A 57,671-nucleotide genomic window follows, 5' to 3' on the forward strand; every position below is an offset into this window, starting at 1 on the left:
AGCATTCAGTCCTTACCAACACAAACAAGTGCGTATCATTGAATTTCCACTGACTATGGGAAGTTTTGCTCAATCTTTTGCCAATACTATTCCATTCTCTGAAACCATCGGTTTCGTTGCCAATGTGGATGAAACCGATGAAAATGCAGTCGATTATCCGTTTTCTGTAACGGCACATGAGGTTGCTCATCAATGGTGGGCACATCAGGTAATCGGAGCCAATGTTCAAGGAGCAACAATGCTTTCAGAAAGTTTGTCTGAATACAGCTCGTTGAAAGTATTGGAAAATGAATACGGAAAAGGTCAAATGCAACGTTTCCTAAAAGACGCTTTAGATGGATATTTAAGTGGACGTTCAAGAGAGGATAAAAAAGAAAAACCATTAATGTATAACGAAAACCAACAGTATATCCACTACAACAAAGGATCCTTAGTGTTTTATACTTTGAGTGATTATTTAGGCGATACGGTGCTAAATGGTGTATTGAAAGAATATGTCAAAAAAGTAGCTTTTCAAGAAGCTCCTTATACCATCTCAGCTGAACTGGTACAAGAAATAAAACGCGCAACACCAGATTCTCTTCAATATATGGTTAAGGATATGTTTGAAACGATCACACTCTATGACAATTACGTAGAGCAAGTCGAAACAAAAGCATTGGCTGACGGAAAATATGAGGTGAAACTAAAAGCTTATGTTAGTAAATATAGAGCAGGTGATACAGGAGCGAGACAGTATGCGGATCAAGGAGAACAACCACTGCTATTTACAGCTGATAAAGATGTAAAAATAGAGTCACTTCCTTTAGCAGATTATGTTGAGGTGGGCGTTTTTGCCAAAACAAAAGAGGCTAAAGCCAAAGAAAAAGTGTTGTACTTACAAAAAGTAAAGATTACTGATATTGAGAATGAGTTTACGATCATTGTAGATGAAAAACCAACAGAAGTTGGGATTGATCCTTACTATAAATTGATCGATACCCGCTCCTATGACAATAGAAAAAACATTTAGCTAAAGGATTCTTTTTTTGTTTTAGCTTGAGTTTTAAAAAAGCGAGTAAAAAAAAATAAAAAACGAGGCTGTCATAAAGCTTAAAAAAATAAAACCCCGTCTAGTTTTAGACGGGGTTTTTGTATGATATACGCTGAACCCTGCACAACTTGAGCGTTGTATACTTTTTACTCTTGCTTTTGTACATCCGCTAAAGCAGTCATATTTAGTTTTTAACTTTTTTCTAGTGGTTATCGTACTATTGCGACTAGGGTACCTGCGTTGTGCATCCATACTGAGTCTATTAAAAAATGGGGTTTTAATGGACTCACTATGGACACACTATGGACTCAGTATGGACTCAGTATGTCTCGTCCTACTATAACTGTACATGTTTTTGCTGAAGTCTTGTTTAGGGAGTATAATAGAAAAGCCTCTGGATGTGTATTTAGATTCTGTTGCTTGTAATCCTGTTTTTGATGGAGGGCTGAAGACTAGAAATTGACGCATAAAAAAAAGGAAAGCAATATTGCTTTCCTTTTTTTATGCGTCTCAGAAATAAGATTATCCTCTTCTTTCTTTGATTTTTGCTTTTTTACCAGTAAGTTCTCTGAAGTAGAAAATACGAGCTCTACGAACTTTACCTCTTTGATTTAATTCAATTTTTTCTAAAGCAGGCATGTTGATTGGGAAGATACGCTCTACACCAACGTTACCAGACATTTTACGGATAGTAAAAGTCTCAGTAGCACCTGTACCTCTTCTTTGAATAACTACTCCTTTAAAGAACTGTGTTCTTTTTTTGTCACCCTCTTTAATTTCGTAGTACACTGTGATAGTGTCTCCAGCTTTAAATGCTGGGAAGTCTTTTTTTGCAACTAATTCGTCTTGAACGAATTTCATTAAATCTGCCATTTCTGAAAAAAATAATTAATTAATTTAAACCAACATACACGGACCTCGCCAGAGGTTAGTTTAAAGCGAGTGCAAATATATGAAAAACCAATAAAATAATCCTAATTTCTCGGCTAAATAATTGGAATATAGGATTTGCTTATGGTTAATAATGGTGTTCTAGGCCTAAAATCATTCCTTCTTTCAGTGTATGATAAGCTGATAAAAAGGATGAAAATAAAATAAGCAGTCTTTGTTTGACAGCTATGCATCTTTTTTTCTTGAGTTCACTTGGAGTATAGCCATGTTGTTTTTTAAAGACCGTACTAAAGTGATTTTGAGACTTATACCCTAATACTTCTGCTATTTCCGTAACTGATAGCTCTGTCTGTGTGAGTAGTTGCTTTGCTTTGTTCATTTTTAATTGAGTAATATAACCGAAAACGGTCGTGCCATACATGATTTTGAACTGTGTTTTGAGCTTAAACTCATTCGAACCAATATGTTGGGCAATATCTTTGAGTGAAAAGGTATGATCTAGTTTTTGGGTGATGAAATTTTCGGCTAGTTTTATCTTGGCTTGGTCTCGTGCAGAAATCGTAGTACCTATTATTTCTTGCTTGAAAGACTGTTCGAGCTGTAAGAATAAAAGCTCTTCTATTTTATTCTGCAAATATACACTTCGCAAACTTCCTTTTCTTTCACAGCTGACAATAATCTGAATAATGTCCAGCATCTCTGGTCGTATATTTTGACTTTGTTCGAGTAAGCTCGTTAAGATATCATAAGTATTCAAAGGCGGAAAAGTATAGTGTATTTTCATCTGTTCCAATAAGCATGTGTACGTATCCAAAGGAATGAATATAGATACATAACGAACCGGTTTCTTTGTTGCAGGCAATTTGAATTTTCTTACACCCTTTGGTAATTTACGTACAAGTTGATGGTTAAATTCAAAAGTATCGTCTAAAATGAAAAGCTGTTGTACACCTTCTCGATTTGTTTCAAATTCAATATCAAGAGCTTTCTTGGTACTAATAAGATAAGAATGAATGCAAAACGCTCCGACTATTGAACAACTGTTCAGAATCCGACCATACACATCGTCCTGAAATAACCAGGTCTGTTCTTTCGTTTCTGTTTGGAGTGGTTCAGTGTTGAACCATTCTTGATCTGCTAATTTAAAGTTGGTGTTTTTGATTGTTGTAGTTAGGCGCATAGCAATGAAATTTTACTTTTATTTAGACAAAGTAAAAATAATACTTTTTTTGAATATGTTTATCCTTTTGTGAAAGGTAAGTAGAGAGTCAAGCGCTTTACTTTTGCATCATATTTATTAATCAAGATGTTCCTGTTATGTTAGACTTCTTCGATTAACAAAGAACAGTTTAACCTAGTATTAAAATAAAATGAAAACAAAGATTACTTCTTTTACTTTCTTACTTCTCTTTTTTTTTGTAGGTCTTGCACAAGTCAATGCAGGTGATCGCATTTTATCTGGAGTAGTTAGGAATGAAAAAAAGGAACCCATCTCTTATGCAATTGTACAATTGAAAGAATTGAATAAACAAGTTTTAACGGATGAAGAGGGGAAGTTTCACTTTACTGCAATTGATTTTGGTCATTATAATTTGGGGATTAGTTCGATGGAGATAAAGAATAAAGAAGTTGCTATTGTTTACGAATCAAAGCATGATTATTTTGTTGTCACCGTTGAATCTTCTGAAGGAATTAATCTAAATGAAATGATTATACATGTTCAGAATGAAAAAAGACAATTAGAAACCAAAGGGTATGCCGTTAATGTAATTCAACCCGCAAATTTAGCTTTACAGTCGATACAATTGAATGAGCTATTAGATCGAACAGCAGGCGTTAAAATTAGACAAGATGGCGGACTAGGTTCTAAAGTGAACTACAATATTAATGGGTTGTCAGGACGTTCGATTCAGATTTTTATAGATGGAATTCCAGCACAGAATTATGGAAGCTCCTTTTCGTTAAATAGTATACCTCCTGCTTTGATTGAACGCATCGAGGTTTATAAAGGGGTTGTGCCAATTTATCTTTCTCAGGACGCATTAGGTGGAGCTATAAATGTTGTTTTAAAACAAAAAGTCAGAAATGCATGGAATGTCAGTGGGTCGTATGGATCTTTTAATACACACCAATATAACATGAATGGCAGTTTCCGTCAAGACAATGGATTTACAATTCACGCTAATGGTTTTATTAATTATAGTGATAATAATTATCGCGTTTACGGCAAACATGTTCGCTATATTGATGGAGATGGAAACGTTACCCTACCTAAAAATGGAGCTAAGCGTTTTCACGATCGATATCGATCACATGGAGCCAAGATTGACGTCGGATTTACAGAGGTTAATTGGGCAGATAAGTTTTTGTTCGGTGGTGTTATTTCTGGTTATGATAAAGATGTGCAACATGGTAGTACGATGGAAAAAGTGTATGGAGATCGATTCACCAAAAGAGATTCCTATATTTCGACACTAACGTATTCCAAAAAAGATGTGCTCTTACAAGGGATGGAAGTGAAATTAGACGCGTCGTATAGTGATTTAACAAGACAAGTTGTCGATACTGTTGGGAATATGTATGATTGGAGTGGAAAACCCATTCGTGATAGGGATGGTAATATTGTGAAATATAATACAGGAGCTGAAGTAGCTGCTCAAAAAACACTAGAGAAAAATAGAGATAAGTTAATCGCTTTACGAGCGAATCTAGCTTACGAGTTTACAATGAATAATACGCTCAGTGTTAATTATTTTTACAATACTTTTAAAAGAGAAATTCAGGATGAATTACAGCCTGTTTCTCTTCAAAAATTAGTGAATACTCGTGATTTACAGAAGGATATTATATCTTTTAGTTATGAGAATATAAGCTTTAATCAACGACTTCGAACGACGTTATTCTATAAAATGTATCATCAAAAAGCTACGTCAAATGAACCCTATCGAGATGATACAAAACCTTTACTAGGTGATTTGTATAAGGTCAATCGAATTTATAAAACTACTAAATTTAAGGGGTATGGCGGAAGTATGTCCTATCGTTTATTCGATCAGTTTTATGTATTAGGTTCGGCAGAAAAAGCTATCAGACTACCAGCAGAAACAGAATTGTTTGGTAGTAATGCTGATAATTTGTTGCCTTCCTTTGACTTAGATCCTGAGCAGAGTACCAATTTGAATATTGGGTTTAATTCTAGTGTTTTTCATTTTCAACAGCATGCACTTAGCTTAAATGCTACTTTCTTCTACAGAAAAGTAAAAGGAATGATTCGCGAAGCGCTCGATTCAAGAGGAATATACACACAGTACGAGAATTTAGATGATGTATTGAGTAAAGGTGTGGATTTAGAAGTTCATTATGCATATAAAGATCGCTTAGTCTTGGATATATCAGTCTCTAAGTTTGACGTTCTCTTTAATAAGAAATATAACAAAGAAGGAGCAATTTATAATTATTACAAAACCCAAATACGCAATGAGCCATCGTTTAAATACAATGCAAATTTGAGTTATACTTTTCATGATATTCTCGAAAAAAACGATAAAATAAGAGTTAACTACAATGTGTATTATGTGGAAAAATTTTTGCGTAACTGGTCCAATGTAGGCGGAACAAACTTAGATGAAATCCCTACTCAATCTCCCCATGATTTTGGCGTACTCTATCAATTTGCTAATAAGAAAATGAGTGCTAGCTTGGATGTAAAGAATCTATTCAATCAGCGTATCTACGACAATTTTGGTCTTCAAAAACCAGGACGTGCTCTATATGCAAAAGTAACATATTCAATCTTTTAATTTATAAATACACACAACATGAAAATTTCATTTCTTAAAACATCAGTTTTATTTGCTGGGTTAACTTTATGTGCTGTCGGATGTTCTTCCGATGATCAATCTACATCAAAACCTATAAAGCCTGGAGAAGGGGAAACAGAAACGCATTTCCAACTCGCATATGCTAGTGGGTCAGGTTCTCAATCGGCTACTTATTTGCAAGGTGTAACTAGTCTGTCGGAAGGAGAAGTAAGTTTTAAAAACGCTGGTTATCAAATGCCTTCGTCTAGAACTTCTCGAATTTTTGTTTCTGAAGATGGTAAATATGTCTATAATCTGAACTATACTGTTGGTGATTTACGCAAGTACGAACATCAAGGAGGACAAGTATATAAAGAACTAGGGAATATTGACTCTTCTCCAGTTATTGGTACCTCTAGAGGGAGATTTACAAAGATTAATGAAAAGTTAGGATCTATTCATCATGCAGAGGCAAAGGCTCAATACGCTAATGCTGACGGATCTGGTGACTATTTAGGTCATAAAATTACTGCGAGTATTGCGTTAATCGATTTGGAAAACTGGTCTTTTTTACCTGGATCTCAAAAGGAAATTGACGTTAAACTAGATGCTGAATTAGTCAAAAAAGGATATTTTATTAATCGAATTGATGCGCCAGTTTTAGTACAAGATAAATTGTATTATGGAACTAGAATTGCCTTGTTTGATGAAACAACAGGTAAAACAAAACCTGTAGATTTAACATTTACCTTGGTTGTGGATAAGAATAATCTATCAAATGCGAAAATTATTTCAACGAACCACGTGATAGGGTCTACAAACGGATATCGTACGCCAGCAGCATATGTTAATGAACGTCAAGAAGTGTTGCAAATGGTTAATGGCTCTGACAAAACATATATTGCTAGAATTGTACAAGGACAATATGACCACAGAACTGTTTTTGATCTAGGACAAGCTTTAGGTGGGAAAAAAGTATCTAGTAATGGATGGTTCTATGTAGGTAATGGAATTGGTTATGTTCCATATGAGAAAATGGACGAAGCTGAAATCGAAATGGGAGTAGATAAAGATGGAAAACCAACAACCACTCATGAATGGGGACTTGCGCGTGTTGATTTGAATAACAATACAGCAATAGATCTTGAGGTTCCTCAAAATCTATGGTTGACACAATATCAAACGGCAGCAGTACGTGACGGTAAATTTTACATTGCTCTAGCTCCTGTGTCAGGTCAAGGAAACATTTACATCTATACGATTTCTTCTACTTCACCAAAAGGAGAGAAGGGAGCCGTAATCACTTCGGGTGTTGATCAATACTATATAGGAGTGTATTAATTTTAGATTATTATTAAGCGAAAAAAGTCACATTAGTGCCTGGAAGGTCAGGCACTATGTGGCTTTTTTTATTTCTTCTAATAAATCAGGTCTTCTGTTTTTCGTGTGTTCATAAGCCATGTCTTCCCTCCATTTGTCGATGGCTGCAAAATTTCCACTCAATAACACATCGGGAACCTTCCAACCTTTGTACTCGGAGGGTCTAGTGTATATCGGTGGAGCGAGTAGATTGTCCTGAAAGCTATCAGTCAAAGCTGAGGTTTCGTCGTTAAGTACCCCTGGAATTAAGCGAATCAAGGCATCGCATAAAATTGCAGCACCCAATTCTCCTCCAGATAAGACGTAATCACCAATCGAAATTTCTTTGGTAATGAAGTGATCGCGAACACGTTGATCTACTCCTTTATAATGACCACATAAAATAATGATGTTCTTTAGTAGTGACATGGAGTTGGCCATGGTTTGATTTAACGTTTCTCCATCTGGCGACATATAAATGATCTCATCGTAGTCGCGTTCGGCTTTCAACGCGCTGATACAGCGATCGATCGGCTCGATACTCATCACCATACCTGCACCACCACCAAACTGATAATCATCTACGTTTTTGTGTTTATTCGTGCTATAGTCTCGTAAATTGTGAAAGTGTACCTCTACTAGCCCTTTGCTGATTGCTCGTTTTAATATTGAAGCTTGAAAAGGACTTTCGATTAACTCCGGAATAACGGAAATGATATCTATGCGCATCTTAATAAAATTTACACAAAGGTACAATCCAATTAAATACAATCCAACGCTAATATCTACCTTACTCAAAGATCCCTACAAAATACAAGTATAAAAAATGAGTTGAATTATTTATTTCTTGTACAAATTATGCCTGATAGGGGTGGGAACAAAGCAGAAGTTTTACCTTTGTACCTATGAGTTTATCTAAAGCAAATGTATGGTTCATGGCTGCAGTTACCGGGTTAATTGTCGCCAATTTATATTACTGTCAGCCCTTAATTCACTTAATTGCCGATGAGTTTAAGGTGTCAGAATCAGATGCGGGAACGCTGACCTACCTCACCCAAGCGGGCTATGCTATCGGAATGTTTTTGATGATTCCCTTAGGAGATATGTTGGAGCGAAAAAAACAAATCACCCTGACAACCCTTTGTGCGATTGTCGCTTTGGGACTAACGGCTAGCGTACAAAATTTCTTTTGGCTCCAGGTGATAAGCTTTGTCCTTGGAGCAACGTCTATTGTACCTCAATTGGTTCTACCTATGGCAGCGAGTTTGTCTTCTGACGAACAAAGGGGCAAGGTAATTGGCACGGTGGTCAGCGGATTGTTAATTGGTATCTTATTCTCTCGAACCTTAAGTGGTTTCGTTGGCGTGTGGCTAGGATGGCGTGGAATGTTCTGGATTGCTACGGCCATTTGTCTGCTTTTAGTTATCCTGATTCAATTTCGACTCCCTATTAATAAACCTACCTATGAAGGAAGCCTGTCTAGTTTATATGGTTCTCTTTTTAAACTGATAAAAGAACAACCCATCCTGCGCGAAGCTACGTGGATTACGAGTTTGGCCTTTGCACAGTTTGGAGCGTTTTGGACCACGATGGTCCTGCTGTTGCACAACCAACCTTTTGGTTATGACAGCGCATTGATCGGATCTTTTGGACTGATTGGTGCTTGTGGTGCCTTTGCTGCTCCCTTAGTCGGAAAAATTGGAGGAGCAGGTGGCGCTCAAAAACTAATTTTATATGGTATTGGCATGACATTTTTAAGTTTTGTCGTGTTTGCCCTGTCGGATACCTCTATTGTCGGAATTATTATTGGAATCATCCTCATCGATTTAGGATTACAAACGATCCACGTGTCCAATCAAACGCGAATCTATTCCCTATTGCCAGAAGCGCGTAATCGACTAAATACTGTCTATATGTCATTTAGTTTCCTCGGAACAGCATTTGGCTCGGCTTTTGGTTTATATTTGTGGAATTATTTTGGCTGGGTAGGCGTGTGTATAGGCGGCATGGTGTTAGCCTTTTTGTCATGGCTGATCTACTTAAAAGCCAAGCGAAATAAAAGTATTAAAAATTAATAACATAAGAAGAATGGAAAACGGTATTTACGCAAAATTTAATACGTCAAAAGGCGAAATTTTAGTTAAACTAACGGAAGATAAAACACCTGGTACAGTAGGTAACTTTGTTGCATTAGCGGAAGGGAAATTAGAAAATTCAGCACGTCCACAAGGAAAACCATATTATGATGGATTAAAATTTCACCGAGTTATTCCTGACTTTATGATTCAAGGAGGATGTCCTCAAGGTATTGGTTCAGGTGGGCCTGGGTATACGTTTGACGATGAGTTTGACGCAACTTTAAAACACGATGGTCCTGGTGTATTGTCTATGGCAAACGCAGGCCCTGGAACAAATGGTTCTCAGTTCTTTATTACTCACGTAGCAACTCCATGGTTAGATGGAAAACACACTGTTTTTGGTCATGTAGTTAGCGGACAAGATATTGTTGATGCAATCGGACAAGATGACGTAATCGAATCACTAGAAATCGTTCGCGTTGGTGAGGCAGCTCAACAGTGGAATGCTGTAGAGGCTTTCAGAGTATTTGAAGGAGCAAGAGAAAGAAGAATAGAAGAGCAGAAAAAAGCAGCGGAAGAAGCATTAGAAAAAGTAGCCGCTGGTTTTGAACGTACAGCAAGCGGATTGCGTTACCAAATGATCGTAAACGGATCAGGAGCTAAAGCAGAAAAAGGAAAAACAGTTGCCGTACACTATAAAGGTGCATTAGACAACGGAACAGAGTTTGACAACTCTTATAAACGCAAGAAACCAATCGAATTTCCATTGGGAATGGGACATGTAATCGAAGGATGGGACGAGGGAATCGCACTATTGAGAGTAGGTGATAAGGCTCGTTTCGTTATTCCATCCTATTTAGGTTATGGAGAAAGAGGAGCAGGAGGAGTTATTCCACCAAATGCAATCCTAGTTTTCGATGTTGAATTAATGGACGTAAAGTAATATACTATAGACTCCCAAACTTTAATCAGTTTGGGAGTTTTTTATCCTAGGTTAATTTAGTTATGAAAGAGAAAATCAATACCTGTTACGAAAAAATTAAGCCCTATGTTCACTTGACGCCTATTATGGAATCGGGACATATTGAAAACTTTTTGGGAAGTGATTTGTATTTTAAATGTGAAAACTTTCAGCGCGCAGGCGCATTTAAAATGAGAGGAGCGACCCATGCTATTCTCAATTTGTCTGCAGATCAAAAGGCGAAGGGAGTGGTTACGCATTCATCTGGAAATTTCGCTCAAGCTTTAGCCCTTGCAGCGCGTACCTTTGATGTGAAGTGTTATATTGTGATGCCTTTTAATGCACCCATAGTCAAAAAAGATGCTGTGTTAATGTACGGCGGTGAAATCGTCGAATGTGCCCCTACTATGGAATCCAGAGAACGCGTGTGTAACCAAGTGATTGATGAAACTGGAGCGACGTTTATTCACCCGTCCAATGAAATGGATGTCATCCTCGGTAGTAGCACCGCAACAAAAGAACTGCTAGAAGCAAAACCCGATTTAGATGCCCTGATCGTTCCCGTTGGAGGAGGGGGACTATTGGCAGGTACTATTTTAGCCGCCAAAGCCTTTGGTAAAGAGGGAATCGAAGTGTATGCAGGTGAACCTTATGAGGTAGACGATGCCTTTCGCTCCCTAGAAAGTGGAAAAATTGAATGCAACCTGTCTGTCGAAACTATCGCTGACGGTCTGCGTACGCAACTGGGTGATGTCAACTTTCCTATCATTCAAGAAGGAGTTAAAGCAATTATCCGCGTTCGAGAAAATGAAATAATCAGTGCCATGCGCCTAATTTGGCAACGGATGAAAATCATCGTCGAACCAAGTAGTGCCGTTGCACTTGCCGTCTTAATTAAAGAACGTCAATTGTTTGAAGGTAAAAAAGTTGGAATAATTTTATCTGGAGGTAATGTAGATCTGGATAATTTACCCTTTGAATAAATAACAAAAAGGTTTAGTTGCAAACTAAACCTTTTTTGTGATCAATTGAATAATTGATCGTATGTATCCCTATATTTTTTCTTTAGTCGCTGTTTGGTCTTTTTTACAGCTTCAATGGTAATACCTAAAATATTTGCTGTCTCTTGATTGGTTAAATTTAATTTTTGAAGCAATACAACGCGCAGATTTGAATCTGTTAATTCAGGGAACTGTTGCATTAAGTTTTCAAAATATTCCCGTTGTTCATTCTGAAATGTTTTCTTAAAGATTAACCAACTCTCATCCGTCATTAAATGGGAAGAAATGGTTTGTTCTAGTTTCATTCGCTCTGTCTGAGATTTTACACTAGTAGAGTCTTTTAGCTTATTTAACTCAATCTCTAAAATATTAATCTGCTTGGTCTTTTCTGCCAAATATTCTTTGTACGAATCTAAAGAGTGATTAGTGTCCTGCCATCTCTTTTCGGATTCTGCCATCTCCTGCTCAATTTTTAAGATGTTTGACTCATAAATAGAAGCTTGTTTGGATAACTGTGTGCGGTATACGCGATAGAGAAAAACTAAAATACAACCCAATGAGAAGGAAATAGATATAAATAACAAGCGTTGATAATTGATTTTCTCAAAGTGATAGCGCTGAGCTTCTAGTTGCAGATTAATCAATTCAATTTCAGCATCCCAGTTTATCTGATCAATTGCTTTTTGTCCTTCGGTTTCATTGATATATTCGTGTAGGGTAGTTAGGTTTCTTCGGTAGAGAAGCTCTCTTTTTTCATCTTTTTCGTAAATCGCGATTTCGAGTAAAAGATGCATGATTTGATATTCAAAGCCTTTGACATAGTTCAGACTTTGGGTGTAAGAAAAGGCCTCTAGCGCTGTTTTCTTTGCCATAGGGATATCGGATTTATCCCAATATACCTGTGCAAGGGAAAGCAAGGCAAACATGGTGTTCTTTTTGTCGTCTACCTTTTTGGAAATCGCAATGTCTTCTTCTAAGTAACTGATCGCTTTTTCCCAATTTTGCTTGTTGTTTTCAATTGTAGCTAGATCGCCGAGTACTTTGGCATAGCGCAAAAGATCTCCCTGACTTTCCGATATATTCTTTGCCTGAATCAAATAGGGATAGGCTAGTGCTTCTTGTTTGTCTTTAATTGCAAAATTGCCAATAGCATTGAGTAGACTTGTGTAATTGATATTGTCCTTAGTGGTTAGTTGAAGCGCTTTGGTCAAATAGGTAATTCCTTGTTTGGCTTTGCCTATGGTTCCGTAGAAATATCCAATTTTTCGGTAAATATCTGTAGCTTGAATGGTGATTTGTTCGGGATTATGATCTAAGGCAATAGTGACTTTACTGTAGTAATTTGCCGATTCAACATAGTAATTGTATGTATAGTAATAAAAGCCGATTTGTGTATAGGCCCAATGCGTTAAATTAGGAAAGTTTATGGTTTCTAATTGCTCTTCGACTTCTTTAAAAAGCAAAGTTGATTGCTCGTTAAATGCACCGAGTTCTTTGGATTTGATTTGTGCGCGTTTAATTTTTACAATCGTACTAAACATATTTTTATTCAAATCATACGCTTTGGTTGGCTTGGCTGCCACCACTTCTTCAAGTTTCACTAAATCGTCTATTTTGTTTAAATCAGCCAGTAATAGGTTAATTTGATTGGATGTATGCTCGGTTGAGGGAGTACAAGAAAATAGAAGCGATAACATAAAAAGATACAGTAGCTTTTTCATAAACAGCAATTATTGTTAAAAAATAAAATGTCCACCCCTTTGTCCACCACGATGTCCACCCCAAATATAGTGTCTTTTTTAACAAAATGTTTTACTTTGCTTAAGAATTTGTTTCAGGAAGCTTAAAATGAATGTTGAATTAAGGTTGAGAAACAAGGACAACGTTCTTGCTGTATTGTGAATGTTACAATCCCTAATCGCCCTGTTTACATGGAATAGTCCCAAATTTAGTACAGCATATCGCTCAGGTTCGCATTCCATTGGAGATACTAATGCGAAAAGAAAAGAGACGAATCGACTGAGCGTAGTGACTTCTAAGAAAAAAGGGGAGGAGATCTCTAAAAGTATAGAAGACCTAGAATAAAGGAAGGATGATCGCGCAGGAGGGGACGATATAGGTACAGAAATAGCCATATAAAAAGTGATAGCATTGTGTGTAAGCAATGCCAATATAAAATCAATTCTAAGACTAGAGTTCTAACCGAGTTCTTTGTTAATGCAGCTAGGCTTAATTAAGCCAAACTGCGCCAGAGGAGAATAGGTGAGATGCGTACAATAGTTTTATCAGTTTTGAATTGTATTCAGGCGATGACCTAACCTTGTCGCCTGATTTTGTAAGACAAGAGATGACGTTTAGTCTATGAATAAATTTTTTGTTTTAATTGTTTTGAACACTCATTGAAATTCTAACCTAATTTGATGAGTGAGTTTTTTGGGAAAGAAAAAGGTCAGCGATTGCTGACCTTTTTTTATTTTGATAAGTTTGGTTATGATTACGCTTTTTTGCGCGTATCTAATTCGCCAAAATACATTTCTTGGAAACTCTTTGTAACCCCGTGATCCACGCGTTTATGGAAGGTTCTAGGGTCAATTTCGCTTGGTTTTTCATATCCAACAGCGCTGATGAATTCACCTAAAGCTTTCATTGTGTTTTTGTGGAAGTTCGCCACGCGCATTCTCTTGTCTGTAACATCTAACGCTTTGTATAGCGTTTCGTCTTGAGTTGCAATACCTACTGGACAGTGACCACTATCACATTGTAAAGCTTGAATACAACCCAATGCAAACATCATTCCACGAGCACTGTAACATGCATCAGCACCTAATGCCATCGTTTTTGCAATATCGAATGCAGAGATAATTCTACCTGAAGCTAAAAGTCTAATTTTACCTCTTAACCCATTTTCGATTAATGTTTTGTTTGCGAATACTAAAGCATCGTTTAACGCCATACCCATATAGTCAATAAACTCTAATGGAGCAGCTCCTGTTCCTCCTTCAGCACCGTCAATAGTAATGAAGTCTGGAGTAATACCCGTTTGCTTCATTGCGTCCACAATAGCTAAAAATTCATCTTTGCGTCCAATACAGATTTTAAATCCAACTGGTTTTCCATTGGATAATTTTCTCATTCTAGCTAAGAATTGAACTAGCTCTACTGGATTTGAAAAAGCAGTATGTCCTGAGGGCGAGTGAACTGTTGTATGCGGTGTAATACTTCTAATTGCAGCAATTTCAACTGTATTTTTCTCAGCAGGTAGCAATCCTCCATGTCCTGGTTTTGCTCCTTGTGAAAGTTTTAACTCAATCATTTTTACCTCTGGGTAATTCGAACGTTCTTCAAACAATGCATCGCTGAAAAAACCTTTCTCATCGCGACAACCGAAGTATCCCGTACCAATTTGCCAAATTAAATCTCCTCCTGAACGGTGGTATTGACTTATTCCTCCTTCACCCGTGTTATGTGCAAATCCACCGATTTTAGCCCCTTCATTTAAAGCCGTAATCGCCTTTTTACTCAATGCACCATAACTCATTGCACTAATATTGTATATGCTCGCACTATAAGGTTGCTTACAGTCGTCGCCTCCAATCAATGTTCTGAAGTTCGAATCTGTTACGTGTTTTGGGTAAACAGAGTGGGCCGCCCATTCGTAGCCAATGCGATTTGCATCGTCTTGCATACCAAATGATACGGTTTGCTTCTCATTTTTTGCTCTTTGATAAACAATCGAACGCTCACGACGGTTAAAAGGTTTACCATCTAATTCCCCCTCCCAAAAATACTGACGCATCTCTGGACGAATGGATTCGAACATATATCTAAAACGCGCAAATAAAGGATAGTTTTTACGAATCGTATGTTTATTTTGGATTAAATCATAGATTGTCAAATATGTAAGAATTCCTGAGATTACGAGATTAACAATGCTAGCTGTTGATTGATAAAGAGCGAAAGTTGTAATAGAATACAATACGTATATCACAACTAATGCTATGGTCAATTGGCCAAATGTAAATCGATTAAAAAACTTTTTGTGAAACATAAATCTAAAATTTAGTGCAATCTTTTTGTTGTCTAGTTTGTAATGTTAATGGTTTAAAAATAGGGTGAATAGGTTGTAATTACTAGCTTTTTGCTTAGTGAAAAACAAAATGTAAAATCACTTCTATCGAAAGCAAAGGTAGTAAAGATTTTGAATTTAAAAGATTTTTATAATTATTATTTTGATAAGATTAAGCTATAAAAATGCTAATATGATAATTTTATCAAGATTGAGTGAATAATTTTTATGTAATTTTCTATACTGCTGTATAAAATGTAATCTTTGTTCTTTTTTATTACTATAAATGTGAATGGATGTGCAGTTTTATAGGTATAATTGAAATTTATATATACTGTGTTTACCACTGATGCGATAGGCTAGGAAACAAGCAAGTGCTGCATAGATAAGTATTTCACCACCAAATAATTCACCTGCCATACAGATACAAGCGAGTGGCGTTTTTGTAGCACCAGCAAAGACAGCGACAAAGCCCAAAGCAGCAAGAAACCCAATCGGCACTTGGAGGTAAATGCCTAAAAAGCTGCCTAAGGTCGCTCCAATAAAAAAGAGAGGCGTGACTTCACCTCCTTTGAAGCCTGTTCCTAAAGTCAGTGCAGTGAATAGAATTTTAAGTAAAAAAACCGAATAGGCTTGAGTATGTGCAAATGAATCAACTATTGTTTCAATGCCCAAACCTAAAAATCGAGGATCTCGAATCATCCAATATAACCCCAACAGTACGATCCCACCTATAAAGGGACGCAAAGGCGGATAGACTATTACTTTTGTTGTCCAGTGAGCAACAGCATCCGTTGCTTTGACAAATACGATAGCCGTAAACCCAAAGAGTAATCCCGCTAGGCATACTTTCAACAAGGTGAGGAGGTCGAAGTTAGGAAGTGCATCCACGGTATAAACAGTATGGCTAATGCCCCAACTAAGACAAACCCAATGCGATAGGAATGCGGTTGCAACTACAGGTAGTATATGCTTGTATTGTATGCGACCGACAACCATGAGCTCTAAGGCAAATAAAGCGCCAGCCAAAGGAGTGCCAAATACAGATGCAAAACCGCCTGAAATCCCCATAAGCAATAGCGCTTGTCGGTCAAAGGTCCCGAGTTTAAAAAGTCGCATAAATTGAGCTGCAATCGCACCTCCCATTTGAACAGCTGTACCCTCTCTACCAGCTGAACCTCCGAATAAATGCGTAATCCATGTACCCACAAGCACAAGGGGAGCTAGCTTTAAAGGAATGCTTTCTGCTGGATGATGGTATGCCTGAATGAGTAAGTTGTTTCCCTTATTGGCTGTGCCTCCCATATAGTGATATAAGACACCTACAAATAGACCGCCCAAAGGCAATCCCAAGAGCCATAGGGGATGTTCCATTCGCGTGGCAGTAACCCAATCGAGAATAAAGAGGAAAAGTGCTGAAGATGTGCCAACCAATCCACCGATAACCACACTCATAAATAACCAGAGAAACGGTTTACTCAGGTGGTGTAATAGAAAGTCTTTTGTTTTTTTAATTGTATGCATAACGATCTGGTATAGATAATAAAACTATAGTATACTAGACGTCATCAGCTACTTAGGCGGTTCAAGGCAGACATCATTGCCCTAGTGATCGTACAAAGGTAAAAAAAAAGTTCAACTCAAGGAGTTGAACTTTTTATTATTTTGTTATCGAGTAGATTAAATATCATCAAATTCTACATCTGTGAAATTATTCAATGAATCAGATTCTTCTTTTTGATATTCTTTTTTGAAATCTTTTTGGTGTCTTTCCGAAATTACTTCTTCTCCTTTGTGGTTCACTACATATTCAGTCATTTCATCTAAGATATCTTTAAATGCTGTGAAATCTTCTTTGTACAAGTAGATTTTGTGTTTTTTGAAGTGAAAAGATCCATCATCTTCTGTGAATTTTTTACTTTCAGTTACGGTTATGTAGTAATCATCTGCCTTAGTAGCTCTTACATCAAAGAAATAAGTTCTTCTACCCGCTCTCAGTACTTTTGAGAAAATCTCTTCTTTTTCTAACATTTCGTTATCTCTCATAATCCTTCTATCAATTAATTGATTTGTATATATAGCTTTCAAAAGTCTAAAAAAAATCCTAATAAACCAACTTTTTACACTATTTCTTTTTCTTTCAATTGTTTTTCATGTAACTCCGCATAATATCCTTCTTGATCGATTAATGTATCGTGTGTACCGGCCTGAATGATACGGCCTTGATCCAAGACAATAATCTGATCGGCGTTTTTAGCAGATGAAATTCGATGGGTCACAATCAGGGTCGTAATATGCTTGCTGTGTTGTTCTAAATGTTTGAGGATACGCTCTTCTGTTTCCGTGTCAACAGCAGATAATGCGTCGTCTAACAACAGAATTGGGGCGTCTTTTATCAAGGCTCTAGCAATGGAAACACGTTGTTTTTGCCCTCCTGAAAGTGTCAGCCCGCGTTCACCTAGTACAGTTTCGTATCCGTGCTCAAATTGCTCAATATTGTGATGTACCACCGCCTTTTTTGCCGCATCGACAATTTCTTCCATAGTCGCATCTTCTTTTCCGAAGCGAATATTATTGCTTATAGTGTCAGAAAACAAAAACGAATCCTGTGGAACAACTGCTACATTACGCCTTAGATCTCGCAGGTTGCAATCTTCTATCGGAGTTCCATCTAACAGAATCTGCCCCTGATCAATGTTGTACATGCGACTAATAAGCGAAAGTAACGTACTCTTTCCAGATCCCGTCTTTCCCAAAATAGCAAGTGTTTCTCCTTTTTTTAAGGAAAAGGAAACATCTTGTAAAGCGACAATTCCCGTGTCAGGGTAGGTAAACGACACTCGGTCGAAGACGATATTTCCCTTGATTTCCGTAGGGTTGGGATTGGTATTGTATATCTCTGGCTTCACGTTTAAAAATTCGTTGATTCGCTTTTGAGAAGCTTCCGCTTCCTGAATCATAGACGAAATCCATCCCAAAGAAGCAACAGGCCAAGTTAGCATGTTGATGTAGAGAATGAATTGAGCAATCACCCCAATATCGGGTAACTTACCATTGAAATACAGAATAGAACCAATGGTGATGACAATCAAATTACTCATCCCAATTAACAATATCATCAATGGACCAATTAAGGCCCCTGTTTTTGCAAGTTTTAGCGATTTCTCTTTGCTACTTTGTGTGAGTTCTTCAAATTCTTCCACTTTTTTCTTCTCAATCGCATAGGCCTTGATCACGCGCATGCCCGAGAAAATCTCTTGTGTGAAGGTTGATAAAACAGATAAATTTTGCTGAAAGATTAAACTGCGCTCGTTGATTTGTTTGCTGAGTTTAAATATAAAATACCCCAATAAAGGCAACGGAAGCAATGAGTATAGCGTCAGCTGAGGCGAAATGATGTACATTTGGGTTAATACCACGGCAAAACGAATAAGCGTATTGATGGAATACATCACCGCAGGTCCTACATATTGTCGCACTTTTCCTACATCTTCGCTGATTCTATTCATCAAATCACCTGTGCGATTTTGCTTGTAAAAACTCTGGGTAAGAACCTCATAGTGCTTAAAAACATCATTTTTAAGATCAAATTCAATATGACGAGACATAACAATCAACGTCTGACGCATCAAAAATGTTAGAAAACCCGCAATAAGCGTGGTAACCAATATCCAAAAAATGTTCGATAATAACAGTTCTGTTACCGTTTCTTTGTCAAAAGCAGTGAGTTGCTCCAAAATGCGAATGGAATCTCCTACTAGTTTTGGCGTGTATAACGTAAAGATCTGGGCTACAATGGTAATAATTACCCCAGTTAAAAAGTGATACTTATATTTAAAAAAATATTTATTTAAGGACTGTAAAGCGCGCATAGTTTGTTTGTCTAGTCTTGCAAAGTAAGAAAAAAGATGGCGATAAAACCATTTCTGCTCCTTTTTAAAGGATAGGCAAATATAAACTATTATTCTTTTTTGATGGGAAAAGGATCGGAGAAATGTAAGCGCGCCCTCTTTCGATTATTACAGGTTACACACTCAGGTATAATACATAGAAGTGTTAAAAATAAACTAATATAAAATTAAAAATAATTTAATAAGGTAGATCGTCAGCAAAAAACAAATATATTTGCTGAGTTAAAAGAAAAGAAAATATGTACACAATCGTTATAAAAAAGGGGAAAAAGCTTAGCTTACGTCAATTGTCGTGAGGAAAGTCCTTTTTTTTATAATCGAATAAAATAACAAGGGGTTTGTCATGACGACAAACCCCTTTTTTTATAAAAATCACAGGATGAAAGTTTTAAAATTTGGAGGGACTTCTGTTGGAAGCCCAGCGCGATTCGAAAAGTTATGGCCCATTATTCAATCTCAATCCACGGATAAGCACCTGATTGTGCTCTCTGCAGTTGCTGGTACAACGAATGCATTGGTTGAGATTGCCGCCCAGTATACCCAAGGAAATGTGTTTCAAGCACAGGAACTCATTCAAGAATTAATAGGCAAATACGAAGATTTTGTCTTAGAATTGTTTGTGACAGAAAAAGGGAAACTCGAGGGGAACCAACTAATACATCATCATTTTAATTTGTTGATTGCTTTGGGCGATGATTTATTTACGACTGCCGAATCGCGCTTAGTTTTAGCTCAAGGCGAACTGCTGTCGACTGCTTTGTTTCACCGTTATTTGCAGGAAAAAGGTATAAGGTCGGTCTTGCTCCCAGCACTGGAATTTATGCGTATGAATGAAGACAACGAACCCGATTTGCCGTATATCAAACAGCGATTGGAGCAGATGATGACTTCCTATGTTACAGATACGATGTTTATCACCCAAGGGTTTATTTGTAGAAATGCCTTTGGCGAGGTAGATAATTTAAGACGAGGAGGATCTGACTACACGGCTTCTCTAGTTGGGGCTGCTTTAGCAGTGGAAGAAATTCAAATTTGGACGGATATTGATGGGTTTCACAACAATGACCCCCGCTGTGTTTCGCATACCAAACCGATTGCTCATCTGAGTTTTGACGAGGCAGCGGAATTGGCGTATTTCGGAGCGAAAATCCTACATCCCCAGAGCGTTTTTCCAGCGCAAAAAGCCAATATTCCCGTGCGTTTACTCGATACGATGCATATTGAGGTCCCAGGGACATTGATCTCCTCTCGCTTTGATCACGACGATGAAATTGTTGCCGTCGCTGCAAAGGATGAGATTACTGCTATTCGCATTTATTCCTCTCGTATGTTGCTTGCCTATGGGTTTCTTAGACGCGTTTTTGAAGTTTTTGAACGCTATAAAACGCCCATTGATATGATCACTACTTCCGAAGTAGCCGTGTCTTTAACGATTGATAAGACTACACATTTGAATGAAATTATTGCAGAACTCAATCACTTTGGCAGTGTAGAAGTGGATGAAAATCAGACTATTGTTTGTGTTGTTGGGGATTTTAAGCGCAATAAAAATGGCTATGCCACTATCGTATCTGAAGCAGTTAAACACATTCCAATCCGCATGATTTCTTATGGAGGAAGCGAACACAATATTTCGCTACTCCTTCCTTCAGCCTATAAAATTGAAGCATTACGCGCTTTACATCATCGCTTATTTTAAAGATATACCTATGATTTCAACAACTATATTAGCACAACTGCAGCAAGAGGAAACACCAATGTACTACTATGATTTGCCCTTGCTACGTCAAACCATTGCCACGGCCAAAGCACAAGCTGATCGCTGGAGGTATCACATCCACTATGCGGTGAAAGCCAATTTTAATCCGCGCATCCTAGAAGAAATTAGCGCGAGTGGTATGGGCGCAGACTGCGTGAGCGGATTGGAAATCGAACAGGCAATAGCCCATGGATTTCAGGCTGAGGATATTGTCTTCGCTGGAGTAGGGAAGACCGATCGCGACATTCAAACCGCTTTGGAACACGGAATTTTAGCTTTTAATGTTGAATCATTACAAGAATTAAAAGTTATCGGTGCTCTTGCGCAAAAAATGCAGACAGAAGCTCGTGTCGCTTTGCGTATCAACCCCAATATTGACGCTCAAACACATCACTATATCACCACAGGATTGGACGAAAATAAATTTGGTATTTTTATGCATGAACTCGAGGATTGTCTGTCGTTTGTTCAGGAAAAAGAAAGCGGAGTCACTCTCGTAGGCTTGCATTTTCACGTCGGATCTCAAATCTCTGATTGGACGGTATTCAAGCGTTTGTGTCTCAAGGTAAACGAATGGAATGCTTGGTTTGTCGCTAGAGGCTACGTCTTGCCTATATTAAATGTTGGTGGAGGTGTAGGAATCAACTACGCTCAACCTGATGCAGAGCCTATCGTTGATTTTGCTGCCTTTTTTTCTATTTTTAATCAATTTTTGACCCCTGAGAAAGGACAACAAGTGCATTTTGAACTGGGGCGATCATTAGTGGCCAACTGCGGTAGTTTGATCAGCCGTGTCTTGTACATCAAAAACGGAGTAAATAAAAACTTCGCCATCTTGGATGCAGGAATGACCGAATTATTACGACCAGCTTTATACCAAGCCCAACACAAAATCGATAGTCTAACAGCTACACAGGTACCCCTAGAAGAATCCGTACTGTACGAAGTGGTGGGGCCCATTTGTGAAAGTAGCGACTGTTTTGGTAAAAATATTCAACTACCGCCTTTACATCGAGGAGATTTGATTGCCATTCGCTCTGCTGGTGCTTATGGTGAAGTCATGGCGTCGCGCTACAATTTGAGACAACCACTGAATTATTATTTTAAAGAATAAAATATTTTCTAGTATAAATTAGAAATTGTTTGTTAAATTTGATTGAAATAAAAATAGAAATTTAATTTAATTACACTAAGATGAAATTAGGAGATATCGACGTAGCAGGAGAATTAATCGATTTAAACTTTCAATTATTAAGAACGCAGATCTTATTAGAAGAAGTTTTGAAACACAACGCAGAAACATTAAAATTACCTTCACCAGAAGCAATGAATGAGATTAATGAATTTGCTTTGCAATCTATTCAAAAGAAATTTCCAAATATGAATATTGCGAAAAGAGATGAGGAACAAGCGAAAGCTGAATAAGAAATACATCAACTAAAAAAGTCGTGCATTGCACGACTTTTTTTTATGTTAATTACAATAGCTTGCATTCCAATCGCTATGTCCTCTTCCTTCCCAGCATTTGTAACTTTGTTTTATTTTCGTTACTACAAAATTTCCGTCTTTTGCAGTGACGTTCATGATTACTTTTTTCGCTCGCATCGAATCATCGTTGATTCCATCCTCAATCAAAGTAACAAGTATTGTCGATGAATTAGCCATTTTTAATACGGTTATATCGTAGGTGTATTTTCCTTCTGCACCTTTAGTTTCAGGTGAGTAAAAACGCATAATCTCCTCTACTGAAGTCAATTTATCACGTTGAATCGCCTGATTTAAATCATCTATTTTTTCTTGGGATATTAATTCGTATTCTTGAATAGCTGACTCAATTTTTGTTTGATCTACAGGAGTACTCGTCTCTACTTCAGCTGGAGTGGTTGCCGTTGATTTATCTTTACAACTCATTGCGCTAACTCCAACTAGTATAATGCTGAAATAATAAAATAATCTGTTCATAGCTAATTACTTAAGTTGGTTACTCTTATAAATATATAGAAAAAAAATATAGGATTGTAATTATTTTTCAATTGATTTGAATAAGCGTTGTTTTTTTGTTATCTATCGCGTGAAATTTGAACTAAAAAACCAAAGATTAGATTCCGATTTCAAATTGCATTCTAAAATACCAATTGTTTTTACTCGATCCTTGATAAAAACTAAGTTGATCATATGTCAATTCAGCTTGTAGTTTAAACGCGTGTTCCCATAAGTACTTGGTTACTCCCACAGAGTATTGCGTTGTATTAGGTAAATTCAACTGTTCGTACAATTGCGTTTTCATTTTTTGAGTAGAAACACGACCAATTACTTCGTAATTACTTGGGAAAATATAACTCAATTGATAGTCCATTCCATGCCCAGCATAAACATAACTACTTTGTTTTATTCCGTCAAGATCCGTTTGGTAGGTAATAGCATCGTCGACATTTCGGTTCATAAAAGAAACCATTCCCGCCCATCCGTTGTATTTTAAGATGGCATCTGCCATAAAGGAATTGAGGTTTTTAGTCTCAAATAGTGCATTCCCCGTTTGTCCCTGAGAGTTCTCCGCGTTGTTATTGTGTGAAAACGTTCCTGCAAGCATTAATTTAGGTTTGCTCTCGCGGGCGATATCTCCCTCGAAATAAGCTCCGTTATTTTTAAAACTTCCCATTGGGAATAATTCAACTCGCCCAGTCAAGGCGTAACTGTCGCTTTCAGATCCCTGGAAGTTTCTTCCTCGACCCGTAGATACAGCAGTTTTAATAACATAGCCAAATTTGTCTTTTCGCTCTTGGTGGTAGTAGGCTTGTAAACCAAAATCGCGATCAATATTGAATTTGGCATTATTGATGGAGCGATCCGTTAGTTGCAAGGCGCCCGAAGAGTTTATACGCTGTCTATTTCCCGGTAATTTTGTTTGTCCGAAGATAAAACTCCAATTTTCATTTGGACGATAGGTCAGTGCCGCATCGCGTATGATATTAACAGATTCACCTTCTACGGTTGTTCCCATATCCTTTGGCGCAAAAGACAATTGAATCACGTATAAAAATTTCGGATTTCCAACATAACCGTCAAAACGCAAACGCAAACGTCTGATTTCCCCCTCGTATTTCGTTTTTCCTCCGTCGTTTTCAGCAAAGGTTAATCGGTTTTGCATGCGGAATCGCAAGTTCAATTGGAAAATACTATCCGCAGAAGTAATTCCTACCCCCTTACCAAAGTTGTAGTAAGGCAATTGAGCTAACTTAACATCGTTGTTAACCCTTTCGATTTTCTGTGCTATTGCGTTAAATGAAAGTAACGTCAATATTAATAAATAGATCTTTTTCATGTGTTCGTGTGTTGAGATTGCAAAAATAAGATTAGTTTTGTTACTGCATTTATATCGTTGTTATTGTAATGTAAGGACAATGTTATTAAATGGTTAATTAAAGATAGTAAACATTACAGTATGTCATATATTGGATATCATTTTACAGTAGAGCCTTTAGTGCCTGGTGTAGAAATTCTTATCGCCGAGTTAGGTGAAAAGGCTTTTGAAAGTTTTGAAGAAACAGCAATCGGTGTAAGTGCTTATGTACAAGAAGAATTGTGGACGGAGGATATTTTAGAGGATATTTACATTTTGCAATCCGATCAATTTACAATTACCTACCGCAAAGAAGCGATTGAACAAGTGAATTGGAATGAGGAGTGGGAAAAAAACTTCAATCCAATTGATGTAGATGGTATATGCTACATCCGAGCGCCATTTCACGAAAAAACCCAAGCGAAATACGATATCGTTATCGAACCCAAAATGAGCTTTGGAACAGGACACCACGAAACAACTTATATGATGGTGCGTCAAATTTTAACTAATGAGATGAAAGACAAGGTTGTTTTGGACATGGGATGTGGAACGGCCATCTTAGCTATTTTAGCGTCAATGCGCGGTGCTTCTCAAGTTGATGCAGTGGATATTGATAACTGGTGCTATTTGAACTCAATAGAAAATGCAGCGCGTAATGCGTGTACTACCATCCAAGTATTCGAAGGAGATGCTTCTATCTTGGTTAAAGAACCAAAGTACGACGTAGTATTGGCAAATATCAATCGCAATATTTTGTTGAATGACATGGATGCTTATATACGAACCATGAAAGAACAAGGGGAAATTTACTTTAGTGGATTCTATACAGAAGATATTCCAAGCATTAAAAAAGCAGCGGAAGAAAAAGGTTTAACCTTTGAAAATCAATTAGAAAGAAATAATTGGGTATCTTTGAAGTTTAAAAAACGTTAATCATCGTATTAAAATTTTGATAATATGGGAGATACAAAGGAAATAGTAAAAGAAAAAATTGATGTATCGGAGTTACTAAATGGTCAAAGTGAGATTATCTTATACAATGATGATGTGAATACTTTTGATCACGTGATTGATACCTTAATTAAAGTATGTGACCACACAGCCGAACAGGCGGAACAATGTGCTATTTTGGTGCATTATACAGGAAAGTGTACCGTGAAGACGGGAGAATTTAAAAAATTAAAACCACAATGCCTGCAATTGTTAGACGCAGGATTAAGTGCGGAAATACAATAAAAAAAGGGAGCTTTTAGCTCCCTTTTTTATTAATTAGGGTGTCTGCAACACCTCTTGCTGAGGTAGTTTTATAGGCTCATTTTCCTCTTATTTATCCATACGCACGAATTTAGGCGTAAACATACCGAGCGTTTTTACTAAATCCGATTGTGCGTGCATGACGGCGTGAATATCTTTATACGCCATAGGCGCTTCATCTACACTGCCACCGAGGAGCTGCACACCCGCCGTTTTCAAAGCTGTTTTAATGTCGCTTTTAGTAAATTTGCTCTTGCAGACATTTCGCGAGTGCAAGCGACCTGCACCATGAGAAGCCGAGTGTAAACTCGCTTCATTGCCCAAGCCTTCTACAATAAAGCCCGGGGTTGTCATTGATCCTGGGATAATCCCCAATTGCCCTGCAGCAGCAGGGGTAGCTCCTTTTCGATGTACGATCAGCTCTTTGCCTTGAATAAGCTCCTTCCACGCAAAATTGTGGTGGTTTTCAATGGTAAAGACAATCTGTTTTCCCAAGGCTTTTGCAATTCGTCTGTGAATATCATCGTGGCAAGCTTTGGCGTAATCCCCTGCTAAGTTCATCGCCAACCAGTACTCTTGACCGTCATGTGTATGCAGATCCAACCAAGCCAAATGCTGAGCATGACTCGGCAATGGACATTGTTTGGTTGCCAAATACGTATAGTGCTTGGCGATATTAGCGCCTAAACCTCTCGAACCACTGTGCGATAAAACCGCAACATAGGCACCCGGAGCTAATTTCCATTCGGGTTTTGTTTCCGTTAAGTGCACAATTCCAATCTCTACAAAGTGATTGCCTCCTCCTGAGGTACCCAATTGTTTATAAGCTTTGTCTAAAAGCCCTTTAACAAAGGGAATATCCCGAAACTCGCTGCGGTAGAATACTTCGTGATCCACTTTGTTGGCGTGTGTTTCATACATGCCAAACTTGGTGTGATCTGAGAGAATATTTACTAGTTGATGATCTTTACCTTTGAGGAAACTCGCAGGTAAATTGAATACAGATAGACTCATGCGGCATCCAATATCAACACCTACTCCATAAGGAATAACCGCGTTGTTGGTGGCTAAAACACCTCCAATAGGCAATCCATAACCGTAATGCGCATCAGGCATTAAGGCACCTGCTTCTGCAACAGGTAGCTTTAGGGCAGTGAATAATTGATATTTAGTCTGTTCGTCAATCCCATCTTCCCCAAAAATGGAGAAAGGGGCGCGAGTATGCGTCAATTCGTGTCGTCTCACTTCGACCTGCTTGACCATACTCTCAGCTACTTTACCCCATATGCCATCACCTAAATAGCGTTCCGGGGCTTGTAACACTTGTTTTGCCTCTCGTAGTACGGCATCTTTGTTTTCTTTTTTCTTATATCGACTAATTGTACCCAGTGCAATATTGATTGTATTATTTTGGGGAAATCCCAATTGAATGAGGTCTTTCCCCGAAAGTTTCCTTCCCATGATATGTTGTTTAATTGACAATAATAACCACTCAAGAAATCGCTTTTTTAGCGCTTGAGTCGTGTGAAAGTGGTTGGCGTTCGACCAACACGTCAATTCGGGGTTTTGTAAAGGGTCCGGAATAAACAAAAAAAGCCCGAATCTACATCTTCGGGCTTTTCATATATAAAGTAATTGATTTTACTACAAAGAAGTACCGCGAAGATACACCCATGCACGCTGTGCCGGTGTGAACAATGTTGAAGTAGAATTTAGTACAAACATTTTTTCTTCGTTTTTAATGGTGAAACATATTTGATTGCAAATTTTGCAAAAAGTTTTTGAGTAAAACAAGTAAAACAATGTTTTTAATTTTTTTCAGTAAAACGGTAAGAGTTGAGAAGTGCAGTTGAGCTTTATCAAACACCAAAACTAATGTGAACTCAGTAGGATACAAGGGAAATATAAAAGAAGGTATGGCTGTTGACAAGTTTTGTCTATTTTTGTAAAAAAATATTTCAAAATGAGAAAGTTAATCGGATTAGCCATCGCTATAGGCTTTATGTTGCAATCTTGTGTAACAACAGAAGAAGTAACCGTAAAAAAAGAAGGAAACATCACGTTTTCTTTGGATATGGATTTTTCTGAATTACTAAAAACAATGCCTTCTACTAACGCTACATCAGGAGATGTGAAAAAAGCATTGGATTTAATTAATGGAGAAGAGTTGTCGGTTGAACAGCTATTGGATATCAGCTTGTTGGAAAGTAAAAACCCAGAGCAAAAGAAAGATAGTATTTTAAAAGCAAATCCCGATTTGTTGAAAAAAACGCAAAACATTCGCATGCGTGTCATGATGAATGACTCTGTGGGGAATATTGCATTAAAAGTGTTGGGAAAAAATGTAGATGACTTGAATAAATCTTTGAGAAACTTAGACGAATTGAGTGCTTTAGGGGAGAACAATGGAAAAAAAATGGATGCACCTGCCTTTGTTAAAGCTTCTATGTTTGAATTGAAGAAGAAATCATTCCAACGCAAAGTCGAGATGAAATCAGGAGATTTGCAAAAATCCTTAGGTGAAATGGGACAGATGGCTGCGATGTTTACCTATCAATTGAAAGTGAATTTCGAGCAACCTATTAAATCGGTATCCTATACAGATGCTTTAATATCACAAGATGGAAAGTCTTTTGTCAAAACATTTAAAATGTCAGAGATTATTGATAATCCACGTGTATTAGAATACACCGTAGAATTGAAATAAAAAAAAAGAGCTTGATTTTTTATCAAGCTCTTTTTTTTTATAGTTTATTCATGTTTTCTGCTAAAGCTTCGATGAATTTTCCAATGGGACCTTTGACCATCATCGCCATCATTGGGTTGAAATTTCCTTCGAAGTGAAGTTGAATTTCTGTGTTGTTAGCGTCTATTTCCGCAATAGTTCCCGTTAAGGTAAACGGCAATTTATCACTAGCAGCACCTAAAACAATAGTAGAGTTTGGAGTTGCCTCTTTCTTTTTTAATTTGATTTCGGGCATTCCTTTCAGCGCAAAAATGAAAGAATCATCCCCTGTTACTTCAAATTTAGCAATCGACTCAGGCATTAACTTTTCGAAGTTTTTTACGTCAGATAATGCGTTAAATATATATTCAGCGGATTGCGCTACTGTTACTTTTGGACTTTCTAATTGCATATTCTTATTTCTTTAGTTATTGATTCCATTCAGATGGATTAACTCTCCATTCTTGTAGTGTTTCTAGATCAGAAGCAGAAATATACTGCTGTTTTACGGCATTTTCCAATAAGGATGTATAGTTACTCAAGGTCGTTAATTCTACACCGGCTTGGGCAAAGTTGTCTTTTGATACTTGAAATTCATAGGTAAAGATGGCCGCCATCCCCAAGATCTCAGCCCCATTTTCTTTCAATGCTTCAACGGCTTGTAAGCTACTTTTCCCTGTGCTGATTAAATCTTCAATAACTACTACTTTTTTTCCTGCATCGAGTTGCCCCTCAATTTGATTCTGTCTCCCGTGTTTCTTAGGCTCAGGACGAACGTATACGAAAGGTAATTGTAAAGCTTCAGCTACTAATAACCCAATTCCAATTGCTCCAGTTGCTACACCAGCAATGACATCTGGTCTGCCATATTTCTCCACAATGTGCTTAGCAAATTCCTCTTTTAAGAATTTTCTTATCTCAGGATAAGACAGTGTAATTCGATTGTCGCAATATATAGGTGATTTCCATCCAGAAGCCCACGTAAAAGGATTTTTTGGATTTAATTTAATTGCGTTAATTTGCAGAAGTAATTCGGCAGTTTGTTGAGCTGTTTCTTTAGTAAAAATCATAATACAAATGTATAAAGTTTTTGTAAACGATAAACCGTTGTTTCTAACTGATAAAATTGAGAAAGAAACCGATTTTCAGTTGTTCTTGTTAGACAGTGTTGATATTGACAAAATTATCATTAAATATTTTCAAAATAAAATTGATAAGGCATTTTTATATCATCCTGATGAAAAAGCAATGATGAAAAGGTTAAAAGAAAAAATTCCCGTTCAAAAAGCAGGAGGAGGAGTGGTGTACAATGAAGAGGGAAAAGTGCTATTTATCAAGCGCAACGGCAAATGGGATTTGCCCAAAGGGGGTATAGAAAAGCAAGAGGAAATCGGAGAAACCGCAATGCGTGAAGTTGAGGAAGAAACAGGAGTCGGACAGCTAGAGATCATCAGAAAATTGCCTAAGACGTATCACGTTTTTAAGCGCAATGGCAAATATCGATTGAAAATTACCAGTTGGTTTGAGATGACCACATCTTACCAAGGTGAATTAAAAGGCCAAGTAGAAGAGGGGATTGAAGAGGTGGTTTGGTTCGACAAAGATCAAATCAAAGAAGCCATGTCCAATTCGTATGAAAACATTAAACTCTTAGTAGAAGAAGCAGGTTTGCTTAGTGAATAAATAAAAAGTCGCCCGCATCTACATGCGGGCGACTTTTTTATATGGTTAGATTCTCACTGGTGGCGGAACTAATTTGGTGTACTCTCCATTGTTTCGGATGACATCGCGCACGATACTCGAGCTGATAAATGAGGTGCTAGCAGCCGTAAGTAAAAATACGGTTTCAATCTTGGTTAAGAAGCGATTTGTGTGGGCAATGGCTTTCTCAAATTCGAAGTCAGCCGGATTGCGCAAGCCTCTTAAAATAAATTGCGCTTGTTTCTGATGACAAAAATCTGTTGTCAATCCTTGGTAGGTTTCCACTTTTATTTTGGGTTCACCCGCAAAGGTTTTTTCAATAAACGCTTTGCGTTCCTCTAAACTGAACATATATTTTTTGTCAGCATTTACACCAATCGCAATGATAATCTCATCAAAAAGAGGCAACGCTCGTTTAATAATGTCGTAATGCCCATTGGTAATAGGATCAAAGGACCCTGGTAATACAGCTCTTCTCATACTTTGGGAGTCTTTAGTTTTGCAAAGCTAAGTTAATTGCGTTGCCAAACAAATCGGACAGTGCAATATTCGCTTCTGCAGCTTGTTGCGGTAAAATACTTTCTCTTGTTAATCCAGGTACTGTATTCATCTCTAATAAAAATGGTGTGTCGCCAACGATGATAAACTCACTTCTAGAAAATCCGTCCATTTTTAAAATGCGATAGATTTTTATAGCGATAGCTTCAATCTTTTCTTTGAGTGCCTCGTCAATGCGCGCAGGGGTAATTTCTTGCGATTTACCTAAATATTTCGCTTCATAATCAAAAAAGTCATTCTCACTTACAATTTCCGTAATAGGTAATACAATTACTTCCCCTTGGTAATTGATCACGCCTACAGATACTTCTGTACCTTTTAAGAAACTCTCAATCAAGATCTCATTATCCTCTTTGTAAGCCACCTCAATCGCGCGGATTAGCTCTTCTGTTGTATGAGCTTTCGAAATTCCAAAACTCGACCCAGAACGGTTAGGCTTAACAAAGCAGGGAAGCCCAACGCGTTGAATGATCTCTTCCGTGTTGATCTCATCTCCCTCGTTTAGGTAGTAGGAAATAGCCGTTTTAATTCCATAAGGCTTCAATACTGAGAGCATGTCTCTTTTGTTCATGGTTAATGCCGCTTGGTACGAACTACAAGAAGTGTGAGGCATTTTGATTAGTTCAAAATACGCTTGTAATAAACCGTCTTCCCCAGGTGTGCCGTGTATGGCGTTAAATACAACGTCAAACCTTATCTTATTCCCCTTGTGTACCACAGAAAAATCATTTTTATCTATAGGGAACTCCTCTTGGTTTTCATCTACATAGACCCATTTATCGCGAAAAATATGGATTTTGTATGGCGTGTATTGTGTGCGATCCAAAGTGTCAAATACGACTTGACCACTTTTTAGTGAAATTTCGAATTCACTCGAATAGCCCCCCATAATTATTGCTACGTGCTTCATATGCCAAGAATGTTTGAAGTTAGATTTTTAAAAGAATTGGATAATATTGTTTAAAACAAATTTATAACAAAACACAGAAACAAAAAATCTTTTCGATTTTATATCTTTGTCAAAAATATATCCTATGAAATTATTTCAATTTTTGAAAAGCAAAAGCTTTTTAATTTCCCTGGCAGCGGCCATCGTAATTTCCATTGTGGGCGTAGTAGGCCTTTTGAAATGGTTGAAAATAACGACAAATCACGATCAGCGAATTGAAGTACCTAGTTTATTGAAGTTAGATACTTTTCAAGCAGAGCAAGTAATTGAAAAAAATGAGTTGCGCATGGTGGTGTTGGATACGTTGGATTACGATAAAAACTTTCCCCCTTTAACCGTATTGGAACAAGATCCAATGCCAGGATCTAGTGTGAAAGAGAATAGGAAAATTTATGTGAAGATTAATGCTTCTGGCTACGGTAAAGTTATTTTGCCTGAACTGGAGCAATTGACATACAGACAAGCTAGGTCCACGATTATTTCGATGGGATTAAAAGAAGGAACAATATCCTATACTACTTTTATTGGTAAAGATGTTGTTTTGGGGATCCAACAAAATGGGAAAAAACTAAAAAAAGGAGATTTAGTTGTGAAAAACTCTAAGATTGATTTCGTGTTAGGGGATGGGAAAGCGGGGCTTTCAGCCGAACAACTAGATGTAGCTCCTACTATTGATTAAGACAACGTAATTTATGCAAGAGAATGTAAATGAGGTGTTTGACGATTTTGAAGAAGAATTGTATGAACATTTTCGATTTGAAGCGGGTAAAGGACAAGCGCCTTTACGCGTAGATAAATTTTTGATGAACTTAGTTGAAAATGCAACGCGCAATAAGATTCAACAAGCCGCATCAAATGGAAATATCTTTGTCAATGATATAGCCGTAAAATCCAACCACAAAGTAAAAGCGCTGGATGTTGTGCGCGTATTGATGAAACAACCGCCTTTTGAAAATATTATCATCCCCGAAAATATTCCGCTGAATATTATTTATGAAGATGATGCCTTGTTAGTGGTAAATAAAGAACCTGGCCTTGTGGTACATCCAGGACATGGAAACTATACCGGTACGTTGGTGAACGCATTGGCGTATCACTTCGACAATTTGCCCTTAAACAGCAGCGAACGCCCTGGATTGGTCCACCGCATCGACAAAGATACCAGTGGATTACTCGTGGTGGCAAAAACCGAATGGGCCATGACTGAACTACAACGTCAATTTGCAGAAAAAACTACAGAAAGAGAATATGTAGCTTTGGTTTGGGGAAATGTAGAGCAAGAAGAAGGAACAATTGAAAGCTATATTGGAAGACATGTCAAAGACCGCATGCAAATGGCCGCTTTTGACGACGAAGAAAAAGGAAAATGGGCGGTTACCCACTACAAAGTTTTAGAGCGTTTTGGCTATGTAACCCTAGTTTCTTGTCGTTTAGAAACAGGACGTACCCACCAAATTCGCGTGCACATGAAACACATCGGACATACCCTATTTAACGATGAACGCTACGGAGGAAATCTCATCTTAAAAGGAACGACTTTTACCAAGTATAAGCAGTTCATTGAAAATTGTTTTCAGCTCTTGCCAAGACAAGCATTACACGCTAAAACATTGGGCTTCGAACATCCCGTTACCAAAGAATATGTTCGCTTTGACTCAGAAGTGCCTCAAGACATGGTTGCTTGCATTGACAAATGGAGAACCTATTCGCAAAATTCTGCTCTTGAACTCGAATAATACGCAACCACAAATTTCGATTTGTGGTTTTTTTATGCATAGAAATGAATGTTTACTACGTGTTTATCGTAAAAAAATAGGTATTTTTGAAGGCTACTAAATAATGGTGGGTAAAAGTTCTTTTTTATGCCCCTTGGGTTTAGTTATGTTGAGGTGACCATGGAAAAAAAGTTTAAAAAACACATTGAATCAAATTTTGCTGAATTAACCCAGCATCCACTTGTAATTGCTGTCAGCGGTGGGGTTGATAGCGTCGTATTAACGCATTTATGTCACCGTATAGGCTTGAATATCGCTCTAGCGCATTGCAACTTCCACTTGCGCGATGGAGATAGCAATTTGGATCAGCAATTTGTTGAGTCCCTAGGTACACAGCTAAACGTGCCTACTTTTGTGCAAGAATTTGATACCAAACACTATGCAACGGAACAGAAAGTGTCTATTCAAGTAGCCGCAAGAGAACAGCGTTATCAGTGGTTTGAAACACTTATTAAAGGCGAAAAGTATAAGCTTTTATTGACCGCACATCACTTGGATGATTCTATGGAAACTTTTTTTATTAATTTTTCAAGGGGAACTGGTATCGAAGGACTGTTAGGGATACCCGAGCGAATTGACTATATTCGGCGGCCATTACTCGTGTTTACTCGGGAGGAAATTGAGCAATATGCACAAGCTAATCAATTGGTTTGGCGGGAGGATTATACAAATGCACAAACAAAATATTTGCGAAATAAGATAAGAAAAAATATCTTGCCTGTTTTTAAGGAAATTAATCACCAATTAGATCAATCGTTTCAACAAACGATTGCCTATTTAAAAGAAACCCATCAGATGAGTGTCGATGCCAGTCAACTGATGTTTGAAAAAGTGGTGATCAAGCAAGGCGATGACTTGTTGTTCCCGCTAAATGAATTAAACGAATTGTCCTTGCCTAAGGCTTATCTTTACAAATGGTTAGAACCCTACGGTTTTAAAGCTTGGGGAGATATCGCTGATTTGCTCAAGGCAGAAACAGGAAAGAAAATACTAGCAGAACACTATTGCTTAATCAAAGACAGAGGCTACCTCTTGTTGCGATTGAAAAATAAAATGATTGAGCAAGCAGAAGACGTGTATTACATTCAAGAGAACCAAACAATTAAACAACCGATACAACTAACAACCAGAAATTATGAAAGAAGTAAAATTGAATTAACCACAGATCCGTTATGCGCTTATCTCGATCGAGATAAATTGCAGTTTCCCCTGTTAATTCGCAAGCCTAAAAAAGGAGATTATTTTGTGCCTTTTGGCATGAAGGGAACGAAGCGGATCTCGAAATATGTAAAAGATGAGAAAATGACCCAAATAGAAAGAGAAAATCTATGGGTCTTATGCTCAGGTGAAACTATTGTATGGATTATTGGAAGTCGAATGGATGAACGATATAAAGTAAGAAATACAACTATTAATGTTTTAAAAATTAAATTAACCGTATGAAAAAATTAGCTTATTTGCTATTTTTCTTTGTGTCTATTTTTAGTGTTCAAGCGCAGATGATGGAAAATCCTGCCAAATGGACCACGAAAATTGAGAAGAAATCCGACACCGAGTATACCATCACATGGAATGGTATTATCGAAGATGGTTGGCATATGTACTCCCAATACACAGCTGATGGAGGGCCGTTACCAACTGAATTTTTATACAACAACATCGAGGGAAATTATGAACTAGTTGGTGAAGCGAAAGAAAGCGAAACCAAAACGGTTTATAACGACATCTTTGAAGTGGATGAAACCTATTTTGTAGGACCAGTACAGCTGGTACAAGATATTAAATTGACCAATGCAGATACACCAAATATTCAAGTAGAATTGGGGTATCAAGTTTGCTTAGACGTTTGTATTAGCCAAAGTAATTTGTTTGTCTACGATTTAAAGACTTTACAAGTTACTGAAGTAGATAATTTTGAAGCGTATAAAACGGAGGCAGTTGCTGCAAAAAGCGACGCAAATCAACCGAATGATACAGCAGCAAAAGCACCCAAAACAGAAGAAAAAAGAGGGTTGTTTACCATCTTTATCTTGGCTTTTTTCTCTGGATTCGCCGCTTTGTTAACGCCTTGTGTGTTTCCAATGATTCCGATGACTGTGAGCTTTTTTACCAAACAAAGTAAAACACGCGCTAAAGGAATTAAGAACGCCATTATATACGGATTGTCAATCATCTTGATTTACGTAGTATTGGGTACCATTGTAACAGCTATTTTTGGTGCGGATTCACTTAATGCGCTCTCGACAAACGTCTATTTTAATATTATATTCTTTTTGCTACTTGTTGTTTTTGCAACGTCTTTTTTAGGGGCATTCGAAATTATGCTACCGAATTCATGGGCGAATAAAGTAGATTCACAAGCAGATCGCGGAGGGTTAATCGGAATCTTGTTCATGGCGTTAGCGCTGGCAATTGTTTCTTTCTCTTGTACAGGACCTATTGTAGGAACGCTACTAGTAGAAGCAGCCTCAAAAGGAGGAATTGCGCCTATTGTTGGAATGTTAGGCTTCTCTTTAGCCTTAGCACTTCCATTTATGCTATTCGCCATGTTCCCTGGATGGTTAAATTCAATGCCGCGTTCTGGCGGATGGTTGAATACTGTAAAAGTTTCGTTGGGATTCCTAGAATTGGCTTTAGCCTTTAAATTCTTGTCAAATGCAGACCTTGTATTGCAAGCTCATTGGTTAGAAAGAGAAGTGTTCTTAGCGATTTGGATTACCATTTTCGGAGCTTGGGCCTTATACTTATTTGGAAAAATCAGATTGCCACACGATAGTCCAATGGACAGTATTTCCGTAGGACGTTTGTTCATGGCTTTGTTTGTAACAACCTTTACCATTTACCTAGTGCCTGGTTTATGGGGTGCACCTTTGAAAATTATTTCAGGTTTCCCTCCTCCGATGACCTATGCTGAAAGTCCTTATGGAGTAGGAGGTAAAGGAAACGGCGGTGGCGGCTCTACAGCTGAAGCATTGCCTGAAGGAGCAAAATATGGCGCACATGATATCGTAGCCTTTACGGATTACGAACAAGGAATGGCATATGCAAAAGCGGTAAACAAACCAGTTTTACTTGACTTTACAGGATTCGCTTGTGTTAATTGCCGCAAAATGGAAGATTACGTTTGGTCTGATCCAGCAATTTTAAGCCTTTTGAAAAAAGAGGTGGTATTGATCTCTCTTTACGTTGACGACAAAAAAGAATTGCCTGAAAATGAACAGTATATTTCAGAAACAACTGGAAAAAAAATCAAGACTATTGGAAATAAATGGAGTGATTTTCAAATGAAACACTACCATGCCAATGCGCAACCATACTATATCGTCTTGGATGCAGACGGACAGCGTTTATCTGAGCCTGTAGGGTATACACCCGATGTAGATGAGTATAAAGCTTGGTTGGAAGGCGGTATTCAAAATGCAAATTAATCCAATTACATAAGAAAAAAGCGATTGAAAATTCAATCGCTTTTTTTTGTATATTTTAAGAGATAATCATGTGATTAATTAATAAATTGTATGCTTCAATTCAAAGTCAAGTTGACTATTTAATACATCAAAAAATGATACGAAAGTTTATTATTACAAGTTTAGCTGTGTTTGCACTCTCAAGTGCAGAAGCGCAAGTATATACCCCTCCAACAAGTACAAAGTCGGAAATACACCAAGTCGTTGGGTTAACAGATGTCAAGATAGACTATTCAAGACCCAATATGCGCGGGCGTTTAGTGTTTGGTGATTTGGTACCATACGGACGTTTATGGCGTACAGGAGCCAATATGAATACAGTGGTTACCTTTAACAATGACGTTGAGATAGACGGTAAAGTATTGAAAAAAGGTTCCTATGCGATTTATACAATTCCAAAAGTAGAGGAGTGGGAAGTAATTTTCTATAAAGACACGAACAACTGGGGGCTACCTGAGAAGTGGAATGAGGCGAATATCGCTTTGTCAACTAAGGTAAAAGTACAAAACCTCGATCGCAAGTTCGAAACTTTTACCATGGCTATTAATAACGTGAATATTGATTATGCCGATTTGGAAATCATGTGGGAGAAAACCTTGGTGCCCGTGCGTTTTAAAGTGCCAACGGACAAGCTAGCAATGGAAAGCATTACTGAAACATTCGATGGTCCTAAAGTAGTGGATTACTACGCAGCAGCTGAGTACTTTTACTTAACTGGCAAAGACTTGTCTAAGGCATTATCTTGGATCAACAGTGCTATTGAAAAATCAGGTGAACGCGTACCTTATTACTTTGTTCGACTAAAATCGCAAATCCAAGCAAAAGCAGGAGACAAAGTAGGGGCAGTAGCTACGGCAAAAATAGCCCTAGATTTAGCTGAAAAAGCAAATAATCCCGACTATGTAAAAATGAATAAAGACGCAATTAAAGAGTGGTCTAAGGCGATTTAGTTTACAGTTGACGGTTGACGAACCGCGCGAATTACACAAACCGCGCGAACCGCGAAAACCTCACGAACCGCGCAAAAAAACGCAAAAAAATATTATCTTTGTTTCTTAACAACACAATCTAAATGATACTTACAGAACTTAATGCTATATCGCCAATTGATGGTCGATACAGAGGTAAAACCCAATCATTAGCACAATATTTCTCAGAAGAAGCGCTAATCAAATACAGAGTTTTGGTTGAGGTGGAATACTTTATTGCACTATGTGAATATAACCTTCCTCAATTGAGTGGTATTTCTCCTACCTTATTTCCAGAATTGCGCAAGCTATATAAAGATTTTACTTCAGAAGATGCGCTTTGGATTAAGGATAAAGAAAAGATAACCAATCACGATGTCAAAGCCGTTGAATATTTTATTAAGGATGCTTTTGATCGTTTGGGACTAGAACAGTACAAAGAATTTATTCACTTTGGACTGACTTCTCAAGATATCAATAATACTTCTATTCCCTTGTTGACAAAAGAGGCATTCCATGAGGTGTATATGCCCTTGTTTCTGTCAGTAGTCAACAAGTTAAAAGAATTAAGTCAAGAGTGGAATGATGTTCCTATGTTGGCTAGAACCCACGGACAACCGGCTTCTCCCACGCGTTTAGGAAAGGAAATCAACGTTTTTGTACAGCGTTTGGAAGAACAATTGCGCCTGCTAAACAACGTTCCTTTTGCAGCTAAATTTGGGGGTGCAACTGGAAATTTTAACGCACATCATGTGGCGTATCCTAAAAACGATTGGAAACAATTTGGCGAAGATTTCGTAGAATTGAGTCTAGGGTTAAAATACTCTTTCCCAACCACTCAGATCGAACACTACGATCACTTTGCTGCATTTTTTGATGCATTGAAGCGAATTAATACTATTTTGATTGATTTAGATCGTGACATTTGGACCTATGTATCCATGGATTACTTCAAACAAAAAATCAAAGCAGGTGAAATTGGATCTTCGGCTATGCCTCACAAAGTAAATCCTATCGACTTTGAAAATTCAGAAGGAAACTTGGGAATGGCAAACGCTATTTTTGAACATTTAGCTGCAAAACTACCCCTATCAAGATTACAACGCGATTTAACGGATAGTACTGTTTTGCGAAATATAGGCGTACCGATGGGACACACAATAATTGCTTTTGAATCTACGTTGAAAGGATTGAACAAATTGCTTTTAAATGCAGACAAATTTGCAGAAGATTTAGATAAAAACTGGGCAGTTGTAGCAGAAGCGATTCAAACGATTCTGAGAAGAGAAGGGTATCCAAATCCATACGAAGCCTTAAAAGATTTAACGCGTACGAACACTGTGATTAACCGAGATTCTATTCATAATTTTATCGATACTTTAGCAGTAAGTGATGCCATTAAATCCGAATTAAAACAAATCACACCAAGTAATTATTTGGGGGTGAATTTATAAATAGAATCACATCTAAAAAGCGGCTATTATTTATTTGCGGCTTTTGTAAAATAAAAACCCCGCCTTTTTTAGACGGGGTTTTATTTTTGAGGCTTTTAAAGCCTTTATTATGTACATGCGTTTGAATTACGCAATAGCATCAATAATTGAATTTAATGTAGCACTTGGACGCATTGCTTTTGCAGTTGCCTCTGGGTTCGTTTGATAGTACCCTCCAATTTGCTGTGCTTTTCCTTGCGCACCAATTAACTCTTCATTAATCTTAGCTTCATTCTCAATCATAGCTTTTGCAACTGGTGCAAATTTAGCTTGCAAACCTGCATCTTTCGTCTGTGCAGCTAATGCTTCAGCCCAATACATGGCTAAGTAGAAGTGAGATCCGCGGTTGTCAATAGAACCTACGCGTCGTGCAGGTGATTTGTCGTTGTCTAAGAATTTAGCTGTTGCTTCATCCAAAGTCTCAGCTAATACTAATGCACTAGCGTTGTCTTGTGTTTGACTCAAGTGTTCAAATGATGCACCTAAAGCTAAGAATTCTCCTAACGAATCCCAACGTAAATATCCTTCTTCAATAAATTGTTCGATGTGTTTTGGAGCAGATCCACCTGCACCCGTTTCGAATAATCCTCCACCGTTCATCAAAGGAACGATTGAAAGCATTTTCGCAGAGGTACCAACTTCTAAGATAGGGAATAAATCCGTTAAGTAATCACGCAATACGTTTCCAGTTACCGAAATAGTGTCTAATCCTTGACGGATGCGCTCAACAGTAACTTTTGTCGCTTCGATTGGACTTAAAATACGGATGTCTAAACCTGTAGTATCGTATTGTTTTAAGTATTCGTTTACTTTTTTGATTAATTCTCTGTCGTGTGCTCTATTTTCATCTAACCAAAAGATGGCTGGTGTTTCTGATAAACGCGCACGGTTAACTGCTAGTTTAACCCAGTCTTGAATTGGAGCGTCTTTGGTTTGACACATTCTGAAAATGTCTCCTGCTTCTACTGCTTGTTCAAAGAACACAGTATTATTTTCATCAGAAACGCGGATTACTCCAGTAGCCTCTGCTTGGAATGTTTTGTCGTGTGAACCGTATTCTTCTGCTTTTTGAGCCATTAAACCAACGTTTGGTACTGATCCCATGGTTGTTGGGTTATAAGCGCCATTTACCTTGCAGTCTTCGATAACAGCTTCGTAAACGCCCGCATAACAACGATCTGGAATAATAGCCAACGTATCTTGTTGTTGACCTGCTTTGTTCCACATTTGTCCTGAAGTACGGATCATCGCTGGCATAGAAGCATCCACGATAACGTCTGATGGAACGTGTAAGTTTGTGATGCCTTTGTCAGAATTAACCATTGCAATTGCTGGTCCTTGCTCAATAGCTGTGTCAATTGCTGCTTTGATTTCAGCTTCTTGTGCATGACCTGCTATTTTAGCGTATAAATCTCCTAAACCGTTGTTTGGACTAATACCTAAAGATGCAAATACAGCAGCATATTTAGCGTATACATCAGCAAAATATCCTTCAACTACAGCACCGAAAATGATAGGGTCAGATACCTTCATCATCGTCGCTTTTAAGTGAGTTGAGAAAAGAATGTTTTTCGCTTTCGCCTCTTCTTTACATTCAGATACAAATGCTTTTAGTTTAGTTAAGTTTAATACTGTAGAATCAATTACTTCACCTTGTAAAAGAGAAGCGTAGTCTTTCAATAATTTAGTTGTCCCATCTGCACCGATGAATTCAATTTTGAATTTAGCATCTTTTGCTAGTGTTACTGATTTTTCAGAACCATAAAAATCTCCTTCCGACATTGAAGCAACTCTAGTTTTAGAATCTTTCGCCCAAGCCCCCATACTGTGTGGATGCTTCTTTGCGTAATTCTTCACTGCTTTTGGAGCTCTACGGTCAGAGTTACCTTCACGCAATACTGGATTTACAGCAGATCCTAAAATTTTAGCGTATTTAGCTTTAATTTCTTTTTCTTCGTCGTTTTTAGGCTCAGCAGGATAGTTAGGTACGGCAAAACCATGGGCTTGAAGCTCTTTAATTGCTGCGTTTAATTGTGGAATTGAAGCAGAGATATTCGGTAATTTAATAATGTTCGCTTCTGGGCTTTTTGCCAATTCTCCTAGTTCAGCTAATGCGTCACCAATTTTTTGTTCGTCTTTTAAAAATTCTGGGAAATTAGCTAAAATACGTCCAGCTAAAGAAATATCTCTTGTTTCTACATCAATACCTGCTGTCTTTGCAAAAGCCTGAACCATCGGTAAAAAAGAATACGTAGCTAACATGGGAGCTTCGTCTGTAAACGTGTAAAGGATTTTAGAATTCTTTGTCATTTTTGTTAGATTTAAATGATAACAATATAATTGTTGTATGTGTTGAGTCTAAAACATTGTAATTATACTAGCAAATATAATCATAAGCATTGAGAAAAACGTGCTTATTCAGTGATATAACAGTAGAATTGTTAAGTTTATAATATGTATAAGTAAAATTGCTTTATTGTTATTTTTGCTCGATTAAAAAAGTAATATTTGTAAAAAAGGGCTGACACATTTCTGTATCAGCCCTTTGGGTTTTATCGCGTTATTTCATATTTAATAGTTTTTTCCACCACGGACGATTGTCTTGTTGAACATCGTGTCCATAACCGTAACCGTAGCCATAACCGTAGCCATAACCGTAGCCATAACCTCCATATCCTTTCATGGTAATGGTGTCATTTAAGATAATTGACATATTTTTCAATTTGCCTTCGCGGTGTAAATCCGTTGGAAGTTTTAGCATGCGCTTATCTAAGTAATTTGCTCTTGTTACGTAAATAAACGTATCTGAGAATTTGCTGATTAATAAGGTATCTGTTACTAAGCTCACAGGTGCAGTATCTACAACAATGTAATCGTATTCTGCTTTTAATTTTGTAAACATAGCGCTTATCGCATCTCCCATTAGTAATTCGGCCGGGTTTGGCGGAATTGTTCCTGCTGGTAATGCGTATAGATTTTCGTATCCATCAATCTTAACAATAAATTGATCAATGTCAACATTTTTTCTCAATAAATAATCAGAGACTCCTTTTGATGGTAAAGATAAGTAATCATCCAAGCGAGGATTGCGCAAATCCATTCCAATTAAAAGCGTTCGCTTGCCTGAAAGCGCTATCGTAGCCGCTAGATTTACTGAGGTAAATGTTTTTCCTTCTTTTGGGAAAGTAGAAGTTAAGAAAATTGTTTTTGCTTTTCCTTCTTCAACATTTCCTAGCATAAACTCTAAGTTGGTACGTATAATACGCAAGGCCTCTGCTGAACTTGAACGACTCGATAAATCAATGATATTTTCGTGGTCATCTGAATGCGGAATATCACCTAAGAAAGGTACAGGCGTGTTATTTTCAATATCTAAGCGATTCTTCACTTTGGTGTCTAATAGTAAACGCAAGTATATCACTACAAAAGGGATTAACCCTCCTAGTACTAGTGAAGCCAATAAGACAATCATACTTTTAGGCGAAACCGGTTTTTCCGAACTCTTCGCTGTATCAATTACTTTGGCATTCAAATCAGTCGCAGCTAATGCAATGGCCGTTTCTTCTCTTTTTTGGAACAAGTATAGGTAGATCGCTTCTTTTACTTTTTGTTGTCTGTCGATAATTCTAAACTCACGCTCTTGTCTAGGAACTTGGGATAACTTAGAACGCAGTTGACGCTCTTTGCTTGCAAGCTCCTTTTGAGTGATTTTTAAGGAACTCTCTAAACGCGTTAAGCTTCCAGCAACCGAAGTTTTCATCGCTGCGATTTGGTCGTCGTATTTGACTACCATAGGGTTCAATTCTGTCGAACTTGAACTAATGCGATTGCGATCTAATACCAGCATATTGTACTGATTAATCTGTGCGTTTACATTAGCATCAGAAGAAATTAGATTGGGCAAAAGCTCATTTTGTTTACTGTTTTTTAAGAAATCAATTAATGAGGAAACAACTTTTAATTCTGTTTCGTTTTCAATAATTTGCTTGTCGTAGGCATTGGCATTCTCTAGGAATAAACCTAACTCCGTTGGGATGTCAGTGATGCTATTTCTCGATTTATACCCCTCTACTGTTTTTTCGACATCGCTTAATTCATCCGTAATAAGTTTCAAACGACTGTCAATAAATTCAGATGTCTTTTCTGAAATATAGCGCTTGTCTGCAATAGCTGCATCATTGTAGATCGTAATTAGATTATCTAAATAATCAATAGCTTTAGCAGGAGTTGGACTTAGTAAAGTCAAATCAAGTATACTCGAAAACTTATCTGTAGGTGCAATTTGCACATTTTTTACAAAGTGCTCCGTTACTTTTTCAATGGGATTTATTTCAACGATAATACTGTTAACTTCTTCAAGTTCTTCTTCTTTCTCTACTTTTAATTTGTGTAAAGTAGCTGTAGGTTTTGGAGCATTTCGAGTAACGATTAATTTACCTAAAACTGTTTCAATAGGTGTGTTGTATTCGAAGGTTCCTAGTTTTTCCTTCTCTATGTCAAAAAGAGTGAATGACGTTTCTGTAATATCTTTTACGTGAAAAGTATAGGTAATATTGTCAAAATCAAAAACGCGTTCAATAAAGTTGAAGTCTATCGGACTGTTATTGTATAGTTCGCTTTTTATTACTCGACCTTCATTGATATAAGAAATATTTAATTGCAAACGACGTACCGTTTTTTCTGCTAAGGTACGAGAAGACAAAACTTGTGTTTCGGTTTCAAGATTACTCTTGCCACCTGATAACATACCTAAATCTGCAAATGCTGAAAGTTCGGTAGAAATACCTCCCCCTCTTTTTTCGTCTTTTACTACAATAGTTGTATTAACCTTATAGGTTTTTTCCGTATAACGAAGGTAGATGAACCCTAGTACAAGTGTAAGAATAATACTTACAACAAACCATCTCCAGTGGATGAGATATTTTTCTAATTCTTCGCGAATATTTACACTAACGTTTTCGCTATTGTCAAATTTTCCTTCCATTTTTTTTATCTAGTTGCAATCGAGATGATGGTTATTAATAGAGATAAAGCTGAAATACCCACAGTTAAGTTTGGACCAATAACAGAAGAGTTAACTTTTGTTTTGTTTGGTTCAACATAGACAATATCATTTTGATTCAAATAATAATAAGGGGATGTTATGAAGTCTGCTTTAGTCATGTCTACGCGATAAGGAATGCGTTTCCCATCGACTTCACGGATGACAAGAATATTATCTCTTTTGCCATAAACCGTTAAATCTCCAGATAGAGCTATGGCATCCGCTAACGTCAATCGCTCACTTACAACGGTGTGAATACCCGGACGATTCACCTCTCCTTGTACCGTGATTTTGTAGTTCATTATACGCATATTAACGATAGGGCGAATAATGTATTTACTAATCTCCGTGGTCAAATAATCGATCGCTTGTTTCTTCGTTAAACCACTGATTTTTACAGTGCCTAAAACTGGGAATTCGATGTTACCTTTGTTGTCTACTAGGTAAAGCTGCTGTTGAGCAGATCCAGTACCTGCAGGATTATTCAAATTGGTAAGCATGGTATTTACTAAGTTAAATGGCTCTGCCGCTTCTCTATCTTGTGCAGATACAATAATCATTAATAAATCATCTGGCTGTAGATACGTTTCAAATTGTTCTACCGTATTATTCTTGGCTAATACTTCCTCAATATTTTGATAGTATACCATCGACTCTCTTGAGGCGCAAGAAGTGAGAAAAACTGTCGTAGTGATAAGTAGAACGACAAATAAGTTTCTTAATTTCATTGTTAATTTTTTTTCAAAAATAGAACTTTGTTAAGTTGAATAAAAGTAAAAGTAACAATATTTTACAATTAAAATTAAAAGTGTGTTAATTGTTAATTTTTTACTGATATCTTAGTCGAAGTCTAGTTTCTTTTTACGTAATTCAAAGTTTTGACCTAAGTATACCTTTCTAACCATTTCATCCTCTGCAAGTTCTTCTGGGACGCCTGCTTTCAAAATACCTCCTTCAAACATTAAGTAAGTTTTGTCAGTAATAGCTAGTGTTTCTTGTACATTGTGGTCGGTAATTAGTATGCCAATGTTTTTATTTTTCAATTTGGCTACGATGCGTTGAATGTCTTCTACGGCAACGGGGTCAACCCCTGCAAAGGGTTCGTCTAGTAAAATGAATTTTGGATCTGTTGCCAAGGCACGGGCAATCTCCGTTCTTCGACGCTCACCTCCTGATAGTAAATCCCCGCGATTGGTGCGGATGTGTTCTAAGTTGAACTCAGCAATCAAGGACTCCATTTTTGCTACTTGCTCTTCTTTTGGAAGCTTAGTCAATTGCAGTACGCTCAAAATATTGTCTTCAATACTCAACTTTCTAAATACCGAAGGCTCTTGTGCGAGGTAACCAATACCGTGTTGTCCGCGTTTGTACATCGGAAAATTGGTGATGTCCATATTGTCTAAATAAATATGTCCGAAATTGGGCTTTACCAATCCAACAATCATGTAAAAGGAAGTTGTTTTTCCCGCTCCATTTGGGCCTAATAACCCCACAATCTCTCCTTGATTTACTTCGACAGAAACACCTTTAACGACTTTTCTCTTCTTGTATATCTTGACTATATTGTCTGCTCTTAATTTCATGATTAGTCCTTTTTGTTTTGTACTAAAACTTCTGCTTTGGGTTTCTTCTGAACAAATTTAGAGATATAAATACTAATTTCATACAGAATTAATAGGGGGATAGATACGATAATTTGGCTAATAACGTCTGGTGGCGTGATGATTGCTGCTAAAATTAGAATCAACACGATGGCGTACTTTCTGTATTCTCTCAAAAACTCCGGAGTCACCAAACCTAATACCGATAAGAAATACATGATGATCGGTAATTCGAAGATTAGACCACATGCGATAGAAGTCGTCTTGACTAATCCAATGTAGGAGTTGATGTCAATGTCGTTCTTTACTACATCACTTACTTGTAGGTTCACTAAGAAGTTGATCGATAGGGGCGTAATTACATAGTAACCAAATAGTACCCCTAAAAAGAATAAGAAAGACGAAACGACAATAAATAGTTTGGCGTATTTTTTTTCTTTTTGATAAAGCGCTGGACTGATAAATTTCCATATTTCCCATAAAATAAAGGGTACTGAAATGATGAAACCAGCAGTTATACACGTCCACATCATCACAGAGAACTGACCATCCATCGTTCTGTTTTGTATTTCGAATGGAAGTTCTTGCTGACAAAAACTATCGTCAAAATTAAAGTATTGCGCGATTTTACAAAAGAATTGATAGGTTACGAAATCACTGTTTTTAGGACCGAAAATGATGGTGTTGAAGATGAAATCTCTAAAAAAGAACGCGATAATACCCCCTCCTAAAATGAAGACAGAAGCGCGGATTAATAGCCATCTTAATTCTTCTAAATGGTCTAAAAAGGACATCGCCTTTTCTGAGTTTTTTTGTTTTGCCATTTGTTATACTATTCCTTCTTTTAAAATGTCATGTAAGTGAATGATTCCTTGATATGCCCCCTCTTTTGTGACGATTAATTGGGTTATTGAATTGTCTTCTAATAGGGACAACGCTTTTGATACCAATTGATCGGATTCAATCGTTTTGGGGTTTATACTCATAATATCTTTCGCTTGGATGTTTTCAAAGCTAGTGTTATTTTGTAACATTCTACGCAAATCCCCGTCGGTAATTATGCCAATTAAGTTATTATTGTCAATTACAGCGGTTACACCTAAGCGTTTTTGCGATATTTCTACAATTACATCCTTAACAGATGAATCTGGAGTAACCATCGGTTTGTTTTCACTATTTAAAATATCTTGAACGACTAAAAGTAACTTTTTACCTAAAGCACCTCCAGGGTGATACATCGCAAAATCATTGGCTGTGAAATTTCTACATTCGATTAAACAAGCCGCTAATGCATCTCCTAACACTAATTGAGCAGTTGTACTATCCATTGGCGCTAAGTTGTTTGGATCTGATTCGCGCTCTACTTTAGACAGCAAAACACAATCGGCATTTTTGCCCAAAAACGAATTTTCATTCGCAGTAATAGCAATAAGTGTATTGCCAAAACGCTTTAGTAGCGGGGTCAGAACCTTGATCTCTGGACTATTTCCACTGTTGGAGATACAAATGACGCAATCATCGGGTTGAAGTAACCCTAAATCTCCATGAACGGCTTCGGACGCATGCATAAAAAGCGAAGGCGTGCCAGTAGAGTTGAATGTTGCAACAATTTTGCTTCCGATTAACGCACTTTTGCCAATCCCCGTAACAACAACGCGACCTTTACAAGCCAATAGGGTTTGTACAGCCACTGTGAAGTCTTCTGTTAAGTAATCAATTAGCTTTTTAATGCTCTCACTTTCAGATAGTAAGGTTTTTTTTGCTCGGTCTAGTATAGTTGTAGATGTATTCAAAATGACGAGAATGTTAAATATTAGGATTGCACCAAAGAAAATTAGTATCTTTAGGTACTGCAAATTTATGTAAAATACCATACAAAAATAATGAAATCAATTGAAATTGACTTGCACAAAGAGTTAAAGAGGTTTTTTGGCTTTTCTCAGTTTAAGGGTCTCCAAGAAGACGTAGTGAAAAGTATTATCTCTGGACACAACACATTTGTGATCATGCCTACAGGTGGTGGTAAATCACTTTGCTATCAATTGCCTGCGTTGGTTTTAGACGGGACTGCCATTGTTGTATCTCCTTTGATTGCTTTAATGAAGAATCAAGTGGACGCTATTCGTAGCTTGTCCACAGAGCAAGGAATTGCCCATGTTTTAAATTCTTCTTTGACCAAAACCGAAGTCAATCAAGTAAAAGAAGATATTAAACGAGGCGTGACAAAATTGTTATATGTTGCCCCAGAATCATTGACAAAAGAGGAATATGTAAACTTCTTGCAAGAGGTTGAATTGTCCTTTGTCGCCATTGATGAAGCACACTGCATCTCTGAATGGGGACACGATTTTAGACCCGAATACAGAAATTTGAGGAATATTATCCGACAATTGGGCGATATTCCCATTATTGGCTTAACTGCTACAGCAACGCCAAAAGTTCAAGAAGACATCTTAAAAAACTTAGAAATTCCCAATGCAAATGTTTTTAAAGCGTCGTTTAACAGACCCAATCTGTATTACGAGGTAAAACCCAAAACGAAAAACATTGAAAGTGACATTATTCGCTTTATCAAACAACGCAAAGGAAAGTCAGGGGTTATCTATTGCTTGAGTAGAAAAAAAGTTGAGGAAATAGCAAATGTTCTCCAAGTAAATGGCATTAGCGCAGTACCTTATCACGCGGGCTTAGATGCTAAAACTAGAGCCAAACACCAAGATATGTTTCTCATGGAGGATGTCGATGTGGTTGTGGCAACTATAGCCTTTGGAATGGGAATTGACAAGCCAGATGTGCGTTATGTCATTCACCACGACATTCCTAAATCACTCGAAAGCTATTACCAAGAAACGGGAAGAGCGGGAAGAGATGGAGGAGAAGGGTATTGTTTGGCGTATTATTCGTATAAAGATATTGAAAAGCTTGAGAAGTTTATGGCAGGAAAGCCAATTGCTGAACAAGAAATAGGAATTGCCTTGTTGCAAGAAGTTGTTGCTTATGCCGAAACATCTATGTCCAGACGCAAGTTTTTACTTCATTATTTTGGAGAAGAATTTGACGAAGTGCACGGAGAAGGAGCGGACATGGATGACAATGTTCGCAATCCCAAGAAAAAAAGCGAAGCAAAAGACGAGCTTCAACAAGTGTTGAGAATTATTGCTGAAACAAAACAAGTATACAAAACAAAAGAAATTGTATTTGTGCTCCTAGGTAAGTTGAATGCAGTTATAAAAGTAAATAAAACAGATACTCAGCCCTTTTTCGGAAGTGGTAAACATAAGGATGAACGCTTTTGGTTGGCGTTGATCAGGCAAGCTAATGTAGCGGGATATCTGAAAAAAGACATCGAAACGTATGGTGTCTTGAAAGTAACTCAAGCAGGTGAGCGCTATATTGAGCACCCTATCTCATTTATGATGACAGAAGATCACGAATATGCAGAAGGAGATGCTGTGGTAGAAAGCGATGCACCAAAAACAGAATTGGTTATTGACCAAGTATTGATCCACTTGCTGAAAGATTTGAGAAAAAAAGTAGCCAAAAAAGCAGGAGTCCCTCCTTTTGTGGTTTTTCAAGATCCTTCACTAGAAGAAATGTGTTTGAAATACCCTATTTCACTAGAGGAAATGGCTAATATTATAGGAGTAAGTGATGGAAAGGCGAAGAAATTCGGAAAAGATTTTGTCGATCTGATCCAAAATTACGTAGAGGAAAACGATATTATCAGACCCGACGATTTAGTTGTGAAATCTACAGGTGCTAATTCTGCACTAAAACTGTATATTATCCAGAGTGTTGATCGCAAATTGTCTTTAGATGATATTGCCAAAGCCAAAGGATTGGATATGGATGCTTTATTAAAAGAAATGGAGCAAATCGTATATTCGGGTACCAAACTGAATATTGATTATTGGTTAGATGAAGTGTTAGACGAAGATCAACAAGAGGAAATCTACGATTATTTCATGGATTCTGAATCGGATAACATCAAAACTGCTATGACAGAGTTTGATGGAGAATACGATACAGATGAATTGCGATTAATGCGCATCCAGTTTATCACCAAAGAAGCAAATTAACAGCTGATCTATTAAGAAAAGTCCTAAAGACTTGTTATTATACGGAGGGTGTCCCAAAAGGTCACCCTCTTTTTTATAGGGGTGTATAGCTGTTATTTTACTTCGTAAAGTTCACCACGATGTGGTTTTAAAGCATCTCTAACTTCTCGCATTTGTTGGTCATTTACTACGAGATACGCAATACTGTGAACCTCATTGATGACTTCTTTGTCCATAATAGTTAAAGGGAGTTGTTCTATAGCAACGAATTCACGCAAGTGAATTACATGGTGTTCAGCAATTTTTTCAGCATCCGGACCTCGAAAATCCCATATTAGTTTGATTAATCTTTCCATGATTTGTATAAAACGCCAAAGATAACCAAATTGTGTAGGACCACCGTAAAAAGCATCGCAATCTTTACCACTGTGATGAGGAGTTCCCCTCTAGTTTTTAAACTCCCCTTTGGCATTGGTTTCCTATTTTGTTTTTTGTACTTTTGGAAGTAAAATAAATGTAACACTAGGTATGATTGAAGAGCAAGTGATTTTAGTTAATGAGCAAGATGAGCCAATTGGCACCATGGGCAAGCAAGAAGCACATGAAAAAGCTTTGTTACACAGGGCGTTCTCTGTGTTTATTTTGAATGATAAAAATGAGATCATGCTTCAACAACGCGCAGCAGAGAAGTATCACTCTCCTTTATTATGGGCGAACACTTGTTGTAGTCACCAAAGAGTAGGAGAAACAAATATTCAAGCAGGAAAACGCCGTTTGAGAGAGGAAATGGGGTTTGAAGTAGAGCTGAAAGAAGTATTTCACTTTATTTATAAAGCACCCTTTGACAACGGGTTGACAGAACACGAATTTGACCATGTGATGGTGGGGTATTATAACGAAGATCCCAATACGAATCCAGAAGAAGTGGAAGCGTGGAAGTGGATGGGAATTGAAGCAGTAAAAAGAGATATGGAAGTCAATCCACAGGTTTATACCGCTTGGTTTAAAATTATTTTCGCTGAATTTTACCCCCATATCGAAGCACATAAAATTAAAACAGCATGAGATTAACAGTTAGCCGAAAAGCACATTTTAACGCCGCACATCGATTACATCGCCCAGATTGGTCGGACCAAAAGAATCAGGCTGTGTTTGGCAAGTGTAACAATCCCAATTTTCACGGACATAATTACGAATTAATCGTCCATGTTACTGGTGAAGTTGACCCAGAAACCGGATTTGTCATGGACTTGAAAATACTGTCAGATTTGATTAAATCCGAGATTGAAGAGGCTTTTGATCACAAAAATCTGAACTTAGATGTTATAGAATTCAAAAATCTAATCCCTACTGCAGAATACATTGCTGTAGTGATTTGGCAAAAATTAAGGCCTTTTATTGCAAAAGACAAAGATTTAGAGGTGGTTTTGTATGAAACCAATAGAAACTTTGTAACTTTTAAAGGGGAGGGGATTTAACATGCATAGAATCCATTAAAAGTTGTACATTTGCGTCTTGTTTTAGGCAATAATCCCGCTGATGGACTATTGCGAAATGAGGAAGAAGTTAAGCCTATGAGTTTTATACAATATCCAATGATGTTTGAACCCATCCTAAAAGATAGAATTTGGGGAGGGCGGAAATTACATACTGTTTTAGGTAAACAGCAGATTTCTGATTCAATTGGAGAAAGCTGGGAAATTTCTAATGTTCCAGAAAATGTTAGCCTTGTTTCCAATGGCACATATAAAGGACAAAGCTTAGAAGAACTAATTAAAACCTATCCTGAAGATATTTTAGGTTCCGCTATCGTTCAGACGTTTGGATATCAATTCCCGTTGTTATTCAAGTTCTTAGATGCTAAAGAGGATCTTTCTATTCAGCTACATCCCAATGATGAACTCGCAAAAACGAGACATAATTCTTTGGGAAAAACCGAAATGTGGTATGTAATGCAAGCCGATCCGGGGGCCAGGGTTGTTGTAGACTTTAAAGAAGGGGTTACCCAAGAGGATTATCTGCAACACCTGAATACCAAAACACTACCTGAAATTTTAAATGAAATTCCCGTAAAAAAAGGCGATGCTTTTTTTATACAAACAGGAACTGTTCACGCCATTGGAGCTGGAGTTTTACTCGCTGAAATTCAGCAAACGTCAGATATTACCTATCGCGTTTACGATTGGGATCGCGTAGATAGTGAAGGACAAACAAGAGAATTACACGTAGATTTGGCGCTAAAAGCGATTAATTACGAAAAGAAACAGGTCGTACTTTCTTATACTGAAGAAGAAAACCGTGCGAATCAACTGGTTTCTTGTCCGTTTTTTACGGTAAATTACATCCCTTTAGCCCAGCGATATGAGCTAGAGAAGCCACTAGATCGCTTCTATCTTTATGTGTGTACAGACGGAGCCTGTGAGCTTCAGATTAACGATTTATCGTGCGGAATTAAACAAGGTGAAACCGTTTTAATTCCCGCCTCAGTAAATAAACTCGTTGCAGTTGGTCAAGCAACATTGTTAGAAATATATATCGATTAGACCGTCGATGTAGTAAAGATAATTGTACTTTTGTTTAAATTTTAAATAAATTATTATGGCAAGCGTAAGAGGATTAAAAAAAGATGTTCACCAAGTATTAGGAGATATCATTGAGGCAATTTATATTCATGAATTGACAGTAGGAGGACCTACAGAAGAAACAACTGCTTTGATCGAAGAAGCCTTAACAGGATTCGACGAATTGATCATGGACATCAATGCAAAAGGGGTTGAAAATAAAAAAGCTCATTTTAAAGGCGTTTTTGTAAAATTAGAAAACATTGCAGGTCAATTAGTTGGAAAAATTAACAACTTGTAATTAAAATAAAGTAAAAAAAACACGCGAAATCAGTTGTAAGACTGAAAAAGCGTGTTATATTTGCACTCGAAAAATGAGTCGCCGGTGTAGCTCAGCTGGCTAGAGCAGCTGATTTGTAATCAGCAGGTCGTGGGTTCGAGTCCCTCCATCGGCTCAAATTTTGAAGATTAAATATTGCGAAGCAATTCGCCGGTGTAGCTCAGCTGGCTAGAGCAGCTGATTTGTAATCAGCAGGTCGTGGGTTCGAGTCCCTCCATCGGCTCAAATTTTGAAGATTAAATATTGCGAGGCAATTTGCCGGTGTAGCTCAGTTGGCTAGAGCAGCTGATTTGTAATCAGCAGGTCGTGGGTTCGAGTCCCTCCATCGGCTCAAATTTTGAAGATTAAATATTGCGAGGCAATTTGCCGGTGTAGCTCAGTTGGCTAGAGCAGCTGATTTGTAATCAGCAGGTCGTGGGTTCGAGTCCCTCCATCGGCTCAATATTTTAATCGCCCTTTTAGGCAATCTAAATTGCCGGTGTAGCTCAGCTGGCTAGAGCAGCTGATTTGTAATCAGCAGGTCGTGGGTTCGAGTCCCTCCATCGGCTCAAAAGCTTCCTAAGAATAGGAAGCTTTTTTGCTTTTACCTCTTTCCTATCCCGTAAATCAACTAGATGCTGTAAGCACCTGCCCCAAAAATTGACACTTTACGACTATTTATTAAAATAGCACTGTATTTATTTGTTATTCGTTGCAAAAGATTGTTTAAATTTAGAATCATGTAACAAGAGTGTAATTCTCTATTGACTAAGTATTCTAAACTATGATATCCTTGTTTTTCGAATCAGAATGGATTATTTATTGGGAAGTGGTCTACTTCATAATCGCAATTCTCGTTGCGATTCGAATTATCTATGATACGGATTCCATCTCGAAAACCCTAGCCTACCTATTGCTAGTTTTTTTCGTGCCTATCTTTGGAATCATCTTTTACTTCTCCTTTGGTATCAACTACCGAAGAAGAAAGATGTATTCTAAAAAACTAATCGCCAACGATAATTATGGAGAGCGCTTGTACAAACGCCTTAGTGAGATCCATCTCGATTTAAAACAACAAGGGCATCCCATCATTGATAAACATCGCTCTTTTGTGAACCTATTGTCTAATTCCATCGTAGGTGAAGGACCTCTTCTAGTTGATAATGATGTGGAGCTCCTGCAAAATGGAGAAGCCTTTTTTCCGCGTTTACTCGAGGATATCAAAGCAGCAAAACACCATATTCACCTTGAGTATTACATTTATGAAAATAATGAAATAGGTAGAGAAATCGCCGAATTGCTAAAAATTAAAGCCAAAGAAGGAGTGGAGGTACGCTTTATTTACGACGATTTTGGAAGTAGAAGCATCCGCAAAAATATAGTCAAAGATTTACGTGCAAATGGTATACAAGCCTTCGCGTTTAACAAGATTATTCTTCTGGCTTTAGCCAATCGACTCAACTACCGCAATCACCGTAAAATCGTGGTGATAGACGGACAAATTGCCTATACAGGGGGGATAAATATATCCGATCGCTATGACAATAGCAGAAAAGCAGAAAACGACTTCTTTTGGCGCGATACCCATATCCGTATAGAAGGGAGTGGCGCTTATGGATTGCAACACGTGTTTTTGACCGATTGGAATTTTTGTAGCAAAGAAAATCTCAGCTTCAGCGCCGATTATTTCCCTAAAATTCACTTGGGTAAACAAAAAACCTTGCCCGTTCAAGTAATCGCTTCAGGCCCCGATTCTGACGTGCCTTCTATTCTATTTAGCGTCCTTCAAGCTATTCAGGAAGCTGAACGTGAGATTTGTATTACAACGCCTTACTATATTCCAGATGAATCCCTGCAACTAGCTATCAAAATGGCCGTACTTAGCGGAAAAAAAGTCAAATTATTACTGCCAGGAATTACTGATTCTTTGACTGTTAAATTAGCATCTGAATCGTATTTTCAAGAACTTCTAGAATCCGGAGTAGAAATATTCTTGTATAAAAAAGGATTTATACACGCCAAAACTTGGGTTATCGATTCTGGTATTTGCTCAGTAGGAACCTGTAATTTGGATCATCGCAGTTTCGATTTGAACTTCGAAGTAAATGTTGTACTCTACGATATGGATTTCGCCAAGCAAATGCGCGATATGTTTGAACAAGATTGTAAAGACTCTATTCAACTCAAATTAGAACGCTGGAATAAACGATCAAAATGGCATCGCCTTAAAAATAGCTTTTTGCGCTTGTTGTCTCCTTTACTTTGATGGTACTGCAAACCCAAAACCAAGTCAAGGAATGGTGAATATTAATAAAAAACGCGACCAGAAAATCGGAGTGAATGTTTTCTTTTCGCGTTTTGTCAATAACCGTATTCCAACTAGTAACCATAAAAAAAGGGTTCCTTGGAAAAGGAACCCTTTTTTCGTAATAATTGAAGTCTTGTATAGGAATTTAGAATAATCCTCCTGCACCACCACTTTGTTTTGTGTTGGTATCTCTATACTTTCTTTGCAAGGAACGTCCTTTTCCGCCACCAAATGTATAGTTTACACCAATATACACAGATTGACTTTCCCAAGTGAATTCACCTGTTGAAGGATAAGGATATTTTGTTTTGTACTTGTACGACATCGTATTGAAGATATCGTTGAATCGGAAGCTAATGCTTAATTTGTTATTTAGTAAAGCATAGCGTGCACCAGCGTCAATTTTGTACATTTCTTCTGCGTCTGATGTAATTCCGTCAACCCCTCCTCTATAAAATCCAAATAAGTTAAAGCGAAGATTTTTTGTTGCTTTGAAGTTACTGTTTAAACGCGCATTGAAAGCATTTGCCGTGATATCGCGCAATACAGTATTCATTGTGCCTGTAGCATCCAATTGAGATACAAATCCCGTTTGTTTAATGCTAGAGAAATCGATGGCAGGTTGCATATCCCACCATGGAGTAACAATAATGTTAGCAGAAACTTCAAAACCATAAGCGTCGTTTGATTTGTAGTTGTCAAAAGTCATCAACAAAGCATTAGGGTTATCATTTTCTGGATCGTCGTAGATCACGTGATTAATTTCGTGGTTTATACGTCTATAGTAAACGCCGGCAGTAATGCTGCTTCTTTTAGCAAATAAACGCGTATAGTTTAATTCAACAGAATTGGTAAACTGCGGTTTTAGTTCTGGATTTCCTACCATAGTCATTAATGGCGTAGAGAATTGGCGAACTGGATTTGTTTGTCTTACTCCAGGGCGATCAACACGACGGCTATAGCTCACGTTAAACATATCGTTATCTGTAAGGTTATATCCCAAGTAAACAGAAGGATAAAGCGTTACATAATCATCCTTAAACGTTGAGTTTCCATCCAATTTTGAATCCACTCTATAGCTCTCTACTCTAGTTCCTACTTGGTAGTTGAATTTTCCTAAGGTTTGGCCAAATGTCGCATAAGCAGAAAAAATATCTTGATCATATTTATTGTCTATGTGTTTTTGGCTGATTGGAATTAAGGGATTGTTTGAGGTGAAGCTATTATCAGCTCTTGAGATTCGCGCTTCCGCCCCTAGTTCTAATTTCGTATGATCGTTTAATGGATTTACGTAGTCAATGTTTAACGTCGACAAGGTGTTCTCGTCTTTGTTGCCATCTTGATATGGTAAGTCGTTGGCTATTCCCAATTTGGTCAAATAGTCACCGTCCATGTCCGATTTGTTGATGTTGTGATTCATTTCAACATCTAGTGTATGTCCTTTTTTAGCGAATAAGTGTTTATACGCTAAATTGTAGGTGCTGAACGTATTTTTATTGTCGTAAAAGGTTTTTTGAAAAATATCCTCAAAGGATTGATCTGGATAAATAGTTGACGTTTTTAAATCAACACTGTGTTTGTTTGTACTTTGATTGGTGTAAAAAGACAACGTATTTTGATCGTTAATATAGTAATCAACCCCAACCTTATACAAAATATTCTTGTTGGTATTTAGCATATTAATCGATGTTGGCGAAAGAATATCCTCGCGAAACATAGTCCCGTCATTTTTCGATTTTCCGTCAGAATAACTCGCATTTCCAAAAAAGTTTAATTTGCCTTTTCTGTAGTTTAAGTTTAATGAAGTGGTCGATTGAATATTTTTAGCAATGGTTACACCGCTGTCAATAGAACCATTAAAACCATCAGCTGTATTTTTGTGTAAGACAATATTGATGATTCCCGACATTCCTTCAGGATTGTATTTTGCACTTGGATTCGTGATTAATTCGATGCTCTTAATTGAAGTAGAGGGAATTTGTTTAAGTAATTGCTCTGCCGACATATTTGTTGGTCTTCCGTCTAATAAGATGCGAACATTTTCATTTCCTCTTAAAGAGATCTTGCCGTCTTTATCCACGTTAACAGAAGGAATATTATTCATAATGTCAGAAGCTGTAGCACCAACAGTAGTTAAATCTTTACCCACAGTAATGACTTTTCGGTCAATTTTTTGTTCGATAGTAGATCGTTCCGCTACGATGTTTACATCGGCTAAAGTAGTCGATTCCGCCTCAAGATATATAGTACCAAGATCGGTAGCACTTTTTAAGGTGATTTCTTTGTGAAAAGGAGTGTAGCCTATAAATTGAATGTCCAAGTTATAGGTGTCAGCGGTAGCCGTAATTGCAAAAGAACCGTTATCTGTAGTCATTCCTCCCGTAATAACAGCATCTCCTTTTTTTAAGGTAATGGTCGCATAAGGAATACCTTCATTTAGTTTTTTGTCAAACACGCGTCCTGATATTTTTACAGAACCTTGGGCGTAGACTCCACAAAGGGAAAGTAAAAAAAACAATAAAGTTAGTTTTGTATTCATTTGATTAGTTGAATTAAGTTTTTTTGTCTACCCTAATAGACTGAGAATCGTTACTTTTGTTACAAGCTAACACCTAAAAAAAATATAAAAAAGAAATGTAATCATTGTAAGGTATTGATTGTTAGTATTTTGATTCTTATTTAGAAAAA

At 37.4% G+C, this 57,671-nt stretch carries 49 protein-coding genes, 5 tRNA genes and 1 riboswitch (1 of these 55 only partly in view); of the genes, 31 read left to right on the plus strand and 23 right to left on the minus strand.

The annotated features are described in order from the left end of the window. A protein-coding gene (locus H4K35_RS09335) for a M1 family aminopeptidase (protein WP_182627283.1) crosses the window boundary here: on the plus strand, positions 1-1,012 show its end. The gene continues 2,645 nt to the left of window position 1, outside the view; only the last 1,012 of its 3,657 coding nucleotides appear in the window; its start codon lies beyond the left edge, outside the window; the stop codon is at positions 1,010-1,012. 543 nt (positions 1,013-1,555) lie between these two features. On the opposite strand, the gene rplS is transcribed toward H4K35_RS09335, so the two are convergent. Then, positions 1,556-1,906: a 50S ribosomal protein L19 gene (rplS, locus tag H4K35_RS09340; protein ID WP_182627285.1), complete on the minus strand. Its 351-nt coding sequence runs from the start codon at positions 1,904-1,906 to the stop codon at positions 1,556-1,558. A 145-nt stretch (positions 1,907-2,051) separates the two neighbouring features. Beyond that, positions 2,052-3,104, minus strand: coding sequence for a helix-turn-helix transcriptional regulator (locus H4K35_RS09345; RefSeq protein WP_182627287.1), 1,053 nt, complete (start codon positions 3,102-3,104; stop codon positions 2,052-2,054). A gap of 190 nt (positions 3,105-3,294) precedes the next feature. Here H4K35_RS09345 and H4K35_RS09350 point away from each other — a divergent pair, with 190 nt between their 5' ends. Both H4K35_RS09350 and H4K35_RS09355 read left to right on the plus strand, forming a co-directional pair. Then, positions 3,295-5,724 (plus strand): TonB-dependent receptor plug domain-containing protein, encoded by a 2,430-nt coding sequence (locus H4K35_RS09350; RefSeq protein WP_182627289.1) that lies wholly within the window; start codon positions 3,295-3,297, stop codon positions 5,722-5,724. A gap of 18 nt (positions 5,725-5,742) precedes the next feature. Continuing rightward, complete coding sequence (locus H4K35_RS09355; protein ID WP_182627291.1) at positions 5,743-7,065, plus strand: DUF4374 domain-containing protein; 1,323 nt, start codon at positions 5,743-5,745, stop codon at positions 7,063-7,065. A 54-nt stretch (positions 7,066-7,119) separates the two neighbouring features. Here the strand turns inward: H4K35_RS09355 and trmD are convergent, their stop codons facing one another. After that, positions 7,120-7,812 carry a tRNA (guanosine(37)-N1)-methyltransferase TrmD gene (gene trmD / locus H4K35_RS09360; RefSeq protein WP_182627293.1) on the minus strand — a complete coding sequence of 231 codons (693 nt, stop codon included), beginning with the start codon at positions 7,810-7,812 and terminating at the stop codon, positions 7,120-7,122. Between the two features lie 176 nt (positions 7,813-7,988). On the opposite strand from trmD, the gene H4K35_RS09365 reads away from it, so the two are divergent. The 3 genes from H4K35_RS09365 (at position 7,989) to H4K35_RS09375 (ending at position 11,105) form a co-directional block, all read left to right on the plus strand. Continuing rightward, on the plus strand, positions 7,989-9,158 hold the full coding sequence (locus H4K35_RS09365) for an MFS transporter (protein WP_182627295.1): 1,170 nt from the start codon (positions 7,989-7,991) through the stop codon (positions 9,156-9,158). Between the two features lie 13 nt (positions 9,159-9,171). Continuing rightward, positions 9,172-10,104: a peptidylprolyl isomerase gene (locus tag H4K35_RS09370; RefSeq protein ID WP_182627297.1), complete on the plus strand. Its 933-nt coding sequence runs from the start codon at positions 9,172-9,174 to the stop codon at positions 10,102-10,104. A 62-nt stretch (positions 10,105-10,166) separates the two neighbouring features. Continuing rightward, complete coding sequence (locus H4K35_RS09375) at positions 10,167-11,105, plus strand: pyridoxal-phosphate dependent enzyme (protein ID WP_182627298.1); 939 nt, start codon at positions 10,167-10,169, stop codon at positions 11,103-11,105. A gap of 41 nt (positions 11,106-11,146) precedes the next feature. On the opposite strand, the gene H4K35_RS09380 is transcribed toward H4K35_RS09375, so the two are convergent. Next, positions 11,147-12,844 (minus strand): tetratricopeptide repeat protein, encoded by a 1,698-nt coding sequence (locus tag H4K35_RS09380; protein WP_182627299.1) that lies wholly within the window; start codon positions 12,842-12,844, stop codon positions 11,147-11,149. A gap of 181 nt (positions 12,845-13,025) precedes the next feature. Between H4K35_RS09380 and H4K35_RS09385 the strand changes: the two genes are divergently transcribed. Beyond that, positions 13,026-13,208, plus strand: coding sequence for a hypothetical protein (locus H4K35_RS09385; RefSeq protein WP_182627300.1), 183 nt, complete (start codon positions 13,026-13,028; stop codon positions 13,206-13,208). Positions 13,209-13,617: 409 nt separating this feature from the next. Here the strand turns inward: H4K35_RS09385 and H4K35_RS09390 are convergent, their stop codons facing one another. The 4 genes from H4K35_RS09390 to H4K35_RS09405 form a co-directional block, all read right to left on the minus strand. Next, a complete protein-coding gene (locus H4K35_RS09390) occupies positions 13,618-15,171 on the minus strand; it encodes an FMN-binding glutamate synthase family protein (protein ID WP_182627301.1) in 1,554 nt (517 codons plus the stop codon). Positions 15,172-15,495: 324 nt separating this feature from the next. Continuing rightward, a complete protein-coding gene (locus tag H4K35_RS09395) occupies positions 15,496-16,713 on the minus strand; it encodes a chloride channel protein (RefSeq protein WP_182627302.1) in 1,218 nt (405 codons plus the stop codon). A 28-nt stretch (positions 16,714-16,741) separates the two neighbouring features. Then, a riboswitch (Fluoride riboswitch) is annotated at positions 16,742-16,803 on the minus strand. 66 nt (positions 16,804-16,869) lie between these two features. Continuing rightward, positions 16,870-17,235, minus strand: a complete 366-nt coding sequence (locus tag H4K35_RS09400; RefSeq protein ID WP_182627303.1) for a PUR family DNA/RNA-binding protein — start codon at positions 17,233-17,235, stop codon at positions 16,870-16,872. A gap of 74 nt (positions 17,236-17,309) precedes the next feature. Continuing rightward, on the minus strand, positions 17,310-19,061 hold the full coding sequence (locus H4K35_RS09405) for an ABC transporter ATP-binding protein (protein WP_182627304.1): 1,752 nt from the start codon (positions 19,059-19,061) through the stop codon (positions 17,310-17,312). Positions 19,062-19,479: 418 nt separating this feature from the next. Here H4K35_RS09405 and H4K35_RS09410 point away from each other — a divergent pair, with 418 nt between their 5' ends. The 3 genes from H4K35_RS09410 to H4K35_RS09420 all read left to right on the plus strand — a co-directional run bounded on the left by H4K35_RS09410 (position 19,480) and on the right by H4K35_RS09420 (position 22,284). After that, entirely contained in the window at positions 19,480-20,799 is a 1,320-nt protein-coding gene (locus H4K35_RS09410) for an aspartate kinase (protein ID WP_182627305.1), read from the plus strand. A gap of 10 nt (positions 20,800-20,809) precedes the next feature. Continuing rightward, a complete protein-coding gene (gene lysA / locus H4K35_RS09415) occupies positions 20,810-21,973 on the plus strand; it encodes a diaminopimelate decarboxylase (RefSeq protein WP_182627306.1) in 1,164 nt (387 codons plus the stop codon). A gap of 80 nt (positions 21,974-22,053) precedes the next feature. Further along, positions 22,054-22,284: a hypothetical protein gene (locus H4K35_RS09420; protein ID WP_182627308.1), complete on the plus strand. Its 231-nt coding sequence runs from the start codon at positions 22,054-22,056 to the stop codon at positions 22,282-22,284. A gap of 48 nt (positions 22,285-22,332) precedes the next feature. Here the strand turns inward: H4K35_RS09420 and H4K35_RS09425 are convergent, their stop codons facing one another. Together H4K35_RS09425 and H4K35_RS09430 are read right to left on the minus strand one after the other, a co-directional pair. Beyond that, on the minus strand, positions 22,333-22,821 hold the full coding sequence (locus H4K35_RS09425) for a hypothetical protein (RefSeq protein ID WP_182627310.1): 489 nt from the start codon (positions 22,819-22,821) through the stop codon (positions 22,333-22,335). Positions 22,822-22,957: 136 nt separating this feature from the next. Then, positions 22,958-24,181, minus strand: a complete 1,224-nt coding sequence (locus tag H4K35_RS09430; protein ID WP_182627312.1) for a porin — start codon at positions 24,179-24,181, stop codon at positions 22,958-22,960. A 120-nt stretch (positions 24,182-24,301) separates the two neighbouring features. Here H4K35_RS09430 and prmA point away from each other — a divergent pair, with 120 nt between their 5' ends. Beyond that, on the plus strand, positions 24,302-25,135 hold the full coding sequence (gene prmA, locus H4K35_RS09435; protein ID WP_182627314.1) for a 50S ribosomal protein L11 methyltransferase: 834 nt from the start codon (positions 24,302-24,304) through the stop codon (positions 25,133-25,135). A 24-nt stretch (positions 25,136-25,159) separates the two neighbouring features. After that, entirely contained in the window at positions 25,160-25,438 is a 279-nt protein-coding gene (locus tag H4K35_RS09440; RefSeq protein WP_182627315.1) for an ATP-dependent Clp protease adaptor ClpS, read from the plus strand. Between the two features lie 87 nt (positions 25,439-25,525). On the opposite strand, the gene H4K35_RS09445 is transcribed toward H4K35_RS09440, so the two are convergent. After that, positions 25,526-26,917: an RtcB family protein gene (locus H4K35_RS09445; RefSeq protein WP_182627317.1), complete on the minus strand. Its 1,392-nt coding sequence runs from the start codon at positions 26,915-26,917 to the stop codon at positions 25,526-25,528. A gap of 502 nt (positions 26,918-27,419) precedes the next feature. Here H4K35_RS09445 and H4K35_RS09450 point away from each other — a divergent pair. Next, positions 27,420-28,163: a hypothetical protein gene (locus tag H4K35_RS09450; RefSeq protein WP_182627319.1), complete on the plus strand. Its 744-nt coding sequence runs from the start codon at positions 27,420-27,422 to the stop codon at positions 28,161-28,163. Positions 28,164-28,200: 37 nt separating this feature from the next. Here the strand turns inward: H4K35_RS09450 and H4K35_RS09455 are convergent, their stop codons facing one another. Then, entirely contained in the window at positions 28,201-28,593 is a 393-nt protein-coding gene (locus H4K35_RS09455; RefSeq protein WP_182627321.1) for an SRPBCC family protein, read from the minus strand. Between the two features lie 16 nt (positions 28,594-28,609). After that, positions 28,610-29,251 (minus strand): orotate phosphoribosyltransferase, encoded by a 642-nt coding sequence (pyrE, locus tag H4K35_RS09460; protein ID WP_182627323.1) that lies wholly within the window; start codon positions 29,249-29,251, stop codon positions 28,610-28,612. Positions 29,252-29,258: 7 nt separating this feature from the next. Between pyrE and H4K35_RS09465 the strand changes: the two genes are divergently transcribed. Continuing rightward, on the plus strand, positions 29,259-29,864 hold the full coding sequence (locus H4K35_RS09465) for an NUDIX hydrolase (RefSeq protein WP_182627325.1): 606 nt from the start codon (positions 29,259-29,261) through the stop codon (positions 29,862-29,864). Positions 29,865-29,909: 45 nt separating this feature from the next. Here the strand turns inward: H4K35_RS09465 and coaD are convergent, their stop codons facing one another. Both coaD and H4K35_RS09475 read right to left on the minus strand, forming a co-directional pair. Then, positions 29,910-30,362, minus strand: coding sequence for a pantetheine-phosphate adenylyltransferase (coaD, locus tag H4K35_RS09470; RefSeq protein WP_182627327.1), 453 nt, complete (start codon positions 30,360-30,362; stop codon positions 29,910-29,912). A 13-nt stretch (positions 30,363-30,375) separates the two neighbouring features. Continuing rightward, a complete protein-coding gene (locus tag H4K35_RS09475; protein ID WP_182627329.1) occupies positions 30,376-31,350 on the minus strand; it encodes a D-alanine--D-alanine ligase in 975 nt (324 codons plus the stop codon). 124 nt (positions 31,351-31,474) lie between these two features. Between H4K35_RS09475 and H4K35_RS09480 the strand changes: the two genes are divergently transcribed. The 6 genes from H4K35_RS09480 (at position 31,475) to purB (ending at position 39,053) form a co-directional block, all read left to right on the plus strand. Next, positions 31,475-32,068: a PASTA domain-containing protein gene (locus H4K35_RS09480; RefSeq protein WP_182627332.1), complete on the plus strand. Its 594-nt coding sequence runs from the start codon at positions 31,475-31,477 to the stop codon at positions 32,066-32,068. Positions 32,069-32,081: 13 nt separating this feature from the next. Next, a complete protein-coding gene (locus tag H4K35_RS09485; RefSeq protein WP_182627334.1) occupies positions 32,082-33,125 on the plus strand; it encodes an RluA family pseudouridine synthase in 1,044 nt (347 codons plus the stop codon). 126 nt (positions 33,126-33,251) lie between these two features. Continuing rightward, positions 33,252-34,607, plus strand: a complete 1,356-nt coding sequence (tilS, locus tag H4K35_RS09490; RefSeq protein ID WP_255492418.1) for a tRNA lysidine(34) synthetase TilS — start codon at positions 33,252-33,254, stop codon at positions 34,605-34,607. Further along, a complete protein-coding gene (locus H4K35_RS09495; protein WP_182627336.1) occupies positions 34,604-36,592 on the plus strand; it encodes a cytochrome c biogenesis protein CcdA in 1,989 nt (662 codons plus the stop codon). Before tilS ends, H4K35_RS09495 begins: the two co-directional genes overlap by 4 nt. A gap of 134 nt (positions 36,593-36,726) precedes the next feature. After that, a complete protein-coding gene (locus H4K35_RS09500; protein WP_182627339.1) occupies positions 36,727-37,581 on the plus strand; it encodes a DUF2911 domain-containing protein in 855 nt (284 codons plus the stop codon). Positions 37,582-37,703: 122 nt separating this feature from the next. Then, positions 37,704-39,053: an adenylosuccinate lyase gene (purB, locus tag H4K35_RS09505; protein ID WP_182627342.1), complete on the plus strand. Its 1,350-nt coding sequence runs from the start codon at positions 37,704-37,706 to the stop codon at positions 39,051-39,053. Positions 39,054-39,179: 126 nt separating this feature from the next. Here the strand turns inward: purB and H4K35_RS09510 are convergent, their stop codons facing one another. From H4K35_RS09510 to H4K35_RS09535, 6 genes are all read right to left on the minus strand, one after another. Further along, complete coding sequence (locus tag H4K35_RS09510; protein ID WP_182627344.1) at positions 39,180-41,402, minus strand: NADP-dependent isocitrate dehydrogenase; 2,223 nt, start codon at positions 41,400-41,402, stop codon at positions 39,180-39,182. A 250-nt stretch (positions 41,403-41,652) separates the two neighbouring features. After that, positions 41,653-44,076: a polysaccharide biosynthesis tyrosine autokinase gene (locus H4K35_RS09515; protein WP_182627346.1), complete on the minus strand. Its 2,424-nt coding sequence runs from the start codon at positions 44,074-44,076 to the stop codon at positions 41,653-41,655. A 5-nt stretch (positions 44,077-44,081) separates the two neighbouring features. Then, positions 44,082-44,864 carry a polysaccharide biosynthesis/export family protein gene (locus tag H4K35_RS09520; protein ID WP_182627349.1) on the minus strand — a complete coding sequence of 261 codons (783 nt, stop codon included), beginning with the start codon at positions 44,862-44,864 and terminating at the stop codon, positions 44,082-44,084. 111 nt (positions 44,865-44,975) lie between these two features. Next, positions 44,976-45,719, minus strand: a complete 744-nt coding sequence (gene lptB / locus H4K35_RS09525; protein ID WP_182627351.1) for an LPS export ABC transporter ATP-binding protein — start codon at positions 45,717-45,719, stop codon at positions 44,976-44,978. 2 nt (positions 45,720-45,721) lie between these two features. Next, the gene (gene tatC / locus H4K35_RS09530) at positions 45,722-46,561 is read right to left on the minus strand and encodes a twin-arginine translocase subunit TatC (protein ID WP_182627353.1); all 840 of its coding nucleotides are present in this window, start codon (positions 46,559-46,561) and stop codon (positions 45,722-45,724) included. A 3-nt stretch (positions 46,562-46,564) separates the two neighbouring features. Next, a complete protein-coding gene (locus H4K35_RS09535) occupies positions 46,565-47,530 on the minus strand; it encodes an SIS domain-containing protein (protein ID WP_182627355.1) in 966 nt (321 codons plus the stop codon). 90 nt (positions 47,531-47,620) lie between these two features. Here H4K35_RS09535 and recQ point away from each other — a divergent pair, with 90 nt between their 5' ends. Then, complete coding sequence (gene recQ / locus H4K35_RS09540; RefSeq protein ID WP_182627357.1) at positions 47,621-49,816, plus strand: DNA helicase RecQ; 2,196 nt, start codon at positions 47,621-47,623, stop codon at positions 49,814-49,816. A 92-nt stretch (positions 49,817-49,908) separates the two neighbouring features. Here the strand turns inward: recQ and H4K35_RS09545 are convergent, their stop codons facing one another. Further along, positions 49,909-50,151 (minus strand): hypothetical protein, encoded by a 243-nt coding sequence (locus H4K35_RS09545; protein ID WP_182627359.1) that lies wholly within the window; start codon positions 50,149-50,151, stop codon positions 49,909-49,911. A gap of 172 nt (positions 50,152-50,323) precedes the next feature. On the opposite strand from H4K35_RS09545, the gene idi reads away from it, so the two are divergent. The 10 genes from idi to cls all read left to right on the plus strand — a co-directional run bounded on the left by idi (position 50,324) and on the right by cls (position 54,941). Next, positions 50,324-50,860: an isopentenyl-diphosphate Delta-isomerase gene (gene idi, locus H4K35_RS09550; RefSeq protein ID WP_182627360.1), complete on the plus strand. Its 537-nt coding sequence runs from the start codon at positions 50,324-50,326 to the stop codon at positions 50,858-50,860. Continuing rightward, positions 50,857-51,273: a 6-carboxytetrahydropterin synthase gene (locus tag H4K35_RS09555; protein ID WP_182627362.1), complete on the plus strand. Its 417-nt coding sequence runs from the start codon at positions 50,857-50,859 to the stop codon at positions 51,271-51,273. Before idi ends, H4K35_RS09555 begins: the two co-directional genes overlap by 4 nt. Before the next feature lie 96 nt (positions 51,274-51,369). Further along, on the plus strand, positions 51,370-52,338 hold the full coding sequence (locus tag H4K35_RS09560) for a type I phosphomannose isomerase catalytic subunit (protein WP_182627517.1): 969 nt from the start codon (positions 51,370-51,372) through the stop codon (positions 52,336-52,338). Positions 52,339-52,393: 55 nt separating this feature from the next. Then, complete coding sequence (locus H4K35_RS09565) at positions 52,394-52,657, plus strand: hypothetical protein (protein WP_182627364.1); 264 nt, start codon at positions 52,394-52,396, stop codon at positions 52,655-52,657. Positions 52,658-52,737: 80 nt separating this feature from the next. After that, a tRNA-Thr gene (locus H4K35_RS09570) sits at positions 52,738-52,811 on the plus strand. Positions 52,812-52,845: 34 nt separating this feature from the next. Continuing rightward, positions 52,846-52,919 (plus strand) — tRNA-Thr (locus H4K35_RS09575). Between the two features lie 34 nt (positions 52,920-52,953). Then, positions 52,954-53,027, plus strand: a tRNA-Thr gene (locus H4K35_RS09580). A gap of 34 nt (positions 53,028-53,061) precedes the next feature. Continuing rightward, positions 53,062-53,135 (plus strand) — tRNA-Thr (locus tag H4K35_RS09585). 35 nt (positions 53,136-53,170) lie between these two features. Beyond that, positions 53,171-53,244, plus strand: a tRNA-Thr gene (locus H4K35_RS09590). 215 nt (positions 53,245-53,459) lie between these two features. Beyond that, on the plus strand, positions 53,460-54,941 hold the full coding sequence (gene cls / locus H4K35_RS09595) for a cardiolipin synthase (RefSeq protein ID WP_182627366.1): 1,482 nt from the start codon (positions 53,460-53,462) through the stop codon (positions 54,939-54,941). A gap of 187 nt (positions 54,942-55,128) precedes the next feature. On the opposite strand, the gene H4K35_RS09600 is transcribed toward cls, so the two are convergent. Then, entirely contained in the window at positions 55,129-57,522 is a 2,394-nt protein-coding gene (locus tag H4K35_RS09600; protein ID WP_182627368.1) for an outer membrane beta-barrel family protein, read from the minus strand. Between the last annotated feature and the right edge of the window lie 149 nt (positions 57,523-57,671).

This window comes from Myroides sp. NP-2, assembly GCF_014145665.1.
GTDB lineage: Bacteria > Bacteroidota > Bacteroidia > Flavobacteriales > Flavobacteriaceae > Flavobacterium.

Bases quoted from the DNA above. Each gene is read 5' to 3' on its own strand.
- H4K35_RS09520 (WP_182627349.1), bottom strand. From the start codon at position 44,864: ATGAAATTAAGAAACTTATTTGTCGTTCTACTTATCACTACGACAGTT.
- tilS (WP_255492418.1), top strand. From the start codon at position 33,252: ATGCCCCTTGGGTTTAGTTATGTTGAGGTGACCATGGAAAAAAAGTTT.
- trmD (WP_182627293.1), bottom strand. From the start codon at position 7,812: ATGCGCATAGATATCATTTCCGTTATTCCGGAGTTAATCGAAAGTCCT.
- recQ (WP_182627357.1), top strand. From the start codon at position 47,621: ATGAAATCAATTGAAATTGACTTGCACAAAGAGTTAAAGAGGTTTTTT.
- lysA (WP_182627306.1), top strand. From the start codon at position 20,810: ATGATTTCAACAACTATATTAGCACAACTGCAGCAAGAGGAAACACCA.
- H4K35_RS09450 (WP_182627319.1), top strand. From the start codon at position 27,420: ATGAGAAAGTTAATCGGATTAGCCATCGCTATAGGCTTTATGTTGCAA.
- lptB (WP_182627351.1), bottom strand. From the start codon at position 45,719: ATGAAATTAAGAGCAGACAATATAGTCAAGATATACAAGAAGAGAAAA.
- H4K35_RS09600 (WP_182627368.1), bottom strand. From the start codon at position 57,522: ATGAATACAAAACTAACTTTATTGTTTTTTTTACTTTCCCTTTGTGGA.
- H4K35_RS09565 (WP_182627364.1), top strand. From the start codon at position 52,394: ATGGCAAGCGTAAGAGGATTAAAAAAAGATGTTCACCAAGTATTAGGA.
- H4K35_RS09400 (WP_182627303.1), bottom strand. From the start codon at position 17,235: ATGAGAGATAACGAAATGTTAGAAAAAGAAGAGATTTTCTCAAAAGTA.
- H4K35_RS09465 (WP_182627325.1), top strand. From the start codon at position 29,259: ATGTATAAAGTTTTTGTAAACGATAAACCGTTGTTTCTAACTGATAAA.
- H4K35_RS09510 (WP_182627344.1), bottom strand. From the start codon at position 41,402: ATGACAAAGAATTCTAAAATCCTTTACACGTTTACAGACGAAGCTCCC.
- H4K35_RS09475 (WP_182627329.1), bottom strand. From the start codon at position 31,350: ATGAAGCACGTAGCAATAATTATGGGGGGCTATTCGAGTGAATTCGAA.
- H4K35_RS09390 (WP_182627301.1), bottom strand. From the start codon at position 15,171: ATGTTTCACAAAAAGTTTTTTAATCGATTTACATTTGGCCAATTGACC.
- H4K35_RS09385 (WP_182627300.1), top strand. From the start codon at position 13,026: ATGTTACAATCCCTAATCGCCCTGTTTACATGGAATAGTCCCAAATTT.
- prmA (WP_182627314.1), top strand. From the start codon at position 24,302: ATGTCATATATTGGATATCATTTTACAGTAGAGCCTTTAGTGCCTGGT.
- H4K35_RS09440 (WP_182627315.1), top strand. From the start codon at position 25,160: ATGGGAGATACAAAGGAAATAGTAAAAGAAAAAATTGATGTATCGGAG.
- H4K35_RS09410 (WP_182627305.1), top strand. From the start codon at position 19,480: ATGAAAGTTTTAAAATTTGGAGGGACTTCTGTTGGAAGCCCAGCGCGA.
- H4K35_RS09395 (WP_182627302.1), bottom strand. From the start codon at position 16,713: ATGCATACAATTAAAAAAACAAAAGACTTTCTATTACACCACCTGAGT.
- H4K35_RS09375 (WP_182627298.1), top strand. From the start codon at position 10,167: ATGAAAGAGAAAATCAATACCTGTTACGAAAAAATTAAGCCCTATGTT.
- H4K35_RS09425 (WP_182627310.1), bottom strand. From the start codon at position 22,821: ATGAACAGATTATTTTATTATTTCAGCATTATACTAGTTGGAGTTAGC.
- H4K35_RS09345 (WP_182627287.1), bottom strand. From the start codon at position 3,104: ATGCGCCTAACTACAACAATCAAAAACACCAACTTTAAATTAGCAGAT.
- H4K35_RS09455 (WP_182627321.1), bottom strand. From the start codon at position 28,593: ATGCAATTAGAAAGTCCAAAAGTAACAGTAGCGCAATCCGCTGAATAT.
- H4K35_RS09500 (WP_182627339.1), top strand. From the start codon at position 36,727: ATGATACGAAAGTTTATTATTACAAGTTTAGCTGTGTTTGCACTCTCA.
- H4K35_RS09430 (WP_182627312.1), bottom strand. From the start codon at position 24,181: ATGAAAAAGATCTATTTATTAATATTGACGTTACTTTCATTTAACGCA.
- H4K35_RS09480 (WP_182627332.1), top strand. From the start codon at position 31,475: ATGAAATTATTTCAATTTTTGAAAAGCAAAAGCTTTTTAATTTCCCTG.
- H4K35_RS09515 (WP_182627346.1), bottom strand. From the start codon at position 44,076: ATGGAAGGAAAATTTGACAATAGCGAAAACGTTAGTGTAAATATTCGC.
- H4K35_RS09485 (WP_182627334.1), top strand. From the start codon at position 32,082: ATGCAAGAGAATGTAAATGAGGTGTTTGACGATTTTGAAGAAGAATTG.
- H4K35_RS09365 (WP_182627295.1), top strand. From the start codon at position 7,989: ATGAGTTTATCTAAAGCAAATGTATGGTTCATGGCTGCAGTTACCGGG.
- rplS (WP_182627285.1), bottom strand. From the start codon at position 1,906: ATGGCAGATTTAATGAAATTCGTTCAAGACGAATTAGTTGCAAAAAAA.
- H4K35_RS09405 (WP_182627304.1), bottom strand. From the start codon at position 19,061: ATGCGCGCTTTACAGTCCTTAAATAAATATTTTTTTAAATATAAGTAT.
- purB (WP_182627342.1), top strand. From the start codon at position 37,704: ATGATACTTACAGAACTTAATGCTATATCGCCAATTGATGGTCGATAC.
- idi (WP_182627360.1), top strand. From the start codon at position 50,324: ATGATTGAAGAGCAAGTGATTTTAGTTAATGAGCAAGATGAGCCAATT.
- cls (WP_182627366.1), top strand. From the start codon at position 53,460: ATGATATCCTTGTTTTTCGAATCAGAATGGATTATTTATTGGGAAGTG.
- tatC (WP_182627353.1), bottom strand. From the start codon at position 46,561: ATGGCAAAACAAAAAAACTCAGAAAAGGCGATGTCCTTTTTAGACCAT.
- H4K35_RS09495 (WP_182627336.1), top strand. From the start codon at position 34,604: ATGAAAAAATTAGCTTATTTGCTATTTTTCTTTGTGTCTATTTTTAGT.
- H4K35_RS09555 (WP_182627362.1), top strand. From the start codon at position 50,857: ATGAGATTAACAGTTAGCCGAAAAGCACATTTTAACGCCGCACATCGA.
- pyrE (WP_182627323.1), bottom strand. From the start codon at position 29,251: ATGATTTTTACTAAAGAAACAGCTCAACAAACTGCCGAATTACTTCTG.
- H4K35_RS09545 (WP_182627359.1), bottom strand. From the start codon at position 50,151: ATGGAAAGATTAATCAAACTAATATGGGATTTTCGAGGTCCGGATGCT.
- coaD (WP_182627327.1), bottom strand. From the start codon at position 30,362: ATGAGAAGAGCTGTATTACCAGGGTCCTTTGATCCTATTACCAATGGG.
- H4K35_RS09355 (WP_182627291.1), top strand. From the start codon at position 5,743: ATGAAAATTTCATTTCTTAAAACATCAGTTTTATTTGCTGGGTTAACT.
- H4K35_RS09350 (WP_182627289.1), top strand. From the start codon at position 3,295: ATGAAAACAAAGATTACTTCTTTTACTTTCTTACTTCTCTTTTTTTTT.
- H4K35_RS09420 (WP_182627308.1), top strand. From the start codon at position 22,054: ATGAAATTAGGAGATATCGACGTAGCAGGAGAATTAATCGATTTAAAC.
- H4K35_RS09370 (WP_182627297.1), top strand. From the start codon at position 9,172: ATGGAAAACGGTATTTACGCAAAATTTAATACGTCAAAAGGCGAAATT.
- H4K35_RS09560 (WP_182627517.1), top strand. From the start codon at position 51,370: ATGAGTTTTATACAATATCCAATGATGTTTGAACCCATCCTAAAAGAT.
- H4K35_RS09380 (WP_182627299.1), bottom strand. From the start codon at position 12,844: ATGAAAAAGCTACTGTATCTTTTTATGTTATCGCTTCTATTTTCTTGT.
- H4K35_RS09445 (WP_182627317.1), bottom strand. From the start codon at position 26,917: ATGGGAAGGAAACTTTCGGGGAAAGACCTCATTCAATTGGGATTTCCC.